Raw genomic sequence first — 57,671 nt, forward strand, 5'->3', positions numbered from 1 at the left:
GGCGACCCATAACGACTGGGTGAAAGTGGTGCCGAACGATCGCGACGTCACGATGCGCGAGCTGACGCCGGCAGCCGTGACCGGTACGCTGTCTACTCCGGTTGGCCGTCTGCGTAAACTGAACATGGGGCCGGAATATCTGTCCGCGTTTACGGTCGGCGATCAGCTGTTGTGGGGCGCGGCCGAACCGCTGCGCCGTATGCTGCGCATTCTGCTGTAATCCTGTTCCCGATTTGGCGCAGCGCCCCAGGCGTTGCGCCTCTTCCGCGCTATTATTCTGACAGAACGTTGTCGATTATCACTTAATTGATTTGATGCGTATTCATTACGCCATCCGCCTTTTATAATTGCCGGCAAACTTCCTCTCCATTCTCTTTCTCTAACGAGGCTGACGGTGCAAAGACTGACGATTTCAATGGATGATCAACTGGCGCAGAACTTTGACGAACTGATGCGGCGTAAAGGTTATGCCAATCGTTCAGAGGCGTTCCGCGATATGCTGCGCCGCGAGCTGGGGGAAATGACGCTGGAGACGGATAAGAATGGCGAATGCGTGGCGGTGTTGAGCTACGTCTACGATCACCATGAGCGTCAGCTTTCCAGCCGGCTCGCCGATATGCAGCACGATCATCACGATTTGACGGTTTCCACCATGCATACGCATCTGAGCCATGAGGAGTGCGTGGAGACGATTATTTTGCGCGGCGCCACGCTGCAGGTTGAGCGCTTCGCCGAGTCGGTGATGGCGCAAACCGGCGTGCGCCACGGGCGGTTGAATCTTATTCCGTTGTAACGTTCAATGCCCAATGCCGTCATGGGCGGGCGCTCCCCGCTTCCCCCTATGGGTAAACCCCAATACCGCCTTAGCCGTATGTTAAGTCAGATCAAAAAAGTATGATTTTTTTTGTAAAGTTCATACTCCGCGATTAAATCATCCCCTGCTATCTGATATAAATCGGGCATAGAAAAAAACGTCGCGCTGCGGCGGTCCGAAAGGGGATGGGCAGGACGGCCATCATAAAAAAGAAGTTATTTCTTGTTCAGCGCCGGCGCGTTGGTGACCTACACGCTGGTCTGAACGCTGTTACAGGACACATTGCGTGAGCCAACTCCTTGTCGAAAATGAAGGCCGCGAGCTATTGGATGATGTGCAGTGCTACTGGACGTCCCGTGCCGCCAGCTACAGTAAACTGAACGCCGCCGAATTGGCCAACGCCAAGCGCGACGCCTGGCTGAAAAAAATCAGCGAATACGCGCCGCGCAAACCGCTATTAAAGGTGTTGGATATCGGCAGCGGGCCGGGATTTTTTGCCGTGACGATGGCGCTGGCCGGGCATCAGGTGACGGCGGTCGATATTACGCAGGCGATGTTGGATCAGGCGCGCGCTAATGCGGCGCGCTACGGCGTTGAGGTGAATTTCGTGTTATCGGATGTCCACGCGCTGCCGTTTGCTGATGACCGATTTGATCTGATTGTGACGCGTAATGTGACCTGGAATCTGGACGACCCGCAATGCGCCTATGAAGAATGGCATCGGGTGCTGGCGCCGGGGGGAAGGTTGATTAATTTTGACGCCAACTGGTATCTGCAACTGTTTGATGAACAAAGCCGTCTCGGCTATCTGGAGGATCGGGCCAACGCCCGCTATCTGGGGCTGGACGATCACTACGTCAATACCGATACCGCCGCGATGGAAAATATCGCCCGCCAGTTGCCGCTCAGCCGCGAGCGCCGTCCGCAGTGGGATACCCAGGCGCTGCTGAAATGCGGCTATCGCAAGATTTCGCTGGATACGCGCGTGGGTGATGAGCTGTGGGATGAGACGGAAAAAGTGAACTACGCCTCGACGCCGATGTTTTTGATATGCGCGGAAAAGTAATCATCGGGGGATGACATGCCGAATATCAAAGCGGCGCTGGCGCGGCGATTCCGTCGCCATGCGCAGGTCGGCTGTCTGGCATTGGGCCTGTTCGCGCTGAACGGATTTGCCGCAGAAGCCATAGCGAACGCCGTTCCGCCTACGGCGATCGCGCTGAATTACGCCAGCGTCAATGATATCCAGGATATTAATCCGCATCTTTATCGCGGCGAGATGGCCGCGCAAAATATGGTGTTTGAGCCGCTGGTCGTTAATACCGAACAGGGCGTGAAGCCGTGGCTGGCGCAAAGCTGGGATATTTCGCCGGACGGTAAGCGCTATACCTTTCATCTGCGTCGGGACGTGACCTTCAGCGACGGCGAACGGTTTGATGCCCAGGCGGTGAAACAGAATATTGAGGCGGTGTTGGCGAATTATCAGCGCCATGCCTGGCTTGAGCTGGTACGGCAGATCGATAGCGTTGCGGTGGTGGATGACTACACCGTCGCGCTGAATTTGAAAAATCCTTATTACCCCACGCTGGTGGAGCTGGGATTAACCCGGCCTTTCCGCTTTATCTCCCCGAAAGACTTTATTGACGGTCAAAGCAAAAATGGCGTCCGCGCGTATGCCGGAACCGGGCCGTGGCTGCTGGCCGAGTATGTGAAAAACCAGTATGCCGTGTTTAACGCCAATCCCCGCTACTGGGGAACGCCGCCAAGGCTTCGTCGGATAGTGTGGAAAGTCATTCCCGATCGCCAAAGTATGCTGTTGGCGTTGGAAAAAGGCGATATCCAGCTGATTTTCGGCGCCGATGGCGACATGATTGACGGCGATAGTTTTGTGGCGTTGCAGGCGGGGGGCAAGTTTCATACCGCAATCAGCGAGCCGGCGGCTTCACGGGCGCTGGTGTTGAACAGCGCCCGGCCGATCGTCGCCGATCGCCAGGTGCGGCTCGCCTTACAGTATGCGGTGGATAAACAGGCGATTGCCGAAGGCGTGATGGCGGGCAGCGAAAGCGTGGCGGATACGCTGCTGGCGCGCAACGTTCCTTATTCCGATATCGCCGGTTTGCCGGTTTATCGCTACGACATAGAAAAAGCCAAAGCGTTGCTGGATCAGGCGGGATGGAGGTTGCCCGCAGGCGGGATAATCCGTGAGAAGCGGGGCGAACCGTTGCAGTTGGTGTTCTCTTATAACGCCAACAACGCGGCGGAGAAGCAAATCGCCGAAGTGGTGCAAAGCAATTTCCGGCAGGCGGGGGTGGGCGTCACGCTGGTCGGCGAAGAGAAACAGGCTTATCTGGACAGGCAGAAATCCGGGAATTTCGATCTGCAATACTCTTTGTCCTGGGGGAAACCTTACGATCCGCAGTCTTACGTTTCTTCGTTTCGTCTTCCGGCGCATGCCGATTATCAGGGGCAAAAAGGGCTGCCGGATAAGGCCGAGCTGGACGCGCTGATTGGCCGCGTGTTGATTACCCCGGATGATGCGACGCGCCGGGAACTGTACCGCCAGATATTTATGCTGCTGGCGCGGGAAGCGGTCTATATTCCGTTGACCTATTCGCGCACCAAAGCCGTGTTCAGTAGCCGCCTGCAAGGCGTGGCGTTTAATCCTTCCCAGTATGAGATCCCTTTTGAAAAGATGTACTGGCGTTAGTCGAGGATGAACGGATGACGCGCTATCTCTTCCGCCGGCTGCTGCTGATGATCCCGCTGATCCTGGCGATATCCTGGATTGCCTTCGCGCTGATCCGCCTTTCCCCGTCCGATCCCGCCGAAGTGGCGCTGCGCGTTAATATGATTGTGCCTACGGACGAAGCCATCGCTGCGATGCGTCATGAGCTGGGATTGGATCGGCCTTTCTGGCGGCAATACGTTTTCTGGCTGCAACGCTGCCTGCATCTGGATTTCGGCACCTCGTTCGTCACCGGAACCGGCGTGTGGCGGGAGCTTATGACGGCCTGGCCCGCCACGCTATGGCTGGCCGCCAGCGCCCTGGGCATCATCCTGCTGTTCTCGCTGTCGTTCGCCATGCTGTGCGTGGCGGCCCGGGGACGCTGGCCGGACAAACTTTTACGCACGATTCTTTTTCTGTTTACCGCGATGCCGAATTACTGGGCCGGTCTGCTGCTGATCTGGCTGCTGTCGGTCAAGCTGAACTGGTTGCCCATCGGCGGAATTCAGGAGCCGGGCGCGGTGATACTGCCCGCATTAACGCTGGCGCTGGGCTATATCGGCACCTATGTCCGCCTGCTGCGCAACAATATGCTGGGGCAGCTTAACCAGCCTTATATCGAATATGCTCAGGCGCGTGGATTGAGCGCCCGGCGCATCCTCTGGCGGCATGCGCTGATTAATGCCCTCTATTCGCCGCTGGTGGCGCTAGGCATGAGCATTCCCAAACTTATCGCCGGTACGCTGGTTATCGAAAACGTTTTTTCCTGGCCCGGTTTGGGACGGCTGTGCGTGACGGCGATTTTTAACCGCGATTACCCGGTCATTCAGGCTTATGTCCTGCTGATGGCGCTGCTGTTTGTCTCGATGAATTTCATCATCGATGCATTGCAAATGTGGCTGGATCCCCGTTTGCGGCGCGGTATCGCCGGATGATGCGGCGTCTCTGGCCGCGGCTGAAACAGGACCGGCTGGCGCTGTGCTGCCTGTGCTTTCTGGCGTTGCTGCTGCTGGCCGGCTTACTGGCGCCCTGGATTGCGCCGCACGATCCGCTGCTGGTTTCGTGGCGCGATAAATATCGGGGCATCAGCCTGGATTATCCGCTGGGCGCCGACCATCTGGGGCGATGCGTTTTATCGCGCCTGTTGTTCGGTATCCGCACCACGGTGTTGGTATCGCTGTCGGCGATGGCGGTCACGCTGGCGTTCGGTATGCTGATCGGCATGCTGGCGGGCTATTTCCGCGGGCGGGTTGATGCCGTCTTGATGCGTTTGGCTGACGTGATGCTCTCCTTCCCCGGCGAAGTGATGGTTTTTGCGCTGGCGGGGATTCTGGGGCCGGGGCTGGGCAATATCATACTGGCGGTGCTGCTGGTGAAATGGGCCTGGTATGCCCGGATGATCCGCGGCATCGTGCTGCAATACAGCGGTCAGCACTATATTCATTACGCCAGAATGATCGGCGGAAAGCCGCGTTATATCATCCTGCGGCACCTGCTGCCGGTAACGGCGGCAGAAATGACGGTGCTGGCGACCACCGATAGCGGCGCGGTGATCTTGCTGCTATCGGCGCTGTCTTTTATCGGACTCGGCGTGCAACCGCCCACCCCGGAGTGGGGCGCGATGCTGGGCGAAGCGAAAAACGTTATGATGATACATCCTGAGCAGATGCTGCCCGCCGGACTGGCCATTGTGTTGACGGTGGCGGCGTTTAACTATCTGGGCGATTTTCTGCGCGATGCGTTGGATGGCAAAAACTAAAAGCTCTCTATTCGCCATGCTCCAAGCCGCAGGCGTGTTGACTCAATTATTTGGCCCGTCTTGAGCCTCGCCCGGCTTCTCTTTTTTCTTTAAAAAAAATGGCAGGAACAGCATGATATAAGGGGCGAGCAGCCATACAAAACACCAGGCGCGAGAATACCCGGCGTGATTGATGCACCTGGTGTTGCTGGAGATTATGGGCAAAAAGAAGATCAAAAAAATAAGAATTGCATAATCGCTGCGATATGGGATCCACAGATAAAACAAAAACCAGCACAGCTGGAATGACAGAATACAGAAGTATTGTAATTTGCTGTCATGACCATAACAGTCAAACGCTTTTACATACCCCATTTTTATGGTTTTTATAAAAAAACTTATCATAAAGCGTGCTCATGAACATTATGCTGAAAATCGCGCTCAATATTATTTCGGTAACAAAATATACGTTTGTGATGTCGATATTATGGAGCCCTTCATACTGGAACCGGTTATAAACCTTATGAAGACCCACGAACGCGCTGAATAATAAGAAATTTACAATCAATTGCGTAACAATGAAGGTGAACAGCGCTTTAGCCGTAGACAGCGGCGTTTTCTTGAATTTAACGCTCGCAATGAAAGTAATGATTCCTGACAGCGCGAACATCGCACCCTGGATAACATTGCTAAGCATCATGGCGTCTACGCTTGAAACCGAAAGCGAATCCGTACCGAAGTACCAGGATAAATAGGGATAATAGGTATTAAAACCTAGCAGGAAAGAAACAATGACGAGTAATAGGATCCCAGCAGCCTTGACACCCGTATTCATAATTTGACCCCTTTTTCTACCAGGTCTTTCATGATGCTGACAACATCCGACTGATTATTAATCATCATCAGATCTTTAGTCCGTTGATCATATTTCGCTATGGCCGTTGGCGTTCCTCTGCCTCCGTCATTGATGAAAAAGGTGGTATTGCTTTTGCCATACAGCAGCACGTCGGGAATAGGATCCCGACCAAACGCCATCACCTTAGGTAAAGAATAGATGCCTTCGGTGGTTAAAAAGCGGGGAATATTTTTGTATTCGACATTAGCAAGTGGCGTTGCTGCTAACAGAGAACCCATAAACTCTGGCGTATAAACGAATTCATTCGTGTCTTTGGTGGTGACGACGGTGCCGGTGAGATATTTAATACGTTGCCATAAAGTGATATCGCTGGGTGATAATTTGGCTCCGTCCATATACATGTCTTGCTTTCTTCTTAGCTGTATGACGGTTCTATGTATTTGTGTCAACGAAGGGCCCAATTCACCGATTGACGGCGCTAATCCGTCGCGGGCATACAAACGTTCGATAATGATAAAAATACCGACGGGCTTGGTGAGTTTTATGTCGATAGAGGACATCCTGTACCTTAAATTCGCATAATTAATCTAATATAGGTCTGGCTGCGTATGACACCACTATTCTCTGTCTTAAAACAATAAGAAAAATCTCCAATTCATCTCAATAGAGCGGTTCCGCCGATTTGTAAGCTATCGGCTCTCAAACGCGAAATATACTGCGTTAAGCCGCCTTTTCGATATCCGATAGCGTTTTACGGGGTGAAAGAAAGGGGACGCGCACCTCCACCCGGGTGAAGCGGTCCGCTTCGCAGATGACGGTAATGCCGAAGTGCGTACCGTAACGGGCCTTGATGCGCCGGTCCACCAGGTTCATGCCCAGGCCGTCTCCGCCGGTGGGGGGCTGATACATTCCGGCGTTGTCCTCTACCGTCAGTTCCAGCGTATTGGCATGCAAACGTCCGCTGATATGAATATGACCGACGTCGATCATCTGCGAAATGCCGTGCTTAATGGCATTTTCCACAATGGGTTGCAGGGAAAACGCCGGCAACCGCGCTTCCAGCAACGCGTCCGGCAAGGTGATATCCACCGTCAGATGATCGGCGAAACGCGCTTTTTCAATTTCCAGATAGGCGTTCACGTGTTCCAGTTCGTCGCTGAGCGACACCTCGTCATTGCTGCGCTTTAGATTTTTACGGAAAAAGGTCGACAGCGACAGAACCAGCTGACGGGCGTGATCGGGATTACGGCGTATCACGGCGGATAACGTATTCAGCGCGTTGAACAGGAAGTGGGGGTTAACCTGGGCATGCAATAGCTTGATTTCCGACTGCGCCAGCAGCTGTTTCTGCCGTTCGAACCGTCCGGCCAGAATCTGGGCGGAGAGCAGATGGGCTATCCCTTCGCCCAGCGTGCGGTTGATGCTGGAAAACAGCTTGTTCTTGGGTTCGTACAGTTTAATGGTGCCGATGACGCGCTGTTCCTCGCCGCGCAACGGGATCACCAGCGTCGATCCCAGTTTACAGCTGGATGAGATGGAACAGGTGTAGGGCACTTCGTTGCCATCGGCGTAGACCACCTGATTCTTCTCAATCGCCCGATGGGTATGGAGAGAAGTAATAGGGGAATCCACGGTATGGTGGTCGTCGCCCAGGCCGATAAACGCCAGCAATTTTTCCCGATCGGTAATCGCGACGGCGCCGACCCCCAGTTCTTCATACAGGATCCGGGCGACGCGCATACTGTTCTGCTGGTTGAAACCCTGCCGCAACGTGCCCTCGGCGCGGGCGGCGATTTTCAGCGCCTTGGCGGAGAACGCCGAGGTGTACTTCTCAAAAATGGCGCGCCTGTCGAGCAGAATACGCATAAACATGGCCGCCCCCACGCTGTTGGTGATCATCATCGGCAGGGCGATGTCTCTCACCAGCGTCATCGCATTATCAAACGGCCGCGCAACCAGCAGAATAATCGCCATTTGCAGTATTTCCGCCACCAGCGCGGTTAAACCGACCACCAACGGCTGAAACAGCAGGTCGATACGGTGACGCCGGGTCAGATAGCGGTGCAGCAATCCGCCCATCAAACCTTCGGCGATGGTGGACAGCATGCAGGCCAACGCCGTCATGCCCCCCATTGAATAACGGTGCAATCCGCCGGTCAGCCCGACCAGAAAACCGACTGAGGGGCCGCCCAGCATGCCGCCCAATACCGCGCCGGTGGCGCGGGTGTTGGCAATGGAATCATCAATATGCAGGCCGAAATAGGTGCCCATGATGCAGAACATGGAGAAAACCAGATAACACACCAGCTTATGGGGTAAGCGGATAGTCACCTGCATCAACGGAATGAATAACGGCGTTTTACTTAACAGATAAGCGATCACCAGATAAACGCACATCTGTTGCAGTAAAGAAAGAATCAAATCGACCTGGTTGATCATAATGTAATTCGCCTCGCTGCCCGAACGCGATATTGTAGCGCGTTGTCCGGTAGAGGAACATCGCCCGATCCCGAGAAATAGGCGGGCGCGGCGTACCGGCGGCCGTTGCTTCGCCGTCAGGCTTGACCGGCGATTACTGGCTCCCGCTGCGCGGCATGTTCCGCCATTGCCGCCCGATATATTGCTGAAATAAGATAAAACTATTTTTCGTGGTGCATTGCTTATTATCAGAACGTTTCCCCGCTATTTATTAATAAGCCATATTCTGGTGCAGCGGCGTGCTTTTTTAGTGCATTTATGAAGATAGCGTTATAAATAAAAAAATAATTCTATTGGTTTTATTTTTGCATGATAAAAGTTCTTTATGATTGGTTGTTTTTAAATTTCTTATTATTTATAAAATGATATAAAAACAGTTAGTTATGTTATTTTTTCGGATTGTGAAAAGTACTGGCACAGCATTTGCTCACCTATTTATGTCGCGGTTAATACAGCATATGTCCGGCTATTTCATTATTCAGGGTGAGTTATGAAAATAATATTCTATCGTAGGTTATTTGTTTCGCTATTTACTGTTTTCATTATGGCCGTATCGCCGTTTTTACGCGCCGAATCTTCCGACACATTGCGTTTCGGCACCGCGCTGGGATACGCCCCGTTTGAATATCGCGGCAGCGACGGCGAAATGACCGGTTTTGAAATCGATTTAGGCAACGCCATTTGCGACTACCTGAAAAAACGCTGTCAGTGGGTGGAAACCGAAATCTCCACCATGATCCCGGCATTAAAAGCGCGCAAGTTTGACGCCATTCTGGCCTCCATCGGCGTAACGGAGGCCAGAAAAAAACAGCTGCTGTTTACCGATAAAGTGCACGGCGGCAGAACGCGCATGATCGCCAGGGAAAACAGCGGTCTGTTGCCTGACGGACAGTCGCTGGCCGGCAAACGTATCGGTGTGGAGCAGGGCGCCAGCGTTGAAAACTTCGCCAAAAAGCGCTGGGCGCCGCTCGGCGTGACGGTGGTTTCCTACGGCAATCAGGATCTGGCTTATAACGACCTGATCGCAGGCCGCCTGGACGGCATGCTGACCGGCGAAGTGCAAGGCCAGCTCGGTTTTCTCAGTTCGGAAAAGGGCAGAGGCTATGCCTTTGCCGGCGGGCAGATTCAGGATCCGCTGCTTGGCACCGGCGTCAGCGCCATCGGCGTGGATAAGGGCAACGCCGCGCTCGCCGCCGAAATCAACCGCGCATTGGCGGCGCTGCGCGCGGATGGGACTTACCAGAAAATTGCCGCCAAATATTTCCCGCCGTCCATTGATATCTACGAATAAGACGCACAGGGGAACCGCTCATGTTTATTCCGCAGGGATACGCCCACATGCTGCTTGACGGCATCATGGTGACGTTGCGGCTCTCGCTGGGGGCGCTGGCGCTGGCGATGCTGCTCGGGCTGATCATGGCGCTGGCCAAACTGTCCGGCAGCCGGCCGCTGAACGCGGTCGCCGCGCTCTACACCACCGTTATTCGCGGTATTCCCGATCTGGCGTTGATGCTGCTGGTGTTCTACAGCCTGCAAATGTGGCTCAACCAGGTAACCGATTTCCTGGGATGGCGGCAGATCGATATTGAACCGTTCAGCGCCGGTATCGTAACGCTGGGGTTCATTTACGGCGCCTATTTTACCGAGACATTCCGCGGCGCCTTTATGGCGGTGCCGTCCGGGCAGATGGAGGCGGGACGCGCATTCGGCCTGAGCGGCTGGCAATGCTTCCGCCAGATTCTCTTCCCGCAAATGATGCGCTTCGCTCTGCCGGGCCTCAGCAACAATTGGCTGATCATGGTGAAAGCCACCGCGCTGGTGTCGCTCATCGGCCTTTCCGATGTGACCAAAGCCGCGCAGAACGCCGGCAAAGGATCGGGGCAGCTGTTTTTTTATCTGGTGCTGGCGGCGCTGTTTTATCTACTGGTGACCACCGTTTCCAGCGTCGTGCTGTATTGGCTGGGCAAACACTACAACATCGGCGTACGTGAGGCGGAGCTGTGATTGAAATACTGAAAGAGTACGGCTTGGCCTATCTCTGGCATGACGGCTATCACTATTCCGGTCTGCTGGTCACCTGCTGGCTGCTGTTGCTGTCCCTGCTGATGGGATTTGTTCTGTCGCTGCCGCTGGCCGTGGCGCGCGCGTCGCAGGTGCGCTGGCTGTCGCGTTCGGTATGGTGCTTCACCTATGTTTTTCGCGGCACGCCGCTCTATATCCAACTGCTGATTATCTACACCGGTATCTACAGTCTGGATTTCGTGCGGACGCAGCCGATGCTGGACGCGTTTTTCCGTAACGGCTTCTATTGCGCCGTACTGGCGCTCGGGCTGAACACCACCGCGTTCACCACCGAGGTATTTGCCGGCGCGATCAAAGGCATCGCCCACGGCGAGATTGAGGCGGCGCGCGCCTATGGCCTGCATCGCCTTACCCTCTACCGAAAGATCATCCTGCCCGCCGCGCTGCGGCGGGCGCTGCCTTATTACAGCAACGAGGTGATCCTGATGCTGCACGCCACGTCTATCGCGTTTACCGCCACCGTGGCGGATTTGCTCAAGGTCGCCGGCGATGTCAACGCGGAAACTTATATGTCTTTTCAGGCTTACGGCATCGCCGCGGCGATCTATCTGGTCACCACCTGCGTGCTTATCGCCCTGTTCCGTCAGGGAGAGAAACGCTGGCTGGCCTTTATTCGTCCCCGCGGCCGGTGAGGAGGATGCAATGGAAAAACTGGTTATTGATAATTTCACCAAAAGCTATGGCGACAATCAGGTGCTGCGCGGCGTGTCGCTGCGCGCGCGCGCCGGCGACGTGGTCAGCCTGATCGGCGCCAGCGGCTCGGGCAAGAGCACGTTTCTGCGCTGCATCAACTTTCTGGAGCATCCCGACGACGGAGCGTTTTTCTTCGACGGCCGGCTGGTGCCGATGGTCAGGGATACCAAAGGCGCGATGCGCATCGCCGACGATCGCATGCTGCAACGCATCCGTACCCGGCTAAGCATGGTATTCCAGCACTTTAATTTGTGGAGCCATCTCACCGCGTTGGAAAACATCATGCTGGCGCCTACCAGCGTACTGGGATTAAGCAAGAGCGAGGCGCGCGAGCGGGCGCAGCACTATCTCGATAAGGTCGGCCTGCCGCCGCAGGTGGCGCAACAGTATCCGGCCCATATATCCGGCGGACAGCAACAGCGCGTAGCCATCGCCCGGGCGTTGGCGATGGATCCCGACGTGATGCTGTTTGACGAACCGACGTCGGCGCTGGATCCGGAACTGGTGGGCGAGGTGCTGAAGGTGATGCAGGTGCTGGCGGATGAGGGACGCACCATGATCGTCGTCACGCATGAAATGGGATTCGCGCGTCATGTCTCCAGCCAGGTGCTGTTTCTCCATCAAGGGGTGATAGAGGAGCAAGGCTCCCCCGATGAGGTGTTGGGCAATCCGCAAAGCGATCGGCTGCGCGGCTTTCTGAGCGGCAACCTGAAATGACGATGTCCGCGCTTTAGCGCCGCTGCGACTTTCTGTGAAAAAAACTTTTATGGAGACGGTCTATCCGCCTCCACGGGCCGCGCTGCGCGGTGTTTACCCTGTCCGGCCATGCGGACCGGACGTTGGTTGATGAGGATATTATGAATAGCGAAAAACTGGCATATCTGCGCGAAAGATTTGGCGACCATATCGAAGACGGCAAAATTTACCATCCGGATTTCGCCAAAGCGGCCAAAGTGCCGGCCGCCAGCCGGGCCGAAGGCCACAGTAAATGGCCCATCGCCGAACCTGCGACCTTGCTCAATCTCGCCTATGACGCCAGCGCTTACGGCAATCGCTTTGCCGGGCTGGATGTGGCGCTGATCGGCGTGCCGATGGATCTCGGCGCCGGCGATCGTCCCGGCTGCCGTTTCGGGCCTCAGGCGGTGCGTTCCGTCAGCCGCGTCGGCCCTTACGATCGGGTGCTTAACGTTGCTCCCGCCGGCGATCTGCGGGTGAAAGACGTGGGCGACGTGGCGTTCGCCAATAGCCGCAGCCTGGAGCAGTGCCATGCGGATATCGAAGCCTACTATCTGCGCGTTATGGACGCCGGCGTGATACCGCTGACGGTGGGCGGCGATCACTCCATCACCTATTCCATTCTGCGCGCGCTCGGCAAAGGCCGTCCGCTGGCCTGCGTGCATTTCGACGCCCACTGCGATACTTCCGGCGCTTACGGCACCAAGTACCACCACGGCGCGCCTTTTCGCCAGGCGGTGCTGGACGGCGTGCTGGATGCGGAAAAATGCGTGCAAATCGGTATCCGCGGCGGCGGCACCTATCACGGCGAGTTCTCTCACGAATCCGGTATGACGGTGATTTACGCCGAAGACATCGTGGAGCGCGGCGTGGAGTACGCGATTGGCAAAATCCGCGAGGTGGTGGGCGATAGCGAAGTGTATATCTCGTTCGACATCGATTCGGTGGATCCGGGCTTTGCGCCCGGCACCGGCACGCCGGAGGTAGGCGGGCTGACGCCGCGCGAAGTGCTGAGCATGTTGCGCTCCATGGCCGGGATGAAGGTGGTCGGCGGCGACGTGGTAGAAGTCGCGCCGCAGTATGACGCCACCTCCAATACGGCGCAAATCACCGCGCAGGTGCTGTTTATGCAACTGTGTCTGGTGGCGCTGGCGCGTCAGCAACAATAAACCGTTGCGCGTCCGGCGGCGCGCCGGGCGCGCTCCCCTGAGCCACCGTTGATGATAGGTTGATTATGCTACCCGTGACCGCCCGGGCCAGACGCGCCGGGAAACGTTTTCTTTTGCTGGATAACATGTTGCTGGAACTCGGCTTCTCCGCCGTGTTTCCGCTGTTGTCCGTTCATTTCGTCGAGCAGCTGGGCTGGCCGGCGATTATCGTGGGCGCGGCGTTGGCTATCTGGCAGTTCATTCAGTCCGGCACCGGCATTCTCGGCGGCGCCATCGCCGATCGTCTGGGCGCCAAGCCGATGATGGTGACCGGCATGCTGCTGCGCGCCGCGGGATTCGGCGTGATGGCTTTCGCCGATGCCGGATGGATATTGATGCTGGCGTGCGCGCTGGCGGCGTTCGGCGGCATGCTGTTTTCGCCGTGCCGCTCCGCGCTGGTGATCAAACTGGTGCGCCCTGCGGAGCGGGGACGCTTCTATTCCATTCTGATGGTGGAGGACAGCGCGTTCCGGGTGATCGGCGCGCTGCTCGGCAGTTGGCTGCTGATGCATTACGACTTTCGCCATGTTTGCCTGGCCGGCATGCTGTTTTTTGTGCTGGCCGCGGGCTGGAATCTGTGGAAGCTGCCCGCCTACAAGCTGTCCAGCGTGCGCGCGCCGGTGCTGTCCGGGATGGCGCGAGCGTTTAGAGATCGGAATTTCCGCCGCTACGTGCTGACGCTCACCGGTTACTATACCCTCAACGTCCAGGTGATGCTGATGTTGCCCGTGGCGATACTGTCCGTCGCCCACACGCCGGCGGCCGTCGGCTGGATGTATTCCGTGGACGCCGTGATGGCGGTGCTGTTGCTCTACCCGATGGCGCGCTGGAGCGAACGCCGCTTCCGGCTGGAGCAGCGGTTGATCATCGGGCTGGGCATTATGACGGTCAGCCTGCTGTTCGTCGGCTTCATCCACACTCTGCCGCCGCTGTTCATGCTGGTGATCGCTTTTTATCTCGGATCGCTGATCGCCGAACCGGCGCGGGAAACCCTCAGCGCCGAGCTGTCCGACTACCGCGCCCGCGGCAGCTATATGGGATTCAGCCGCATGGGCGCGGCGGTGGGCGGCGCCATCGGCTACAGCGGCGGCGGCTGGCTGTATGACCTGGGCTCGGCGCAAAACACGCCGGCGCTGCCGTGGCTGATTCTGGGCGTTATCGGTTTCGTCACTATATTGGCGCTCTACGTTCAATTTCGCCGCCGTCCCACGCGGCGTATCGCCAGGGTGCGAAGTGTGTGAACGGGAATCGCGTATGGGCGCTCGGCGGTGGCTAAACTTGCGGCTCTTCGCTGAACAGGTCGATAAAATGCGCCAGCCGGGGCGAAAAGACGGCGCTGTGGCGGTAAAGCAGCCAGGTGTGATTATCCAGCGCCCGCCCGTCCGCGTCGTGCAACAGCTGCGGGTGCAGTTCAGGGGGAAAATCCAGGTAGTCCGCCAGCAGGGCGAATCCCAGTCCGTGCTTGACCAGTTCCAGACAGATCTCGATTTTGTCCACCGTCATCACAATGTGCGGCGGCTGGCTGAATACCGAATTCCACCAGCGATCGATCGTATCGCCGACATAGGGATAGGGCATGTTGGAGATGCGGATCTGCGGCAGCGTCGGCAAATCAGCCAGCGCCAGCGGGTGGCGGTTGATCGCGTAATAGTGGTTGCGATCGACCACGCGTTTGCCCTCTTTCCAGTGGGTTTCTTCCCGCACCAGCGCCAGATGGATTTCGCCGCGCTGTAACTGCGCGAAGATATCATGCGACAGGCCCGTCACCAGCCGTAGCTCAACATCGGGATAGCGATCGTGATAGCGACGCATCAGCGCCGGCAGACGATAGGCGGCGTAGTTGCTGTAAGCGCCGATGCGGATCTCGCCGCGCAGCCGCTCGTCCGCCAGCAGCAGCGCTTCTTTCATCTGCTGGTAGTCATTCAGTATCCGATCGGCGTAATAGACGATCTGCTCTCCCTGCGGCGTAAAGGTCAGCACTTTACCCGACATGTCGAACAGCTGTACGTTGAGTTTGCGCTCAATCTGCCGCAGGCGGTAGCTCAGCGCCGGCTGGGAGGTGTGCAGCTGTTGGGCGGCGCGGGTAATGTTTTTCAACTCGTACACCGTGCGGATAATCAGCCAGTCTTTATCATCCATAGGCCGTTGTGCCGGGGAGCCATGCCGTGCGAAACGCGCGCGCCGTCATACCGTCAGCATCCCCTCGGTTTCGAGGAAGCGAATAATGTCTTGCAGCCCGTCGCCGGTTTTCAGATTGGTAAAGGTCCAGGGGCGCTGCGGACGCATGCGGTTGGTGTCGCGCTCCATCACCTCCAGCGACGCGCCGACGTAAGGCGCCAGATCGGTTTTGTTGATCACCAGAAAATCCGAACGGGTGATGCCCGGCCCGCCCTTGCGGGGAATTTTCTCGCCTTCGGCCACGTCGATCACGTAAATGGTCAAATCGGCCAGCTCCGGGCTGAAGGTGGCGCTTAGGTTATCGCCGCCGCTCTCCACGAAAACAATATCCAAATTGCCGAAGCGGCGCGCCAGATCCTCGACGGCCGCCAGATTCATTGAGGCGTCTTCCCGAATGGCGGTATGCGGACAGCCGCCGGTTTCCACGCCGACGATGCGTTCCGGCGCCAGCGCGCCGGCTTCGGTTAAGATTCGCTGGTCTTCTTTGGTGTAGATATCGTTGGTCACCACCGCAAGCTGCCAGCTGTCGCGCATGGCCTTGCACAACGCTTCCAGCAGCGCGGTTTTCCCCGAACCCACCGGGCCGCCGACGCCGACGCGCAGCGGTTGTTTGTAATCTGACATATCACCTCTCAGGAACGAAAAAGTCTGGTGTACTGGGTTTCATGACAGGCGGAGGCGATCGCCGCCAGCGGCAGCCCCGCGCCGATTTCATCATCTTTGAGCGCCAGCGCGGCCGGCAGCAACCGCGTCAACTGCGCGCCCAACTCCAGCAGCAGGTTCTGCGCGGCCTGTTGGCCGAACGGCACCAGCTTCACGCCGGCCATGACTGCGCCTTCCAGCCAGCTGTAGCCGTAGGCCAGCGCCAGTTCCGGTAGCGGAATCCCCCAGCGCTGCCCCAGCCACGCTATGCCGCACAGTTGGCTGTGCGCCAGCGCATCGCGCCAGTCGGCGTCGAGTTCTTCGGTTAGCCCCCAGCCGGCGAGAATCCGTATAAACGCCTGGCCGCGCTGGCGCTCTTCCGCCCGCAGTTCGCTGGTTTCGCGCCCGGCCAGCAACAGGTCGCGCCACTGGCGCAGCGCGGATGCGTCATGCCGTTCGCAGGCATGATACAGGCGCTGCAACAGCGGCCAGTCGAAGTGCGCCAGCGTGTGCGTCATTTGCTGGCGCTGCCAGCGGCGAAAGCCCTCTTCGTCACGCACCCAGCCCGCTTCCACCGCCCACTCCAACCCTTGCGAATAGGTAAATCCGCCGACCGGCAGGGCGGCGCTCGCCAGTTGCAGCAGGCGCGGCAGGCGTAAGGCGGAGGGACTCAGATCTTCCGCGCCGCAACGGATGCCGTCGTCACGAATAGGGCGTGCTCCTTTATGCGCCATATCTTTAATGATGCGAATGGCTGTGGTGGCCGTGCGCGTGCGGTGCGGCGTGATAAGCCCCGCTTTCCGGCTCGAAAGGCGCCATGACGACGCGCACCTGAAGCCCCAACTGGCGCACCATGTCGTCAAGCACATGGTCGTGGTGATAACGCACCAGTCCCTTTGCTATCTGCAACGGAACGTGCCGGTTGCCGAGGTGGTAACACGCCTTGGCGAGCAGCAGCGGATCGGCGCACTCCGCCTGCGATACCTGCTCTTCGGCGGCGATCACGCGCACAATTTCCCGTCCGGCGTCGTCGCCGAGCAAATCGCCGCCGCGAATCAACTGGCCGCGATCCAGCATCAGCCCTGCTTCCCGGCCGTCGTCCAGCGTGATTTTGGCGCGGCTTTTCAGCCGGGTCGCCAGATCCAGCGTGGCGGTGGCGGTCACCGATTCGGCCTGGTTCAGACGTTGTGTGAGTAGTTTCATCAACCTTCCTTAAAACAGAAAATAGCGCTGCGCCAGCGGCAGTTCGGCCGCGGGTTCGCAGGTCAGGCGTTCGCCGTTGGCGCTGACCTCATAGGTTTGCGAATCGACCTGAATATCCGGCAGCGCGTCGTTGTGCACCATGTCGCTTTTCCGCACCGTGCGGCACTGGCGCGCCACGCCGATCAGGCTTTGCAGCCCTAATGCGCCGGCGGCGTCGCGTTCGACCGCCGCCTGGGAAAGAAACGTCATGCGCGTTTGATGGCGCGCCGCGCCCAGCGCGCCGAACATCGGACGATAGTGCACCGGCTGCGGCGTGGGGATGGAGGCGTTGATGTCCCCCATCGGCGCGCTGGCGATCAGGCCGCCTTTGACGATCAGCGCCGGCTTCACGCCGAAGAACGCCGGCGACCACAGCGCCAGATCCGCCAGCTTGCCAGGTTCGATCGAACCGACTTCGTGCGCGATGCCGTGGGTGATGGCCGGGTTGATGGTGTACTTGGCGATGTAGCGCTTGACGCGAAAATTGTCGTTACGCTCGTTGTCTTCCGGCAGCGCGCCGCGCTGCAACTTCATCTTGTGCGCCACCTGCCAGGTGCGCAGCACCACTTCGCCCACCCGGCCCATGGCCTGGGAATCCGACGAGGTCATGGAAAACGCGCCGATGTCGTGCAGGATATCTTCGGCCGCGATGGTTTCCCGGCGAATGCGCGATTCGGCAAACGCGATGTCCTCAGGAATATTGGGATCGAGATGGTGGCAGACCATCAGCATATCGAGATGCTCGTCCACGGTGTTGACGGTGTAGGGCAGCGTGGGGTTGGTGGACGAAGGCAGCACGTTCGGCCGGGCGCAGGCGGTGATGATGTCCGGCGCATGGCCGCCGCCGGCGCCTTCGGTATGGAAGGTGTGGATAGCGCGATCGCCGATGGCGCGCAGCGTGTCTTCGACAAAACCGGCTTCGTTCAGCGTATCGGTATGAATGGCGACCTGCACGTCCATCTCTTCCGCCACGCTCAGACAGCAATCGATCGCCGCCGGCGTCGATCCCCAGTCCTCGTGCAGTTTTAAGCCGATAACGCCCGCCGCCACCTGTTCGCGCAGCGCGCCGGGGCTTGACGTGTTGCCCTTGCCCAACAGGCCGATGTTGACGGGCAGCGCGTCGGCCGCCTGCAACATGCGCGCGATATGCCAGGGGCCGGGGGTGCAGGTGGTGGCGTTGGTGCCGGTCGCCGGACCGGTGCCGCCGCCGATCATGGTGGTTACGCCGGAAGTCAGCGCTTCCTCCGCCTGCTGCGGGCAGATGAAGTGAATATGCGAATCAATGCCGCCCGCGGTGACGATTTTGCCTTCCGCCGCAATGATTTCCGTCGCGGCGCCGATGGGGATATCCACGCCGGGCTGAATATCCGGATTGCCCGCCTTGCCGATAGCCCGAATGCGGCCGTCTTTGACGCCGATATCCGCTTTTACAATGCCCCAGTGGTCGATAATCAGCGCGTTGGTCAGCACCAGATCCATCGCTTCGTCCGCCAGCATCTGGCCTTGTCCCATGCCGTCGCGGATCACTTTGCCGCCGCCGAACTTCACCTCTTCGCCGTAGACGGTGAGATCCCGCTCCACTTCCACCCACAGCGCCGTATCGGCGAGCCGTACCCGATCGCCGGTTGTGGGGCCGAACATATCGGCGTATGCCTGACGAGAAATGCTAGTCATCGTTTTGTCCATCCAGTTTGCCCATCACCTCTCCGCGCAGGCCAAATACCTGGCGCCGGCCGGACAGCGCCACCAGCGCGACCTCCCGCGCCTGACCCGGTTCGAAACGCACGGCGGTGCCGGCCGCGATATCCAGCCGGTAGCCGCGGGCGCGGGCGCGATCGAATACCAACGCGGGGTTGACCTCATAAAAATGGTAGTGCGAGCCGATCTGGATCGGCCGGTCGCCGTGGTTTTCCACCACGACGCTGATGCGCTCGCGTCCCGTATTCAACTCAATGCGGCCGTCGGCGACCTGTATTTCACCTGGGATCATGCGCGGCCTCACTCAATCGGATTGTGTACGGTGACGAGCTTGGTGCCGTCCGGAAAGGTGGCTTCCACCTGCACGTCGGTAATCAGTTCGGCGATGCCGTCCATCACCTGATCGCGCGTGAGGATATGCCTGCCGAACTCCATCAGTTCGGCCACGCTTTTTCCATCCCGCGCGCCTTCCATAATGGCCGCGCCGATCAGCGCCACCGCTTCGGGATAATTGAGGCGCAGGCCGCGCGCCAGACGGCGTTCGGCCACCAGCCCCGCGGTAAACAGCAGCAGCTTGTCTTTTTCTCTGGGGGTAAGTTCCAAAATCGTATCCTTTTCACGTAGACCATATTCTCGGCGGCAGCGGCGGCATACCGACGATGGCGCTGCGCAGGCCGAACCAGAGCGTTTGCTGGAGGGATTGCATCTGCCGGTTGTCGCCGGCCAGCATTCTGACGACCAGCAATTCGCCCAGCAGCGTGGCTCCGGCGGGCGCCGCGCTGGAAGCCAGCAACGCGCGCGCCTGCTCCAGCGTTTCCGGCCCGGCGGGCGTCATCAGCATGGTGCCGACCAGCGCGTGGCCGGCGATACAGTCGAGATCGCCGTCGAGGATCCGCAACGTTTCATGCAGCGTCAGCTCGCCGTTGCGCAGCACGCGCAGCCGCGTCTTCAATTCGCCGCTGGCGAAGCGTTCCCGCATCACCGGGCGGCCGAGACAGAACGTTTCCCAGGCGATTAGCCGGGCGTTTTCTTCAAGGTAAAAGCAGGTATCCACCTGCGCTTTGGCTCCGGGAAAGACAATCGTGTCCTGCGGCAACCATTCAAGACAACTGCCGGACGCCAGACGAAACGTTTGTTGCAAGAGCGCGGTTTCGCCCGCGCTGCGATAAAATTTGGTTGCGCCCGGCGTAGTGATCAGCGCCCGCGCATCCTGCTCCAGGCGGATTTCCGCGCCGAGCCGATCGCCGCCCACCACGCCGCCCGGAGGATGCAACAGGTACACGTGGCAGGTTTCGCCCTCGGGATAGAACGGCCGCTGGATCAGCAACGGCCCGCTATGGCGGCGCTCGGCGACGATGGTGCGTCCCGGCTGGCGGCGCAATCCGAGGTAAAGCGACGCGCGCCAACCCGCTGAGATCTCATCCGTCGTAACCGTATCGCCGTTGTCGCTGCTCATCATGTAAATGCGCCTAAATTATTGTGAATGCGTCATATCGACGCCTTCTCTTCTTCGCCTCGCCGCTGTCTTTCTTTGTGACATGGCGAGAGAAACGACAAATAATATTTTTTTGTTATGTCAGCGGCGGAACAGTGCGGCGTCCGTTCAATGTGCCGCGTCATGTATCCCCATAAACTGCCGGATGCGCTGTAGCGCCGGATCTTGCCCGCCGGCGCGGATCGCCGCCGGAGACGCGTCCGCCTGAATGCCGCCGTCCTCCATCAGCACCACCCGGTCGGAAATCGCCAGCGCGAAATCCATCTCATGCGTCACGATCAGCATGGTCATCCCTTCCCGCGCCAGGGAGCCAATCACCTTCAGCACGTCGCCCACCAGTTCCGGGTCGAGCGCCGACGTGGGCTCATCGAACAGCATGATATCCGGCGACAACGCCAGAGCGCGGGCGATCGCCACGCGCTGCTGCTGCCCGCCTGACAGCTGATGCGGATATTTTTCCGCATGGGCCAGCAGCCCGACTTTATCCAGCAGGTAAAGCGCCTGCGCGCGCCGCGTGGTGGCGTCGTCTGGCTGACCGTGGTAACGCGGCGCCAGCATCACGTTTTGCAAAATGGTGTAGTGGGGAAACAGGTTGAAGTTTTGGAATACCATGCCGATGCGCCGGATGCCGCGCCGCGCGGCGTCGTTTTCTCTCGGCCCCCCGGCGACGATAAACGCTTCGCCGAACAGGATGATTTCGCCCCGATCGAGGCTTTCCAGTCCGTTGACGGTGCGGATCAGCGACGTTTTGCCCGATCCCGACGGGCCGATGATGCTGATGGCTTCGCCGGGCGCGACCGCCAGATTGATGCCTTTAAGCACCTGATGCCGGCCGTAAGCCTTATGGATATTTCTCATCAGCAGCGCGTTAGGCTCGCCGGGGCGGGCGGTCGGCTGGCGGAACACCGGCGCGCTCGCCTGCCGCCGCAGCGCGGTCAGCGCGCTTTCCTCCAACGCGCCCGGCGCGCGGGCCTGAATGTTCACCCGCCGCTCCAGCCACTGAAACAGCAGGGTAAACAGAGAAACAATCAGGATGTAGTACGCCGCCACCGCGGCCAGCGTCTCCATCACCAGAAAATTTTCCGCATACAGCCGCTGGCCGGTCATCAGCAGCTCCGGCAGCGAGATGACCGATACCAGCGAAGTTTGTTTGACGATGGTGACGAATTCGTTGACCAGCGCCGGAAGTGAAATTCGCAGCGCCTGCGGGATCACCACCAGCCGTTGCACGCCCAGGAAACGGATGCCGAGCGCATGTCCGGCCTCGTGTTGTCCTTTCGCCACGGAGAGCAAACCGCCGCGGTGAATTTCGGACATATAAGCGGTTTCCACCAGCACGGTGGCGATCAGCCCGGCGAAAAACGCGTTGCCGAGTACGGCGCCGGTGGCCGGCAGTATTTGCGGCAGGTTGTAGACGAACACCACCAGCACCAGCAGCGGAACGCTGCGGAACAGCCAAAGGTAGATCCGGCACGCGCCGCGCAGCCAGAAAGGGCCGGACTGGCGGGCGCTGGCGACGATGAAGCCTAACGCCAGGCTGATAAGCCAGGACAGGATGCTAAGTTCTACCACGGTGACGCTGGCTTGCCAGAACGCCCGCATGGAAAACAGCGAGAAAAAGTAGGTCCAGTCGAAAAACATAGCGGCAGCAAAACTCCCTGAGCGAATATTCTCGTCATACTTCAAGTTGCGTGGGCGCTGGCTTTGTCGCTCGCCCCGTTGGGGCCTACGCCGCGGCGTTGCCGCAACTCGAATTATTTAGCGTATGAAATCTGATGCCGTCCGTTAACGCGCGGCGGTGTCGGTGATGCCGTAAGGCCGGTATTTTTCCAGCAGGGCGGCATATTCGCCGTTGTCGCGTATCGTTTGCAGCGCGGTTTTCAGTTCGTTCAACAACGCCTGACTGCCTTTTTTCACGTAGATGCCGAGCGTCTGCGGATAGATGATCTGCGGCGAAGCTATCGTCGCCCGGCCGCGGCTGCGTTCGGCGAACATGCGCGCCGCGCCCGCCATCTCAACCTGCGCCTGAATATGGCCCGCCAGCAGCGCCTGCAACGTTTCCGGCGCGGTGGGGTATTCCTTGACGGTAATGGGCGGCTTGCCGTTGGGCAGGCAGTAATCGGCGGCGAGTTGCCGTAGCTGTTTCACCCACACGGATCCCTGCTGCAAGCCGACGGTCAGGCCGCACAGCGCTTTTTCATCCTGCGGTATGACCTTGCTGTCGCTGCGCGCCAGAATGTAGGCGCCGGTATCGGCGTAGGGGATGGCGTCCGCCTGCGCGGTGCGATCGGCGGTGACGTACAACGCGGAAATCACCGCGTCGTGTTTGGCGGCGTTTAATCCGAGGATCAGACCGGAAAACTGCGTATCGGCGAGCGCTAATCGGGTGCCGAGGTGTTTACTGAGTAAGGCGGCAAGCTCGGCGTCAAAGCCGACGATCTTCCCGTCCTGCCAGGATTCGAACGGCGGGTAGGCGACTTCGATGCCGACCTTGAGTACGCCCGGCGTCAGCGTGGGAGGAACGGCTGCGGCGTTGGATGACGACAGGGCGTTTACGGCCAGCATCAGGGCAAGCAGAATGGCGAAGCGCGGTTGGCGCCGCGTAACGGATGATTTCATATTGGAGTTCCCATGAGTTAAAACGCGTGTTGTCGTTTGATAGCGATCGCCGAACCGGCGACCTAAAGGCCGCCGCGTTTTCCCGGCGCGGCATGGCATGCCGTGGCCGCTCTGTGGCGGGAGGCGAAGCCTCCGGTCGTTTATATACGCTGGATGAACCATGACGATGGCGCCCTTATTCACAGCTTGCGCCGGCCGGCCAGCGAAAATCGTAAGGGCCGTGAACGGCCGCAGGCTCTGGAAATGCGCGCAGTAATGCCAGGTAGAGCAGCGCCGCCAGGCCGAGCGTGACCGGCAGGCTGACGTCGATGCCGCCGGCGAGGTCGCCAAACGGGCCGACGAACTGCCCCGGAATGTTGACCAGGCACAACCCCGCTCCCGCGCTGGGGATCCAGGCGCCGAGCCCGCACCAGTTCCAGCCATGATGAAACCAGTAGCGTCCGCCGCGCTGGCCGCGCGTGAAAACCTGCAGATCGTCCGCATGGTAGAAGCCCCGGCGCACGATCAGCCCGATGATCATGATCACTATCCACGGAGAGGTGCAGGTGACGATCAGCACCGCGAAAGTGGAAACGCTCTGCACCAGGTTAAAGGCAAAGCGGCCGATGAAGATGAAAGCGATTGCGGCAACGCCGATGAGAAGCGTCGCCTGGGCGCGGCTGAGCAGGCGCGGGAATATGCTCGACATATCCAGCCCGGTGCCGTAGAGGGCGGTGGTGCCGGTGGACATGCCGCCAATGATGGCGATCAGGCATACCGGCAGGAAGAACCAGGTCGGAGAGACGGCCAACAGCCCGCCGACGTAGTTGTTGTCCGCTATGTACTGCGGCGCATGGGCGGCCACCACCGATGCCGTGCACAGCCCGAATACGAACGGGATCAGCGTGGCCAGTTGCGCGGCGAACACCGCCGCCATGATGCGGATCTTGGCGGTGCGCCGCGGGATGTAGCGCGACCAGTCTCCCAGAAAGGCGCCGAACGAGATCGGGTTGCTCATGGTCAGCAATATCGCGCCGATGAACGCGGCCCAGAATCCCGGTTCGCCCAGCGTCAGGCTGCCGCCGAATCCAGGATCAAACGTGCCGCTAAAGGCGAATACGCCAAGCAGGAACATCAGGCTGGAGGCGAAGACGGCGATTTTGTTGACCCACAGCATGAAGCGAAAACCGTAGATGCACACGATCAGGACGAGCGTGGCGAACATGCCGTAGGCCAAGCCCAGCGTGACGTCATTTTCCGGAACGCCCAGCAGACGTCTGGCTCCGCCGATAAGGGCGTCGCCCGAGCTCCAGACGGATAGAGAGAAAAACGCCACGGCGGTCAGCAGAGACAGGAAGGAACCCACAATACGGCCGTGGACGCCGAAATGGGCGCCGGAGGATACCGCGTTGTTGGTGCCGTTGAGCGCGCCGAATATGCCCATCGGCGCCAGGATCAGCGCCCCGACGACGACGCCGATGATTATCGCCAGGAAGCCCGCCTGGAAAGAGAGGCCGAAGAGAATCGGGAAACTGCCCAGCACCGAGGTGGCGAAAGTATTGGCGCCGCCGAAAGTGAGACGGAAAAGATCCAGCGGCGAGGCATCGCGCCGATCGTCCGGTATCTGTTCGATGCCGAAGGTTTCGATGGTCATAGGAGAATGTGACATAATCGCCTCTGATAGCTTCAAGGTCCGCGCCGTATCGCGTGACGGACGACTGATTTCAGTTACGGTCCGACGAGTGCTCGTGGCGGGCTAGCCGGCCCTTCGCACCTCTGCCGCCGCGCTCATCGTTGCGCCACTCCCGGCAGCACGCACAGCATTTCATACAGCAGGTTGGCGCCCATTTGGGCGGTCATGCCGCTGATATCGTAGGGCGGCGAAACTTCCACCAGATCGCAGCCCACCAGATTGAGCCCCCGGCAGCCGCGCACAATCTCCAGCCCCTGCGCCGAGGTCAAGCCGCCCACTTCCGGCGTGCCGGTGCCGGGCGCCCAGGCCGGATCGAGGCTATCGATATCGTAAGAAAGGTATACCGGGCCGTCGCCCATCCGGGCGCGCACTTCCTCCATCAACGGCGTCAGGCTGCGGTGCCAGCACTGTTCGGCCGGGATCAGGCGAAATCCCTGATCGACGCCCCACTGGAAATCTTCGCTGGTGTAACCCTGGGCCCGCTGACCGATTTGCACCACGCGCCGGCAGTCCAGCAGCCCTTCTTCCACCGCCCGGCGGAACGTGGTGCCGTGGGCGATCTTTTCGCCGAACATCTCATCGTTGGTGTCCGTATGCGCGTCCACATGGATCAGGCCGACCGGGCCGTGCTTCTTGGTTAACGCGCGCAGGATCGGCAGCGTGATGGTATGGTCGCCGCCCAGCGTCAGCGGGATCAGCGGCCAGTCGTTGAGCGAGGTGTAGTAGTCTTCGATGATGTCCACTGATTTCAGCAGGCTGTAGGTGTTGATCGGCACATCGCCCAGATCGCCCACCCGCAGGGCATCGAACGGCGCGGCGCCGGTCGCCATGTTGTAGGGGCGGATCATCACCGACTCGCTGCGGATATGGCGCGGTCCGTAGCGGGTGCCGGCGCGCTGGGAGGCGCCTATATCCAGCGGGATGCCGATAAAGGCGGCATCCAGACCCTGCGGGCCGTCGCTGTATGGCAGACGCATCATCGTGGCGCGTCCGGCGAAACGCGGCATTTCGTTGCCGCCCTGAGGTTGCGGATACTGTTTTTCCATTATCACTGTTTCCCACGTCGACTACGGCCGGATATGCGCCGGCCACGGATTAGTGGGAAAATAGTGCGGTAGACGATGGGCGGGAAAAAATAGCAGAATACAAAAAATCAGTTCAGTAATTTGAAAACTAACCGTCTCTCTTTCTTGCGGAAACAGTGTGATGTCCATTGGAAAATTGCCTAATCTGCGTTTGCTGCATATTTTCGCCACCGTGGCGAAACACCAGGGCTATGCCCGCGCCCAGCAGGAACTTAACCTGACGATTTCCGCCATCAGCAACTACATGAGCGAATTGGAAGAGAAGCTGGGATTCGTACTCTGCCGGCGCGGCCGGGGCGGTTTCGCGCTGACCCCAAAAGGGGAGGCGTTTTTGCAGCAGACGCTGTATCTAATGAACAATCTGGAAAACTTCGATCGCTATACCGCGACGCTACAGGGAGAACAGGGCGGGATTTTGCGCCTTGGCGTGCTTGACGCCACGGTCACCGATCCGGTGCTCTCCATCGCCGACGCCATCGGCCGTTTCAGCGACCGGTTTCCGTTGGTGCACATCAATCTGCAAATCAAAAGCCCGCACGCGCTGCTGCAAGGCATTCTGGATAACGAACTGGATGTGGCGGTAGGCAATTTCCCGCTACAGGGCAACAGCGTGATCGCCCATCCGCTGTATCGTGAACAGCATTGGCTGTATTGCAGCGATCAACACGAGCTGTTCGACGTGGCGCATCCAAAAGCGGCGCATGTCGCCCAGATGCGTATGGTGACGCGCAGCTACTGGAGCTCGTCGGATTTGGGCAAACGGGGCTTCAAGCAGAGCACCGCCACCGTGGAAAGTATGGAGGCGCAGCTGCTGTTGATTCTGTCGGGAAAATATATCGGCTATTTGCCCGAGCATTACGCGCTGCCCTGGGTGCAGAGGCGGCGGCTGCGCGCGCTGCTGCCCACCGACTATGGCTATCAGGCGCCGTTTTCGCTGATCTTCCGCCGCGGACGCAGCAAAGAGGCATTGATTCGCGCGATACGCGACCTGCTGCGTTCGGCCTCCAAAGCGCAGCGCACCCGGCTGTGACGGCGAACGCGGCCTTTATTCAAACCTGTTCCCGGCAGATTTGTCACTCATCCCAGTCACTTACTGATGTCAGCTGCTGGGGATTCGCTGCATCGCCGCCTTCCTGCAACTCGCATTATTTAGAATATAACCGGGTTTTTAGGCTGAGAATATTTAGAATATCTTAATTAGTAAGCAATATTTTAATTTATTCTTAAATAGTTTTTTTTCTCTCTATGCCGACGGTGTTTTATTTCATATATGCCAAATCCTCTCTTCCATAACTTATTTATATAAAAATAAACAGAAAAACCTGGCGTATTCTCAACTATTTCCTGGTTATTTGGCTACGCTAAATAGGTAAATGGTGTTAAATGAATTATTTTGCACTGTAAATTATTTTTTTATGCGCTTTTTTATTAGCGAATATTTCCAATTAATTGTTTTTTATTGGTTTTATTGTGGGTTCGCCAAGGGGGGATACAAGCGCATCACTATAGGTTGTTTATATAACATGTTTATTTAATTCAAATGGTTAATCAGGGGATGAATACCATGCTGGAGTTTTCCGATGCGATTAATTCACTTATTGCCGGACATTATGCCGATCCGTTTTCTCTATTGGGCATGCATAAAACCTCAAATGGAATCGAGGTGCGGGCATTATTACCAGATGCCCAGGAAGTGTGGGTGGTAGAGGCCCGAAGCGGCCGTAAAGTGGTTCAGTTGGCCTGCTATGACGAACGTGGTTTTTTTTGCGCCGTATTGCCGCGCAAAAAAAATTCGTTTCACTATCAATTGGCTGTGACCTGGCAACAGGAAACTTATCTGATTGAGGATCCTTATCGCTTCGGGCCGCTGTTGCAGGATCTGGATATCTGGTTATTGGCGGAAGGGAAGCATTTACGCCCTTACGAACGCTTAGGCGCGCATCTGGAAACGCTGGACGGCGTAGCCGGCACCCGTTTTGCCGTCTGGGCGCCGAATGCGCAGCGGGTTTCCGTGGTCGGCCGGTTCAATTTCTGGGACGGCCGCCGCCACCCGATGCGCCTGCGCAAAGAGAACGGCATCTGGGAACTGTTTCTACCCGCCGTGACGCAGGGCGAGCTATATAAATATGAGATGATCGACTGCCGCGGCAACGTCCGTTTAAAAGCCGATCCTTACGCTTTTGAAGCGCAGATGCGTCCGGATACCGCTTCTCTGATTACCGCTCTGCCGGAGAAAGCGCCGCTGGATGAAGCGCGTCGTCAGGCTAACGGGCTACAGGCGCCGATCTCCATTTATGAAGTTCATCTCGGTTCCTGGCGCAGACATACGGATAACAATTTCTGGCTCAGCTATCAGGAGCTGGCGGAACAGCTTATCGCCTATATTAAAGAGATGGGCTTCACGCATATCGAACTGATGCCCATCAATGAACACCCGTTTGACGGCAGTTGGGGCTATCAGCCGCTCGGTCTGTATGCGCCGACGCGCCGCTTCGGCACGCCGCAGGATTTCAGGAAATTTATCGACGCCTTTCATGAGGCGGGCATCAACGTCCTGCTGGATTGGGTGCCGGGGCATTTCCCCGGCGATGAGTATGGTCTGGCGCAGTTTGACGGTACGGCGCTGTATGAATATGCCGATCCGCGCGAAGGTTATCATCAGGACTGGAACACCCTGATCTACAACTATGGCCGACATGAAGTACGCAACTATCTGGCGGGAAACGCGCTGTTCTGGATGGAGCATTACGGTATCGACGGGCTGCGGGTGGATGCCGTCGCCTCCATGATTTACCGCGACTACAGCCGCAACGAGGGCGAGTGGGTGCCGAATCATTACGGCGGCAGAGAGAATCTCGAAGCGATCGCTTTCCTGCGCTACACCAACCAGATGCTGGGCCATGCCGCGCCGGGCGCCGTCACCGTGGCGGAGGAATCGACCGACTATCCCGGCGTGACGCTTCCCCCCGACTGCAACGGGCTGGGATTCCATTACAAATGGAATATGGGCTGGATGCACGACACCCTGTCGTATATGCAGCACGATCCGGTGCACCGCAAATATCACCATGATTTGCTGACGTTCGGCATGCTGTACGCCTACAGCGAAAATTTCGTCCTGCCGCTTTCTCACGATGAAGTGGTGCACGGCAAGCGATCGCTGCTGGATCGGATGCCCGGCGACGCCTGGCAGAAATTCGCCAATCTGCGGGCTTACTACGGTTTTATGTGGGCCTATCCCGGCAAGAAACTGCTGTTTATGGGATGCGAATTTGCCCAGGGGCGCGAATGGAACTACGACGCCAGCCTGGACTGGCACCTGCTGGACGAGCCGGAAGGCTGGCACCGCGGCGTGCAGCAACTGGTGCGCGATCTCAACCACTGCTACCGCCGGCAGCCGCCGCTGTATCAGTTGGATTTCCAGCCGCAGGGGTTCGAATGGCTGGTGACGGACGACCGGGAAAACTCGGTGTTTGCCTTTGTGCGGCGCGATGAGCAGGGCAATGAAGTGCTGGTGGTCAGTAACTTTACCCCGGTTCCGCGCTATGGCTATCGCATCGGCATTAATCAGCCCGGCCGCTGGCGGGAAATCATCAATACGGACTCCCACTACTACCACGGCGGCAATCTGGGTAATGGCGGCCCGGTTCACAGCGAAGATATCGGTAGTCACCAGCGGCCGCAGTCGCTGGCGCTGACCATTCCTCCCCTGGCGACGTTGTATCTGGTGAGAGAGGTATGAATGACGGTATTGCAAGCGGGCAGTCCAACCCCCTTGGGTTCGAGTTTTGATGGCGAAGGCGTTAATTTCGCGCTGTTTTCGGCAGAGGCCGAACGGGTGGAGTTGTGTCTGTTTGATGAGCGCCAGCAGGAGCGGCGGCTGGAATTAACCGCGCGCAGCGGCGATATCTGGCACGGCTATCTGCCCGGCGCCAGGCCGGGATTACGCTATGGCTTTCGGGTGGACGGCCCTTTTGAACCCGCGCAAGGCTTGCGTTTTAACCCGCATAAGCTGCTGCTCGATCCCTGCGCCCGCCGCTTGGACGGCTGGATTGTGGATGACGCCTGCCTGCAAGGCGGCGTCGAACAGCGTGATGAGCGCGACAGCGCGGCGGTGATGGCCAAGTGCGTCGTCATCGCCGAGGATTACGACTGGCAGGACGACCGCTATCCGCAAACCCCCTGGAGCCGGACCGTGATTTATGAAGCCCATGTGCGCGGGCTGACCCAGCTACACCCCGATATCCCGGCCGCGGCGCGCGGCAGCTATGCGGCGCTGGGGCATCCGGCGGTTATCGACTATTTGCAGCGTTTAGGCGTTACCGCGCTGGAGCTGCTGCCCGTGCAACAACACGCCGACGAACCCCGGCTCCAGCAGATGGGGCTGCGCAACTACTGGGGCTATAACGTGCTGCTGCCGTTCGCGGTGGATAACGGCCTGGCCTCCGGCGAGGATGCGCTGAACGAATTCCGGGATGCGGTCAAGGCGCTGCATCGGGCCGGCATTGAAGTCATTCTGGACGTGGTGTTTAACCACAGCGCCGAGCTGGACGTGGAGGGGCCGACGCTCTCTCTACGCGGTATCGATAACCGCAGCTATTACTGGCTGGGCGAGCAGGGCGAATACCACAACTGGACGGGCTGCGGCAATGCGCTGCGCCTTAATCATCCGGCGGTTATCGATTGGGTGATGAGCTGTCTGCGTTTCTGGCGCGAGGCCTGCCGCGTCGACGGCTTCCGTTTTGATTTGGCGACGCTGCTGGGGCGCACGCCGGATTTCAACCCATCGGCGCCATTGCTTATGGCGATGAAAAACGATCGGCGGCTTCAGGGATGCAAACTGATTGCCGAACCCTGGGATCTGGGCGCCGGCGGCTATCAGCTGGGACAATTCCCCGCGCCGTTCGCCGAATGGAGCGACCGCTATCGTGACGATATGCGCCGCTTCTGGCTGCATGGCGATATTCCGCTTGGCGTGTTCGCCCGCCGTTTCGCCGCCTCCAGCGACATCTTCCAGCATCACGATCGCCTGCCTTTCGCCTCGGTCAACAAACTGACCGCCCATGACGGCTTCACGCTGCGCGACCTGGTGAGCTTTAACCATAAGCGCAATCAGGCCAACGGCGAAAACAACCGCGACGGCGCCGACAACAATTACAGCAATAACCACGGCGCGGAAGGGCTGGATGCCGATGAAGAGACGCTGCTGCGCCGCCGCGCCAGCCAGCGGGCGCTGCTGACGACGCTGCTGCTCTCGCAGGGAACGCCCATGCTGCTGGCGGGAGACGAACAGGGGCACAGTCAGCAGGGCAATAACAATGCCTATTGCCAGGATAACGAACTGACCTGGCTGCACTGGGATGAGGCCGATCGCGCGCTGGTTGAGTTTACCGCCGGGTTACTTCGCCTGCGCCGCGCGATACCGGCGCTGCAGCAGGACGGATGGTGGCAAGAGGGCGATAGCGCCGTGCAATGGCTGGATATCAACGGGCAACCCTTGACGCCGCGCCAATGGGAACAGGGAGAGCGCCAATTACAAATTTTGCTTTCCGAGCGTTGGTTATTGCTGATTAACGCCAACGCGCACGCTGGGGATTTTACTCTGCCGCCGGGACAGTGGAAAGTTGCGTCGCCGTTCAATGAAGAGGATTACCGGCCCGGCGATGGGGTATGGCAAGGGAATGCACAGGCTGTTTGTATCCTTACAAAATAAATAAGAAGGAGTTAGCCATGGTGAGTAACGACAAAAACGATCCGCTGATGCTGGCAAGACAATTGCCGTTGAAATCTGTGGCGCTAATTCTGGCGGGGGGACGGGGAACCCGTTTAAAAGATTTAACGGCGTTGCGGGCCAAACCCGCCGTTCATTTCGGCGGCAAATTCCGCATCATCGATTTCGCCCTGTCCAACTGCCTCAATTCCGGCATCCGCCGTATCGGGGTGATCACCCAGTATCAGTCGCATACGCTGGTGCAGCATATTCAGCGCGGCTGGTCTTTCCTGAATGTCGAAATGAACGAGTTTATCGATCTGCTGCCCGCGCAACAGCGTAACTCCACCGAACACTGGTATCGCGGCACCGCCGATGCGGTCTGCCAGAATCTGGATATCATCCGCCGTTACCGGGCGGAATACGTGGTGATACTGGCGGGCGATCATATCTACAAGATGGATTACTCGCGCATGCTGATCGACCACGTCGAGAAAGGGGCGGAGTGCACCGTGGCCTGCCTGCCGGTGCCGCTGAAAGAAGCCAGCGCGTTTGGCGTTATGAGCGTCGATAAGCAGCATCGTATCCTCGACTTCGCGGAAAAACCGGCGCAGCCGATAGCGATGCCGGATAACCCGGAGATGGCGCTGGCGAGCATGGGAATCTACGTGTTTAACGCCGACTACCTGTACCGCCTGCTGGAAGAGGATGTCTGCGTGACCGAGTCCAACCATGATTTCGGCCAGGACTTGATCCCCAAAATCGTCGCGCAGCGTTCGGCCTGGGCGCACCCCTTTACGCTTTCCTGCGTTACGTCGGGCGATAGCGACCGCCCTTACTGGCGGGATGTCGGCACACTGGAAGCCTATTGGCAGGCGAATCTCGATCTGGCGTCCGTGACGCCGGAACTGGATATGTATGACCGCACCTGGCCGATTCGCTCGGCGATTGAGTCGCTGCCGCCGGCGAAATTCGTGCAGGACCATTCCGGCAGTCACGGCATGACCATGAATTCGCTGGTTTCGGGCGGCAGCATTATTTCCGGTTCGGTGGTGACCAATTCGGTGCTGTTTCCCCGCGTGCGGGTCAATTCGTTTTGCAATATCGATTCAACGGTGCTGCTGCCGGACGTTACCGTCGGGCGCTCCTGCCGTTTACGCCGCTGCGTCATCGACCGCGCCTGCCGACTCCCGGACGGCACGATCATCGGCGAAAACGCGGAAGAGGACAGCCGTCGGTTTTATCGTTCGGAAGAAGGGATTGTGCTGGTGACGAGGGCCATGCTGGAAAAAATGTAAGCGGGATATCGGGTTTGCGGCATCAGGTTGTCGTCCGCGTCCGCCGCCTGAGATTTCTCCTCGCGAAGGCGGGGATCTGCGGGAATGACGGGAGGTCAAGGGGGACGGATAGCAAAAGGCAATGACGTTGGAACAATACAGGAGTGAGAATGCAGGTATTACATGTTTGTTCAGAGTTGTTTCCGCTGTTGAAAACCGGGGGGCTGGCGGATGTCGCCGGCGCATTGCCCGCAGCACAGATTCAGGCCGGAATGGATGTCCGGGTCATGTTGCCTGCATTTCCCGATCTTAAAAAAGGCATTACCAATACGCAGGTAGTGCGCGAGCTGGACACGTTCGCCGGTCATGTCGCTCTGCTGTACGGCCATTTTAACGGCGTCGGTATTTATCTGATTGATGCGCCGACGCTATACCAGCGCGCGGGCAGTCCTTATCACAATCCTGAGATGTACGCATATGCGGACAACTATTTACGTTTTGCGCTGTTGGGCTGGATGGGGTGTGAATTGGCCTGCGGGCTGGATCCTTTCTGGCGGCCTGACGTTGTGCATGCCCATGATTGGCATGCCGGATTGACGTGCGCCTATCTGGCCGCACGCGACCGACCGGCGAAATCGGTATTTACCGTCCATAATTTAGCCTATCAGGGATTGTTCAACGCCCGGCACATGGCCGAGCTGCAACTGCCGCCTGATTTTTTTCAGATCTACGGGCTGGAGTTCCACGGGCAGATCTCCTACCTCAAAGCGGGGCTGTACTACGCCGATCACGTCACTACGGTCAGTCCGACCTATGCGCATGAGATCACGCAGCCTGCATACGGTTATGGTATGGAGGGGTTATTAAAAACCCGTGAAGAGGAAGGACGTTTATCCGGCATTCTCAACGGCGTTGATGACGCGATCTGGAATCCGGCCCACGATTCTTTACTGACCAGCCATTACAACCGGGATGTGTTGGCAAACAAGGCGGAGAATAAGCGGCATCTGCAAACGTCAATGGGACTCAAGGTGAATGAAAAAGCGCCGGTGTTCGCCATCGTCAGCCGTCTTACCAGCCAGAAGGGGTTGGACGTCGCGCTGAGCGCGGTGCCTGATTTGCTGGAGCAGGGCGGGCAACTGGTGGTTCTGGGGGCGGGAGACGCGCAGCTGCAGGAAGGATTTCTGGCCGCCGCGGCGAAGTATCACGGTCAGGTTGGGGTGCAGATTGGTTACCACGAGGCATTCTCCCACCGCATTATCGGCGGGGCGGATGTCATCATGGTGCCCAGTCGGTTCGAACCCTGTGGGTTAACGCAGCTCTATGGGCTGAAATATGGAACCTTGCCGCTGGTGCGCCGCACCGGCGGACTGGCAGACACGGTTGCGGATTGTTCGCTGGAAAATCTGGCGGACGGTCTGGCGAGCGGTTTTGTGTTTAACGATTGCAACGTTGGATCGCTATCCCGGGCAATTCGTCGCGTATTTGTCCTGTGGGCACGCCCGACGCTCTGGCGCTATGTGCAGCGTCAGGCAATGGCTATGGATTTCAGTTGGCAGGTCGCCGCGCAGGCCTATCGCGCACTGTATCAACGCTTGTGGTAACACTCATGGGGAATGAATTATGAACACACCGTTTACCTACATGTCACCAACGCTCAGTGTGGAAGCGCTGAAACACTCCATTGCCTACAAGCTGATGTTCGCGGTGGGCAAGGATCCGGCGATCGCCACTCAGCATGACTGGCTGAATGCCACGCTGCTGGCGGTGCGCGATCGCATGGTTGAACGCTGGCTGCGCTCTAACCGGGCGCAGTTATCGCAGGATGTTCGCCAGGTTTATTACCTTTCCATGGAGTTTCTGCTGGGACGCACGCTCTCGAATGCGCTACTGGCGATGGGGCTGTATGACGACTTGAAAGCGGCGTTGGACGGCATGGGGCTGGAGCTTGACGATCTTCTCCAGGAAGAGAACGACCCCGGTCTGGGCAACGGCGGTTTGGGGCGGCTGGCGGCCTGTTTCCTGGATTCGTTAGCCACCATGGCGCTGCCGGGGCGCGGCTATGGCATCCGCTATGAATACGGCATGTTCAAGCAGAATATCATCAACGGGCAGCAGGCCGAATCGCCGGATTACTGGCTGGAATACGGCAATGCGTGGGAGTTTCCCCGTCACAGCACGCGTTACAAAGTGCGCTTTGGCGGACGAATCCAGCAGGAGGGCGCCAAAACCCGCTGGCTGGAAACCGAAGAGGTCATCGCCTGCGCCTATGATCAGATTATCCCCGGCTTTGATACGGATGCGACGAATACCCTGCGGTTGTGGAGCGCGCAGGCCAGTAATGAAATCAATCTGGGCAAGTTTAATCAGGGCGATTATTTCGCCGCGGTTGAAGATAAAAACCATTCGGAAAACGTATCCAGGGTGCTTTATCCTGACGATTCAACCTATTCGGGGCGCGAGCTGCGCCTGCGCCAGGAGTATTTCCTGGTTTCCGCCACGATTCAGGATATCCTCAATCGCCACTGGCTGATGCATAAAACCTACGCCAATCTGGCGGAAAAGTTCGCCATCCATCTGAATGATACCCATCCGGTACTGGCGATCCCCGAACTGATGCGCCTGTTGATTGATGAGCATAAGTTTAAGTGGCAGGACGCCTGGAACATCGTCACCCAGGTGTTTTCCTACACCAACCACACGCTGATGCAGGAGGCGCTGGAAACCTGGCCGGTGGATATGCTGGGCAAGATCCTGCCGCGCCATCTGCAATTGATCTTCGAAATTAACGAGCATTTTCTGGAGTTCGTGCAGCAGCAGTTCCCCGGCGATATCGACCTGCTGGCGCGGGTTTCCATCATTGAGGAAACCAACGGACGCCGGGTGCGGATGGCCTGGCTGGCGGTGGTGGCCTGCCATAAGGTCAATGGGGTGTCGGAGCTGCATTCAGATCTGATGGTGCAGTCGCTGTTCGCCGACTTCGCGCGTCTGTTCCCCAACCGCTTCTGTAATAAGACCAATGGCGTCACGCCCAGACGCTGGCTGGCGCTGGCGAATCGCCCGCTTGCCAAAGTGCTGGACGACACCATCGGGCAGACCTGGCGTACCGATTTGAGCCAGCTTGATGAACTAAAACAGCATGTTGACTATCCGGCGTTCGTACAGCGGATCCGGCAGGCCAAGCTGGAGAACAAAGAGCGCCTGGCTGACTATATCGCGGAAAATCTGAATATCGTCGTCAATCCCAAGGCGCTGTTTGATGTGCAGATCAAACGAATCCATGAATATAAACGCCAACTGTTGAATGTGCTGCACATCATTACGCGCTATAACCGTATCAAGGACGATCCCTCGCTTGAACGCGTGCCGCGCGTGGCGATCTTCGCGGGGAAAGCCGCATCGGCCTACTACATGGCCAAACATATTATCAATCTGATCAATGACGTGGCGAAGGTGATCAACAACGATCCCGCCGTGAACGATCGCTTGAAGGTGGTGTTTATCCCGAACTACGGCGTCAGCCTGGCCCAGCTCATTATTCCGGCGGCGGATCTTTCCGAGCAGATCTCGCTGGCGGGGACGGAAGCCTCCGGCACCAGTAATATGAAATTCGCGCTGAACGGCGCATTGACCATCGGCACATTGGACGGGGCGAACGTGGAAATGCTGGAATATATCGGCGAGGAAAACATGTTTATCTTCGGCAATACCGCCGATCAGGTGGAAGCGCTGCGTAAAAACGGTTACAACCCGCGTGAATATTACGATAAGGATGACGAACTGCACCGGGTGCTTACGCAGATCGCGACCGGCGTTTTCAGCCCGGATGATTCCCGGCGCTACAGCGATTTGTTTGATTCGCTGGTGAATTTCGGCGACTACTACCAACTGCTGGCCGACTACCGCAGCTATGTCGACACGCAGGACCGGGTGGATGATTTGTACCGTAACGAGGACGAATGGACGCGCTGCGCCGCGTATAACATCGCCAGTATGGGCTATTTTTCTTCCGACCGGACCATCGCTGAATATGCCCAGGAAATCTGGAATATTAAGCCGATACGGCTTTGATATTTATTGTGTTAACAACAGCGCCGCACCAGGCAATCTGGTGCGGCGCTGCCGTCTTTACCCTGCGCCGACGTGTTAACGCGGCCTGACGATGTCACTACACAGGCTGCAACAAAGTAGCGGGCTCGTCTCTTTTACCGGTCTGATGGTAAGCATCCAGCCATTCGCTGATGCGCTGCCGCTGCGCCTCAGTTAACCACATCCCCAGTTTTGTGCGCCGCCAAATGACGTCGTCCAATGTAACGGCCCACTCTTTCTCCACCAGATAGCGTAGCTCGGCTTCATACAGATCGTGGCCAAAATGTTCGCCCAGATCGCTGAGTCCTTTGGTATGCGCCAGGATCAGTTCACTGTGCGATCCGTATGTCCGGCTGTAGCGTCGCGCCAGCGCTTCCGGCAGATTAAAACGGCGGCGCAGCGCGGCGGCATAATCGTCGCGCGTGCCTGAAATATCTCCGCCGGGCAGCACGGCGTCTTTGGTCCAGGCTTTCCCCGCCTGAGGGTAGTATTTTTCCAGCTTATCCAGCGCATGTTCCGCCAGTTTGCGATAGGTGGTCAGCTTGCCGCCGAACACGGATAACAGCGGAGCCCGGCCCTGTTCGTCGTCCACCGACAGCGTGTAATCGCGGGTAATGGCCTGCGGCGAATCGGATTCATCGTCGCACAGCGGCCGCACGCCGGAATAGGTCCAGACGATGTCATCACGGGTGAGCGGTTGTTTAAAGTGATCGTTATAAACGTCCAGCAGGTAGTCAATCTCGCCATCGTCGATTTTCACGCTATGCGGATCGCCGTGGTATTCCACGTCGGTGGTGCCGATGATCGAAAACTCATCCTGCCAGGGGATCACAAACACAATGCGATGATCTTTGTTTTGCAGAATATATGCCTGAGGCTGATCGTGCACTTTGGGCACCACGATATGGCTGCCTTTGATCAGGCGGATCCCATAAGGCGATTTTAGTTTCAAGCCATCATCAAAGAACTGTCTTACCCACGGACCGGTTGCGTTTACCAGGCCTTTAGCGCGCCAGGTGAGCGTTTCGCCGCTGAGCGAGTCGACGGCTTCAACCACCCACAGACCTTGTTCGCGCCGGGCGCTGACGACCTTGGTGCGGGTGCGCACTTCACCGCCGCGCTTGGTGACTTCCTGAGCGTTCAGCACCACTAGACGCGCGTCGTCCACCCAACAGTCCGAATACTCAAAACCTTGAGTCAGCTCCGGCTTTAATACCGATCCGGCGCCGAATTTCACGCTTTTACTGGCGGGCAGGCTGACGCGCTTCCCTATGTGATCATACATAAACAGGCCGATCCGGATCATCCATGCCGGACGCAGGTGCGGCTGATGCGGCAAGCGAAAACGCATGGGGAAGATGATATGGGGCGCCATTTTCAGCAGTGTTTCACGTTCGGAGAGCGCTTCGCTGACCAAACGAAACTCATAATGTTCCAGATAGCGTAAGCCGCCATGAATCAATTTAGAGCTAGCGGAGGAGGTGGCGCAGGCCAGATCCTGCGCTTCCAGCAACAGGACGGATAATCCACGGCCAGCTGCATCCGCGGCGATACCCGCGCCGTTAATGCCGCCGCCGATCACGATCAGATCTTTGGTTTCCACGTTTTTCCTCCACCGGTAAATAAAGCAAAAAAATGTTCGTTTTCGCTCATTATAATAATCGTAAACAAACAAGTTAGCCAATAGTTAACCAAATAAAAACATTTATGCGTGATGAAGGTAACATTTTGTGGATAGTTGTTACATGAATAGTGGGGTTATTGATGAGGGCGGGCAGGACAGCCCGCCATAAATCTATGGGGTATTAGTTCGTCTATGCGTTACCGCTGGCCGTAATAGGCGTGCGGACCATGCTTGCGGCTGAAGTGCTTGTTCATCAGATAACCGTCGATCGCGCGCAGGCGCGGATTGATCGAACGAGCTATCCAGGCCATTTTTGCCACTTCTTCCATTACCACCGCGTTATGGACCGCTTCGTCGGCATCTTTTCCCCAGCAGAACGGGCCGTGCTGATAGACGACGATCCCCGGAGTATGCAGCGGATTGCTGTCGCCGAGCGTTTGAGCGATCACGATGCCGGTGTTTTTTTCATATTCCGTTTCCACCTCCTGCGCGTTTAGCGGCCGGGTGCAGGGGATCTCGCCATAAAAGTAGTCCGCGTGGGTGGTGCCCAGCGCCGGGATCGCCAGCCCGGCCTGCGCCCAGGCGGTGGCGTGGGTGGAATGGGTGTGGACGATCCCCCCAATTTGCGGATAGCGGCGATAAAGTTCCAGATGGGTGGCGGTATCGGAAGAGGGGCGGAAGCCGCCTTCCACCACCGCTCCCTGCATGTCGACCACCACCATATCGTCTGGCCGCATAACATCGTAGGCCACGCCGCTGGGCTTGATGACGATGACCTGGCGCTGCCGATCGATGGCGCTGACGTTGCCCCAGGTATAAGTCACCAGGCCGTGGCGCGGCAGCGCCATATTCGCATCAAAGACCTGCTGTTTTAGCTGCTGTATCATACGGCTTCCTCCACCGGTAAACCGGCCTGGGTCATCTGTTGTTTAACCCAGTCGCGTGCGGCGGCAATCTCTTTTATCGGATCGGGCGACGTTTCGCTCCACATTTCGATCAGGTAAGGGCCGCAGTAGCCGCTCTCCCTGAGCGTGGTAAAACAGCGCGCGAAATCGACCACGCCGGTGCCGAACGGCACATTTTTGAAGACGCCGGGGCGCGTATCTTTAACATGCACCGCTACGATATGGCCTTTCCCCGCTTTTAGCTCCATCTGTACGTCGTTGTCCCAGGCGGAAAGATTGCCGATATCCGGGTAAAGCTGGAACCACGGATTATTGAGGTAGTTGGCATAGCCCAATGCTTTACTAATGGAGTTCATCAACGGATAGTCCATGATTTCCATCGCCAGCGTGACCTGAGCGCGGCTGGCCATTTCCACGGCCAGTTGCAGACCGTGGCGAAAGCGCTCGCGGGTCAGATCGTTCGCCTTCTGGTAGTAGACGTCGTAACCGGCGAGCTGAATGACGCGGATGCCGACATCCTGAGCAAGACGGATCGCCTTGAACATGATTTCCAGCCCCTGATTGCGCGTTTCGTCATTTTCCGAGCCTAATGGAAAGCGCCGGTGGGCGCTCAGGCACATGGACGGGATGCGGATGCCGCTGACGGCAATCGCGTTAACCAGTTCCAGGCGTTGCTCACGGCTCCAGTCAAGCCGCGCCAATCGGCCATCGCTTTCGTCCACCGACATTTCGACGAAGTCAAAGCCCAGTTCTTTCGCCAGTTGCAAACGCGCCAGCCAGCTTTCGCCCGGCGGCAGCGCTTTTTCATAAATACCGAGCGGAACGGTTTTCGTGAGCATAAAGTCACCTTATCCCCAGAGCTGGGCGATGCTATGTTTAAATTGACGCGCCGCTTCTACCGGATCCGCGGCGTCGCGAATACTGCGGCCGGCGATAAACACATGAATGGGAATACCTTTGAACAAAGGCAGATCCGCCAGCGCCAGTCCTCCGGTGACGGTGACTTTGAAGCCCATATCCGCCAGGCGTTTAATGGCGGCGATATCGGCTTCGCTCCAGGCGACGCCCGCTGCCTGTGCATCCCTGCTGCGGTGATAAACCACCTGCCGGATGCCGATATCACGCCAGGCTTCCGCCTGTTCCCAGGTCCAGAAGCCGGTCAATTCGATCTGGACGTCGCCGTTGAATTCGCGCGCGACCGCCAGCGCGCCGGCGGCGGTGTTGATATCCGCACAGCAAATGACGGTGACCCAATCCGCATTGGCCTCAAAGCACATGCGCGCCAGAATTTTTCCGGCGTCGGCGATTTTGGCATCCGCCAGCACAATCTTGTGCGGGTAAAGGGATTTCAGATCGCGCACTGCGCGAACCCCTTCGCCGACACACAGGATGGTGCCCACTTCAATAATATCCACCTCTTCGGCAATCAGCCGGGTTGTCTGGTAAGCGTCCGCCAGCGTCTGGTTATCCAGCGCGACCTGCAACATCGGTAAATGAGACATCGATAAACTCCTTAATCAGCATGCCGCCGCGGCGGTCTGGTCAATCAAATTCAATACGTCTTGTTCGGTACGGCAGGCGCGAAGGCGGTCGAAGTTGGCTTCGTCTTCAAACAGATTCACGATTTGCATGATGCCCACTTCCTGATGGGTGTTGGCATCCACGGCCGCCATGGTGATCAGAATGTCCACCGGATCGTTATCTTCATGGTTGAAGATCAGCGGCGTTTTCAACGTCACCAGCGCAAAGCCGGTTTTTTTGACGCCTTCCTCCGGGCGGCCGTGAGGCATGGCGAGCCCGGGAGCGATAACGAAATAAGGGCCGAATTGCTTTACGCCATCCAAAATGGCCTGATAGTAACGCGGCTCGACGACATCGGCCGCGACCAGCAGATCCACGCCGATTTTCACTGCCTCCTGCCAGGTGGCGGCTTCGGCCTGTAAGCGGATGGAACGATTTTCCGCTAATGAATCACGTAGTTTCATCGTCACTTCCTATTGTTTTAAGTCCGCCGGGAAATGCGCCTTGATGACTTCCAGCAGTTTTGGGCCGAAGTCGGCCGCGGAGAGCATATTGCGCACGCCGATAACATATTTATTGCCGCTGACGGTGATCTCATCGGCTACGTGAGTCGAGGCGATGATGATGTCCGCGCCGCTCAGTTCCGCTTTGTATTCACCGACCGCGCAGCTATTCAGGCTATGGTCTATTCCCTGCTCGGTCAGAAATTGACCGACTTTCATTTTCATGATCATGGAGCTGCCCTGTCCGCAGCCGCATACCGCCAGAATTCGTACTGTCATGATGGTTTCTCCAGAATCAGTTCACGTGGGTTTCCGTGAGTTTCTTTTCCGCATCTTCTTCAGCGCGTAATGTACGGCTGGCAAAGACCATATAAATCAACGCAATGACGACGACGACGCTCATAAACCACAGACCGAACGTCAGCCCCTGCATTAACGGCGGCGCCAGAATCGACCAGTCCGCCATCCCCATCCAGGCGCTTAGCCCGGTCAGTTTTACCGCCCAAACGCAGCCGAAGATTTCTATCATGCCCATGATCAGGCAAATCTTCGTCGCCGCGCGCCAGCCGCCGAAATGGTTGGCGAATACGCCGATGGTGGCGTTAGAGAAGAACATTGGAATGAAGCCGGGAATGATCATGATGGGGGAGCCGATGCCGATCAGAATGCCGATGGCGATCAACTGGCCGATGGTGCCCCACATAAATCCCCAGACCACGGCATTGGGAGCAAAGCTGTAGATGGCCGCGCAGTCGATAGCCAATACCGCTCCGGGAATCAATCGCTGGGAGATGCCGTTAAAGGCTTCGGAAAGTTCGGCAACGAACATCCGTACCCCTTGTACGATGATGAAAATGGCGACGGCAAATTGAAAGCCGGTTTGCAGGATATAAATGCTCCAGTGGGTTTTCCCGGCCATCTGCTGCAAGGTATCCAGCCCGAAAGAGAGCAGGATCGTGCCGAAGAATACCGTCATGACTATCGCGGTGGAGACGATGTTGTCGTGGAAGATATTCAGCCAGCCCGGAAGTTTCAGATTTTCCACGCTCTCTTCTTTTTTCCCCAGATAGGGAGCGAGCTTGTAGGCAATCCAGGAAGCGAATTGCTGCTGGTGTCCGATGGAGAAACCGCAGCCGTCCGTTACCGCCTGCGTCGGTTTGTACATCATGTTCGAGGTGATGCCCCAGTACAGGGAAACCAGCACGGCGCTACAGATGATGGTGGTCCACATCGGGTAGCCGAGAATATAGAAGAACACGGCGAGCAGACCGGCCTGTTGGAACATGATGTGGCCGGTAAGCATGATGGTGCGGATGCCGGTGATCCGGCGCAGCAGGACGTAAACAATATTCAGCGCTAGCGCCAGCAGTACCGCATAGCCGACCCAGCTATAAGCGTCGCCCATACGTTCGATGGTCGCCATCATGGAGGCGTAGGTATCCGAGATGGCGCCGCTGATGCCGTAAACTTCAGACATTTTGGCGACGACGGGTTTGAAGGTGCTGGTCAGAATACCGGAACCTGCCTGCAGCAACATAAACCCAATGATCGTTTTAATGGTGCCTTTAATGATGACGGTGGCGCTTTTACGCAACAGTAAATAACCGAGAAACGTCACAATCCCCAGCAGCAGCGGGGCGTTGGTCATGACCTGATTAAAGAAGATCGTAAAAATATTATAGAGGGTTTCCATAAGCACTCCGTTCGGCTTTTGGTCATCCTGGTGACGCGCCGCTTTGGCAAAGCGCCGGCGCGGTCAGGCATTTTTTATATGGCGCTTTCACTGTATCAATCACCAATAATCATAAAAAGACATTTTTTGATTATTTGTGAGAGGCTTCGCAATTATCTTTTTTCTGCTTGCCAATACGCCTTCATTATTAACGATGTTTTATTTTTATTTTTAATATTCAATGTTTTATATATTTCATTGATATATTTTAAGCGATGCCTGGCGCTAGATTATCGCCTGGATAATGCGATTGAACGTGAAGTTTTACGATTGTCATCATGATAAAACGGTGATATTTTCTCACAATAAAATCATAAAGAGTCATTTAGTGATTATTTTAGGATTAACAACTCACCAATATGCCGATGACGAGGTTCACACTATGAGTAAAATCGAAAGCATTACCCGCGAGTCATGGATTCTGAATACTTTCCCGGAATGGGGAACCTGGCTGAATGAAGAAATAGAGCAAGAGCAGGTCGCGCCGGGGTCATTCGCCATGTGGTGGCTGGGCTGTACCGGTATCTGGTTAAAATCGCAGGAGGGCGCGAACATTTGTGTGGATTTCTGGTGCGGGACGGGTAAACAGAGCCATGCCAATCCGCTGATGAAATCCGGCCATCAGATGCAACGCATGGCGGGCGTGAAAAAATTGCAGCCAAACCTGCGCACCACGCCGTTTGTTCTTGATCCCTTCGCTATTCGTCAGATTGACGCCGTGCTGGCGACGCACGACCATAATGACCATATTGATGTGAATGTGGCTGCGGCCGTGCTGAAAAACTGTGACGGCAACGTGCCTTTCATCGGCCCGGAAAGCTGCGTGAATCTATGGATCGGCTGGGGCGTGCCGCGTGAACGCTGCATTGTGGTGAAACCCGGAGATGTGATCGCCGTCAAGGACGTTGAAATCCATGCGCTGGACGCGTTTGATCGCACCGCATTGATTACGTTGCCCGTGGAGGAGAAAGCCGCGGGCGTCCTGCCGGACGGCATGGACAAACGGGCGGTGAACTATTTATTCAAAACGCCGGGCGGCAACCTCTATCACAGCGGTGATTCGCATTACTCCAACTATTACGCCAAACACGGCAATGAGCATCGGATTGATGTGGCGCTGGGGTCTTACGGCGAGAATCCGCGCGGCATCACCGATAAGATGACCAGCGCCGATATATTGCGCATGGCCGAGGCGCTGAACGCCAAGGTGGTAATTCCTTTCCACCATGATATCTGGTCGAATTTCCAGGCCGATCCGCAGGAAATTCGCGTGCTGTGGGAGATGAAAAAAGATCGGCTGCAATATGGCTTTAAGCCGTTTATCTGGCAGGTCGGCGGCAAGTTCACCTGGCCGCAGGATAAAGACAGACTGGAATATCACTATCCGCGCGGGTTTGAAGACTGTTTCACCACGGAGCCGGATTTGCCGTTTAAATCTTTCCTGTAAAACATCGGGGCGGGCCGTTCAGCGATGAGCGGCCGGCCTTTATGCTTCGAGCCTGAACGGGCGGCGAACTTTGCCGGTGATCCGCCCTCTATCCCTGTATTGATGATATCCCGTGCGTACTTTTGATAAGTTATGATTCAAATTACCGAACGCGCTCATTATAATCGGTATTTAGCATCCATTTAGCGGGGTAAACATGACTGAATCTCAGCGTCATAATGCCATCATCGATTTTCTGCAACGACAAGGGCAGCTCACGGTTGCCGATCTGATCAAGCACTTTGATGTCTCTCCAGCCACGGCGAGACGCGATATCAACAAGCTTGATGAGTCCGGTAAGTTGCGGAAAGTTCGCAATGGCGCTGAAGCGGTGAATGTTCCGCGGCCGGCCTGGACGCCGCTCAATATTTATCAGGCGCAGAATTTGGATGAGAAAATGCGTATCGCCAAAGCGGCGGCGCAACTGTGCCGCCCCGGCGAAAGCGTGGTGATTAACTGCGGGTCGACCGCATTTTTACTGGGGCAGGAAATCTGCGGCAAGGACGTGCAGGTGATAACCAACTATCTGCCGTTGGCGAATTACCTGATTGAGCAGGAGCACGACAGCGTCGTCATCATGGGGGGGCAATACAATAAAAGCCAGTCCATTACGCTGGCCCCGCAGGAAGGCGATGCCAGCCTTTATGCCGGGCACTGGATGTTTACCAGCGGCAAGGGGCTGACGGTGGAGGGATTGTATAAAACCGATATGTTGACCGCGATGGCGGAGCAAAAGATGCTTAACTATGTCGGTAAGCTGGCGGTGGTGGTGGACAGCAGCAAAATCGGCGAACGCGCCGGGATGCTGTTCAGCCGGGTGGAGCAGATCGACGTCGTTATTACCGGCAAACAGGCGAATTCAGAGATTATCGCGCAGCTGCGTGAACAGGGCGTGGAAGTGATATTGGTGTGATAGCGCGGGTTTTCGCCATAGCCTTGCAATTTATCCGGTTTACTCTGCGGCCCGTCAGGTTACAATAATGCCCCTTGTTATTAACTTGGTATTAACTTTCTGATGGAACAATTTGCAGCGATTGACATTGAAAATGCGTATTCCCGCTGGCAACAGGGGGAAGTTATCGTCGATATCCGCGATCCGCAGAGTTTCGCCATCGCTCATGTCCCCGGCGCGGTACACCTGACCAACGAAACCCTGGCCGATTTTGTGCGTCAGGCCGATTTCGACGCGCCGGTGATGGTCATCTGCTATCACGGCATCAGCAGCCGCAGCGCGGCGCAGTATCTGCTCAGCCTGGGGTTCGACATGGTTTTCAGCGTTGACGGCGGTTTTGAAGCCTGGCAAAACCGCTATCCGCAGGATGTCAGCAGCAACGGCGGGACATGATATGTCCGCGTTATTCTTTGCTACCGATCGCCTTTCCTAAGCGTTTCATTTTTCACGGCGCATTCTTTGTATTTAACCTGGCGCTTCATGGGTTATTATCTACCGCTTCAATCATATTCATATTACTGTCGGGGGGCTCCCCGCATTCGACACTATCCGGTATAACGCCATGATTCGAGTTATTGCTCTATCCAACCTGCGCCTTGCCCAAGCGTTTGTTGATTACATGCATACGCAGAATGTCAGCCTGGAAATGCGCGTGACGGGACAAGACGCCGAGCTGTGGCTGGCTGATGATGCGCAATTGGCGAAAGTACAGCAGGCGTTGGAGATATTTCTGCGGGATCCGCTCAATCCCCGCTATCAGGCGGCAAGCTGGTCCGCGGGATCGACCGATGGCGCCCTTCAATATAAATCTTTTTCTTATCTGCAAACGCTGCGGCAGCGCGCCGGGCCGTTGACGCTATCGGTGATCGCGGCCGCCGTCGTGGTTTTTCTGCTGATGCAGATTTGGGGCTATGAGCCGGTGATGGCGTGGTTGTCTTATCCCGATGCCGGACAGGAGCTACAGCTATGGCGCTGGTTCAGCCATGCTTTGCTGCATTTTTCCATCTTGCATATCTTGTTTAATCTGATGTGGTGGTGGTATTTGGGAGGGGCGGTCGAAAAAGTGCTGGGCACCCGCAAATTGCTAACGATCACCCTGATATCCTCGGTAGCGAGCGGCTGGGCGCAATCCTGGTTTAGCGGTATCTACTTCGGCGGGCTGTCCGGCGTGGTGTATGCGTTGATGGGATACGTCTGGCTGCGGGGCGAAAGAGAGCCCAACGGCCATTTATTTATGCCGCGGGGGATGATGATTTTTGCGCTGCTGTGGCTGATAGTCGGATATTTCGATATTTTAGGCTTGTCGATAGCCAATGCCGCGCACGTGGCGGGGTTAGTCATCGGGTTATTGATGGCCTTGTGGGATACCTATAATAAAACCGTCCGCCGGTAAATCCGGAATGCTTAGGGGATGAACGTGAAGCAAACACAACGTCATGAAGCCATCATTGAACTGGTGCGTCGCCAGGGGTACGTCAGCACGGAAGAGCTGGTCGAACATTTTGCGGTGAGCCCGCAAACGATTCGTCGCGATCTGAACGAGCTGGCGGAACGGAATAAGATCCACCGCCATCACGGCGGCGCCGCCTTGCCTTCCAGTTCGGTTAATACCGCCTATACTGACCGTAAGATGATGTGGTCTGAAGAGAAAGCGCGAATCGCCCGTCAGGTTGCCAGCCAAATCCCGGATGGCGCGACGCTGTTTATTGATATCGGCACCACGCCGGAGGCCGTGGCCCATGCGCTGATGCAGCACAAAAAACTGCGGGTGGTGACCAATAACTTGAACGTGGCGACGCTGTTGACGGCAAAGGAGGATTTCCGCTTAATTCTTGCCGGCGGCGAAGTGCGCAGCCGGGACGGCGGCATTATGGGGGAGGCCACTCTGGACTTTATCTCTCAGTTTCGTCTGGATTTCGGTATTTTGGGTATCAGCGGCATTGACATGGATGGCTCATTGCTGGAGTTTGACTACCATGAAGTACGCACCAAACGGGCCATCATTGAAAATTCCCGTTGCGTCATGTTAGTGACGGATCACTCTAAATTCGGTCGCAACGCCATGGTGAATCTGGGCAACATGGATTTGATCGACTATCTTTTCACCGATCAACTACCGCCACCCAGCGTACTGAAAATCATTGAACAACATAAGGTGCAGTTGGAGTTGTGCTGATCCAGATGTGCCTTTTCCGTGGCGGGCTATAGGGGAGAGGCACCATGTCGCAGTTTGCGTTTAACCCATCACAGTTTGCGGCCGCATTACTTCGCCAACAGCAGTATCACCGAGTTTCTTCCCTGGGGCAGATGACGCCGGCGCAGTGCTGGCGGGCGGTCAGCGTCGCGCTGGCCGAGCAACTGGCCGCCCATCCCCTCTTTTCCGCTTCGCCGGATGACGCGCATGGCCAGCCGGGACAGCGCCACGTCAATTATCTGTCGATGGAGTTTCTGCCCGGCCGCCTGACGGGCAATAATCTGTTGAATCTGGGGTGGTATGACGCCGTCGCCGAGGTGTTGGCGCAGCAGCGGATTAACCTGAGCGACGTGCTGGAGCAGGAGATCGATCCCGGTTTGGGCAATGGCGGTCTGGGGCGGCTGGCCTCCTGCTTTCTGGATTCGATGGCGACGGTTGGGCAAGCGGCGATCGGCTATGGCCTCAACTATCAATACGGCCTGTTTCGCCAGCATTTTGCCCAGGGACAACAGCAGGAGACCCCCGACGACTGGCACCGCGACGGCTATCCGTGGTTTTTCCCGCGTTCGGAACTGGCGGTGGACGTCGGTTTTGGCGGCGGCCTGCAACCGTTGGATGACGGCGGCGAGCTATGGCGGCCGGATTTTTACTTACGCGGCGAAGCCTGCGATTTGCCGGTCATGGGGTATCGCAACGGTCTGGTCCAGCCGCTGCGTCTTTGGCAGGCGACTCACCGCCATCCGTTTGACCTGACGCTATTCAATGCGGGGCGCTATCTTCAGGCCGAACAGGCCGGCATTGCGGCCGCCAGCCTGACCAAGGTGCTGTATCCGAACGATAACCACGCGGCGGGCAGGCGCTTGCGGCTGATGCAGCAATATTTTCAGTGCGCCTGCTCGGTGGCCGACATTCTGCGCCGGCACCAACAGGCGGGGCGGGAACTGGCCGAACTGCCGGATTACGAAGTCATTCAGCTTAATGACACCCACCCGACGCTGGCGATCCCGGAGTTGATGAGGCTGCTGCTGGACGAGCACCACATGCGCTGGGACGACGCCTGGTCGATAACCGGGCGCACTTTCGCCTATACCAACCATACGTTAATGCCGGAAGCGCTGGAGCGCTGGGATGAAAGGCTGTTCGGCCGCCTGCTCCCGCGTCATCTTTCCATCATTAAGCGGATTGATGCGCAATTTAAGGCGCAGGTGGAGCGGCTATGGCCCGGCGATCGCCGGATATGGGCGAAGCTGGCGGTGCGTCATCGGCGGCAAATCCGCATGGCCAACCTGTGCGTGGTGAGCTGTTTCGCGGTAAACGGCGTGGCGGCGCTGCATTCGGAACTGGTGGTGAAAGATCTGTTTCCCGAATATCAACGGCTGTGGCCGAACAAATTTCATAATGTGACGAACGGTATTACGCCGCGCCGCTGGTTGAAACAGTGTAACCCGGCATTGTCCGCATTGATCGATGAAACCTTGGAGACGGCGTGGGTGAACAATTTACCCGCCTTAAAAGGATTGGAGCCTTATGCAGATAACGCCGGATTCCGTGAACGCTACCGGCGGATAAAGCACGACAATAAGGTTCGGCTGGCGGATCATCTGCAACAACATTATGGGGTGACTCTCGATCCGCTGGCGCTGTTTGACGTGCAGATCAAACGGCTGCACGAATATAAGCGCCAGCATCTGAATCTGCTGCATATCCTTGCTCTTTACCGGCAATTGCGCGATAACCCGCGGCTGGATATAGTTCCGCGCGTCTTTCTGTTCGGGGCCAAGGCCGCGCCGGGCTATGTGCTGGCGAAAAACATTATTTATGCCATTAACCAGGTAGCTGAAAAAATTAATCGGGATCGCCGCTGCAACGATCGTCTTAAGGTGGTGTTCCTTCCCGATTACCGCGTGTCGCTCGCCGAACTGATGATCCCGGCCGCGGACGTCTCCGAGCAGATCTCGACGGCGGGCAAAGAAGCCTCCGGTACTGGAAATATGAAGCTGGCTCTGAATGGGGCTCTGACGGTGGGCACGCTGGATGGCGCCAATGTCGAAATCGCTCAGCAGGTCGGCGCGGAGAATCTGTTCATTTTCGGCCATACGGTCGAACAGATCAAAACATTGCAGGCGCAAGGATATAACCCTTACGACTATATCGATAAAACCCCGTTGCTCGGTGAGATTTTGGCTGAGTTGGGGAGTGGAGCCTTTAGTCAGGGAGATAAACAGGCATTTGCTCCATTGTTGAACAGTTTGCTGAAAGAGGGAGACCCTTATTTACTCATGGCTGATTTTGCCCCTTATTGTCAGGTGCAGCAGCGCGTGGATGCGAAATATCGTGAACAGGAGGAATGGACTCGCCGTTGTGTACTCAATACCGCCAGGATGGGCATGTTCAGCTCGGATCGGTCGATTCACGATTACCAGAAACGTATTTGGCAAGTGCGCTGTTAAGGAAAAGCAAGATGGTATTCAAGGCGGACAACTCGGCTATTCAATCAATGGTTATTGCGGAAAAATATACCGATGCCTATGGCAATGAACACTTTGTCGATGCATCGATCCGGGACAGGCTGCTGGCGATGATGGATACATCCGAAGGTGACGATGCGCCGTTGCCTCCGGTAAAGGTTTTTCTGCAAGGCGGGGACGCCGTCATCAAATTGGCCGGCAGCGGGGAATTTGATTGGGTGCTGGCGTATGAAAATGGCGGCCAGGTTCAGGGAAAGGCGGCCGGCGGCGCGAACCTGATGCTCCCCGCCAAACTGCCCCTGGGATATCACCATCTTACCCTGGCGCAGGGCGAACAAAGCTGGAATTGCCGCATCGCGATAGCGCCTCATCGCTGTTACGAGCCGGAGGCTCTGACGCAGGGGAAACGCTGGTGGGGCGTTAACGTGCAGCTTTATACCCTGCGTTCGCAAAATAACTGGGGCGTGGGCGATTTCGGCGATCTGCGCCAACTGGTGGAGCAGATAGCCCGCCGCGGTGGGGCATTCGTGGGGCTGAATCCGCTTCACGCCCTGTATCCGGCGGCGCCTGAAGCGGCAAGCCCGTACAGTCCATCTTCTCGTCATTGGCTGAACATTATTTATATCGACGTCAACCGGGTGGACGATTTCCAGCAGAGCCCGGAGGCGCAGTTCTGGTGGCTGCAAGAGGATACGCAACAAAGGGTATCGGAACTGCGCGCGGAACGTTGGGTTGATTATGTACAGGTGACCGCGCTTAAGTTAAGCGCGTTACGATTGGCTTTCCGCTATTTTAACACCCGCAGCGTTCTGGATCCGCGGATCAGCGCTTTTAGCCAGTTTGTGACGAACGGCGGGCAAAGTTTGCAGCTACAGGCGACGTTCGATGCGTTACAGGCTTATCTGAAGCAACGGGGCGACAATTATGCGGACTGGCAACAGTGGCCTGTCCGCTATCGTGATGCTCGCGGCAAGAGCGTTAAGCTGTTCCGTTATGAACACGCCGAGGAAATTCGGTTTTATTGCTGGCTGCAATGGCTGGCGTATGAGCAGTTGGCGGAGTGTTTCGCGCACAGCAAGCAGCTTGGCCTGCCTATTGGTCTGTATCGTGACCTGGCGGTGGGCGTTGCTCAAGGCGGCGCGGAAACCTGGGATGAACGGCAGCTATATTGTCTGGATGCCTCCATCGGCGCGCCGCCCGATCCGCTGGGGCCGCAGGGGCAAAACTGGCAGCTATCTCCCATGAACCCCAGGCTGATGCAGCTGCGCGGCTATCAGCCGTTTATTGACGTGCTGCGCAACAATATGGCGAACTGCGGCGCGCTGCGTATCGATCATGTTATGGCATTGATGCGCCTGTGGTGGATACCCAATGCGGAGCCCGCGGGCAACGGGGCTTACGTGCATTATCCGCTGGACGACCTGTTGGCGATATTGGCGCTTGAAAGCCAGCGGCATCGCTGTCTGGTGATCGGCGAAGATTTGGGCACCGTGCCGCCGGAGATCGTCAGCAAGCTGCATAATTTCGGCATCTATTCTTATAAGGTGCTGTTCTTTGAACAGGATGAACAGCATCGCTTCCGCTCGCCCGATAACTACCTTCGTCAGGCGATGGCGACGATTACGACGCACGATCTTCCCACGTTGCGCGGCTACTGGCAGGCGGTGGATTTATCGCTGGGCCGGGATTTGGGCTTGTATCCGGATGCCGGGTTATTACAACAACAAATGCAATTACGCGAAAAATCGAAGCAGGGCTTGCTGAACGCGCTGCATCAGCAGGCGCTTTTGCCGCAAAGGGTAGGGCGTAATTCATCGTTGACGGCGATGGGTATGCCGCTTAACCGCGGTGTTCACCGTTATATGGCGGATAGCGCCTGTGCGTTGGTGGGGTTTCAACTGGAGGATTGGCTGGATATGTTCGCTCCGGTGAATGTTCCCGGCACCAGCCGGGAATATCCGAATTGGCGGCGAAAACTCAGCCGGACGTTGGAATCGATATTTACCGACCGTTATCTTGAGCGTTTGATTCGCGATATCGATTTACGGCGCGGCGCGCCCGGCAAACAACAAGGGGAAACCTGATGATTTTGCCGGAGTCGGTCAGGATAAACGCAAGTATCACGCTGACTAGACTCCGGTGAAAACGCCGCCGGCGTTCTATATTGAACGCCATGCGTATCGCCTGCGGCGTATGGCGAATTATGCGACGGAATAGCGGTTTCGCATTGGTGATGGCGATCATCCGAATAGACGAATAGTGTGAAAATGAAATGAAAATTTACGTTTGATTACACGCGTCAAATGGCACATCATTTTCATAAGGCATATGTTTTACCTGATAAAGAATAGTGGGGGTAACACGGGGAAATAATCATGACATATCATTGCTGTCCGAAATGCAGTAGGCTGGTTACGCTTACGCAATCAACCTGCCCACACTGCTCCGCCGATCTAAGATATAAAAGAACGAGTTTTACAAAGGAGTGTATAAAGTTTGCCGCCTATATTCTGCTGGCGCTGTCCCTGGTGATGATAAAATATGATCATCACTTTTTCTCGTCTGATTCATTATTTATTGCGATTGCTTCAATTGCGTCTTTGATGGTTATTACTATTCTTAATTTAAAAGAAAAGCGTCATGAAAATAGAAGGTAAAATAAAAAATATACAATATCGATATTATCGAGTTTCACATGCAATGCGGCTGACGATGGCATTTCTCTGTTGTTTGCTGATTTTTTCAAAAATCAAGACGATAGAAGATGTGTCATGGATTTTTATCACATTGGTTGTGATAATGGGGCCGATGTCTTATAAAGGCAGTGTCTACCCGCGCGCCGTTCAGCGCTTTATGGGGACTCTAATCGGTATTATTTTTAGTATCATATCTTTTTATCTCGGCAAGTATAGTCCGGTTTTAGCCATTTTACCTATCGCCATGGGGATATTCACCTGCGGTTATCTGGTGCTGAGTAAAATACCTTATGCGGCGATTCTTATCGGGATTTCGCTTTCGGTGGTCGTTACCGCTTCGGAAGGTAATATGGATATCGCCATCTGGCGGATATCCGATATCTTTATCGGTTGTCTAATCGCCGTTCTGTTTTCCAGCATTTTACCGCATAAAGCGAGTATTCACTGGGATATTGAACTCTTCAAGCTCATCTCCAATCTGCATCTTCTTTATGCCGCCAACCTATCACGGAATATTTTTACCAAGCTGGATCTCCGCCAGCTAAACATGAAGAATAAGAAGATTATTGCAGATATTGTTAAGCTGTCTGGACCGGCGCAAAAAGAAACCAAACATAATAAATCGACCTATATTAGTATCCAGGAGTGTATTCAGGATTTAACATCTTATCTGGTGTTAATCGAAATGGCATATTGGGAATGTGATACCAGCCATAAAATAATTAATAAATCTTCTCTATCCGCGCAGATAAATAATGCCATACAATACCGCTTCGTTATGTTGGAATCTTTCATCCGCGATAATATTAGAGATACTGATGGGTTAAAAAAATTTCACTATCGTGAATTTAAAAAAGAGGTTATGTGCGAACTGAAAAGAATTGTGAATAGCCAATCAGATAATGAGGAACAGCAGGATCTGGCGGTGGAAAATCAGATATATGGCTACTTTTATTTAGGCATGAAAATTATCGATCGGCTGGATACGCTTATTGAACTGTTGTATGCCATGAAGGAAGCTCGGGCGCATAAGCATTTTCATCTGATACCGCATAAGGGGTAATCGCCGGTAAGGGACGCGCTACCTTGCGTTCACGTCGGGCTTTGGCGGAACGGCTTCTTACTCTCCGGCCGTTTGCTCGTGAGCAAGCGGCCGGGGCCGCCGTTTTCCCGCAACGTAACATCTATTGGGGATAGGTAAACATCAGTAGTAGGAGTGTTCGCCGCGCTGGTGCTCGGTGAGATCTCTTACGCCTTTCAGCTCAGGGAATTTTTCCAGCAACTCTTTTTCAATCCCTTCTTTCAGCGTGTAGTCGACCATTGAACAGCCGTTACAGCCACCGCCGAATTGCAGGATCGCCAGACCGTCGTCGGTGATTTCCATCAGCGTGACGCGACCGCCGTGACCGGCCAACTGCGGATTGATTTGCGATTGCAGCACGTATTCCACTCGTTCGATTAACGGTGCGTCGTCAGCGACCTTACGCATTTTGGCGTTGGGCGCTTTCAACGTCAGTTGGGAGCCCAACTGATCGGTGACGAAATCGATTTCGGCATCTTCCAGATACGGCGCACTGAGTTCGTCTACATAAGCCGAAATTTTTTCAAATTTCAGTTCAGTGTCACTGGCTTCCACTGCATCCGGAGGGCAATAGGACACGCCGCATTCCGCGTTGGGAGTGCCGGGATTGATGACAAAAACACGGATTTGAGTGCCTTCTTCCTGTTTTGCCAGCAATTTCACAAAGTGTTCCTGAGCAGCATCAGTAATACGGATCATAATGTTAAACTCAATGTTGATCATATTTAACGATTATAATACGCCCATCCTCCCGCCAACTACAAGGTTCGGCACAAACACCATACCTGAACGCCCGCCGCTCCCCGAGCCAGTAACACCCGGCTGATCTCCGCCGCCGTGCTGCCGGTGGTCACCACATCATCCAGCAACGCCACCTGTTTCCCCGTCAATAGCGCCTCGCAGGCAAACGCGCCCTGTAAATTTTTACGCCGGGCGCTGGCGCTGAGCCGTTGTTGAATTTGGGTTTGACGCAGGCGTTTAAGCGTTCGCGGTTCATATGCGCAGCATAGCCAATGCGCCAGAGGTTCGGCTAACAACTCGGTCTGGTTAAAGCCGCGCGACCAGTGACGCCGCCGGTGTAACGGCACGGTCACCAGTCGATCCGGCCGCGGCAGCGAATACGCCGTCAGCAATGCGCGTTCACGACGGTTCGCCAGCCAGCGAATCAGGATTTGGCGGGCAAGGACGGGCGCCAGCTCCGTTTTGCCGTGAAATTTAAACAGCTTCGCCAAGGTATTAAGCGGCGGAACATAGTCGCTGACAAACGTTATTGATTGCCAGGGCGGCGGATTTTGCAGGCAGCGCCCGCATTGTCTGGAGGGATCGCCCGTTGGTAACCCGCAGCGCGGACAACATAAAGGCGGCGGCGGTAAATGGCGCTGACAGACAGCGCAAATCCCGTGCCGGCTGAGATAAAGCGGCTGGCGGCATAGCCAACAGTGGGCGGCGATGGTTAACATAGACGCTTCCTTGAAATAATTCTCCCTAAGGCAGGATGATAATTGATGAAGTCGTTGTATTGGCAGACTGAAGGTACAGGAACAACGGAACTTGTGCTGTTGCACGGTTGGGGACTGAATGCGCAGGTATGGCATTGCATCTCGCCGCGATTGGCTCCGCATTTTCGTCTGCATCTGGTGGATTTGCCCGGCTATGGCCGAAGCCAGGGATTCGGCGCGATGCCGCTGGAAGAGATGGCGGCGACGGTGCTGGCCCAGGCGCCCGCCCGCGCGATCTGGTTAGGCTGGTCGCTGGGCGGGCTGGTTGCCAGCCAGGCGGCGTTGAGCGAGCCGCAGCGGGTGAGCGGATTGATTACAATCGCCTCTTCTCCCTGCTTTAGCGCGCAAGAGGAATGGCCCGGTATCAAACCTGAGGTGTTGCACGGATTCCAGCAACAGCTCAGCGAGGATTTCCAGCGCACCGTCGAGCGCTTTCTGGCGCTGCAAACATTGGGCACGGCAAGCGCACGGCAGGATGCCCGGCTGTTGAAGCGCGTAGTGCTGGAACAAGCGATGCCGCCGGTCGAGGTGCTGAACGGCGGGCTGGAGATCTTGCGCCGGGCGGATCTGCGCCAACCTTTGTGCTCGCTGACGCAGCCTTTGTTGCGGATGTACGGCGCGCTGGATGGACTGGTGCCGCGCAAAGTCGCCGGGTTATTGGATCGGCTATGGCCCGACTCTTCCTCGGTTATTATCCCGAAAGCCGCGCATGCGCCGTTTATTTCTCATCCGGATGCGGTTGTTGAACGGATCCTGGCGTTTAGCCGGCAGCCGCGGGTGGTTGATTGAGTTATGTCCGAACGCCTTAAACAATATCATCGATCATCAAACTGTAAAAAAAGGTAACTAGGTTATGTCCTGCTAATTTTGTAATTCAAGGACATAACGATGAGAGCTCGTTGGTTACTGCCTCTACTGTTTGCATCCGCTTTACCGGGAATGCTTCAGGCACAAGCCATTTACCCAATTGACCGCGCGACAATGCTGGCGGGTGGGAAATTCGATTTTAAGGTTGAGTTTGACGAAGTATTAAAGCCGGAAGATATTCGTATCCTGATCAATGGGAAGGACTATCAGCAGGTATTCGGCAAATCGGCTGCCTTTGTGGAACGTGAAGATGGCGAAAACGTCTCCGCGGTTTGGGTTCGGGACGTAACCCTGCCGGCTGCGGGAAAATATGTTGTAGCGGCGCAGGCCAAGGGAAAATCTTCAGAAGTTACGTGGGACGTTTACCAGACGCCTGATAAACGTAAAGCCAAGAACGTGATCCTGTTTATTGGCGACGGCCTGTCGGTCGCGCACCGTACCGGCGCCCGTATCCTGTCCAAAGGCATTACCGAAGGGAAAGCCGACGGCCGCCTGGCGATTGACGATCTGCAATATATGGCGTTTGGCGGCACCTCCAGTACCGACTCTATCGCGGCGGACAGCGCCAACACCATGAGCGCCTATATGACCGGCCACAAATCCGGTGTGAATGCGCTGGGCGTATATGTCAGCCGCAGTAAAAACTCGCTGGAGCATCCGAAGCAGGAAACGCTGGGCGAATTGCTTACCCGTTCGACCAAAATGTCCGTAGGCGTGGTCAGCGATGCCGAGCTTGAAGACGCCACCCCGGCCGCCGTGGTGTCCCACACCCGCCGCCGTGCGGATAAGGCGGAAATCGTCGAGATGTTTTACAACGTGAAACCCAGCGTGATTCTGGGCGGCGGCTCGGCCTATTTTCTGCCGAAAAGTACGCCTGGCTCCAAGCGTAAAGACGAAAACAACTATGTGGAAAAATTCCAGCAGGATGGCTATACGCTGGTGACCGACGCGGACACGCTGAAGAAGAACGCCTCCCAGGCCACCAAACTGTTGGGGCTGTTCCATACCGGCAACATGGATGGCGTGCTGGATCGCCGCTTCCTGAAGAACGACGTCGCCAAAAAATTCCCCAACCAGCCGGATCTGACCGAAATGACTCAGGCGGCG

At 56.8% G+C, this 57,671-nt stretch carries 53 protein-coding genes (2 of these 53 cut by a window edge); 29 read left to right on the forward strand and 24 right to left on the reverse strand.

Annotation, left to right across the window (positions count from 1 at the left end):
* The 7 genes from asd to HC231_RS24110 all read left to right on the forward strand — a co-directional run.
* A protein-coding gene (gene asd, locus HC231_RS01555) for an aspartate-semialdehyde dehydrogenase (protein WP_208229429.1) crosses the window boundary here: on the forward strand, positions 1 to 220 show its 3' end. 884 nt of this gene lie to the left of the window's left edge; 220 of the gene's 1,104 nt are visible here — the last part of the coding sequence; the start codon falls outside the window, past its left edge; the stop codon is at positions 218 to 220.
* 174 nt (positions 221 to 394) lie between these two features.
* Complete coding sequence (gene nikR / locus HC231_RS01560; protein WP_208229430.1) at positions 395 to 793, forward strand: nickel-responsive transcriptional regulator NikR; 399 nt, start codon at positions 395 to 397, stop codon at positions 791 to 793.
* Between the two features lie 307 nt (positions 794 to 1,100).
* Complete coding sequence (locus tag HC231_RS01565) at positions 1,101 to 1,880, forward strand: class I SAM-dependent methyltransferase (protein ID WP_208229431.1); 780 nt, start codon at positions 1,101 to 1,103, stop codon at positions 1,878 to 1,880.
* A 15-nt stretch (positions 1,881 to 1,895) separates the two neighbouring features.
* Positions 1,896 to 3,521, forward strand: a complete 1,626-nt coding sequence (nikA, locus tag HC231_RS01570) for a nickel ABC transporter substrate-binding protein (RefSeq protein ID WP_208229432.1) — start codon at positions 1,896 to 1,898, stop codon at positions 3,519 to 3,521.
* Between the two features lie 14 nt (positions 3,522 to 3,535).
* Positions 3,536 to 4,474: a nickel/cobalt ABC transporter permease gene (gene opp1B, locus HC231_RS01575; RefSeq protein ID WP_208229433.1), complete on the forward strand. Its 939-nt coding sequence runs from the start codon at positions 3,536 to 3,538 to the stop codon at positions 4,472 to 4,474.
* Entirely contained in the window at positions 4,471 to 5,298 is an 828-nt protein-coding gene (gene opp1C / locus HC231_RS01580; RefSeq protein ID WP_208229434.1) for a nickel/cobalt ABC transporter permease, read from the forward strand. The genes opp1B and opp1C overlap by 4 nt, the downstream gene beginning before the upstream one ends.
* 165 nt (positions 5,299 to 5,463) lie before the next feature.
* A complete protein-coding gene (locus tag HC231_RS24110) occupies positions 5,464 to 5,586 on the forward strand; it encodes a hypothetical protein (RefSeq protein ID WP_281397376.1) in 123 nt (40 codons plus the stop codon).
* A gap of 43 nt (positions 5,587 to 5,629) precedes the next feature.
* On the opposite strand, the gene HC231_RS01585 is transcribed toward HC231_RS24110, so the two are convergent.
* The 3 genes from HC231_RS01585 to HC231_RS01595 all read right to left on the reverse strand — a co-directional run bounded on the left by HC231_RS01585 (position 5,630) and on the right by HC231_RS01595 (position 8,572).
* Positions 5,630 to 6,112: a hypothetical protein gene (locus HC231_RS01585; RefSeq protein WP_208229435.1), complete on the reverse strand. Its 483-nt coding sequence runs from the start codon at positions 6,110 to 6,112 to the stop codon at positions 5,630 to 5,632.
* Entirely contained in the window at positions 6,109 to 6,693 is a 585-nt protein-coding gene (locus HC231_RS01590) for a hypothetical protein (RefSeq protein ID WP_208229436.1), read from the reverse strand. The genes HC231_RS01585 and HC231_RS01590 overlap by 4 nt, the downstream gene beginning before the upstream one ends.
* A gap of 160 nt (positions 6,694 to 6,853) precedes the next feature.
* A complete protein-coding gene (locus HC231_RS01595) occupies positions 6,854 to 8,572 on the reverse strand; it encodes a sensor histidine kinase (protein ID WP_208229437.1) in 1,719 nt (572 codons plus the stop codon).
* A gap of 529 nt (positions 8,573 to 9,101) precedes the next feature.
* Between HC231_RS01595 and HC231_RS01600 the strand changes: the two genes are divergently transcribed.
* The 6 genes from HC231_RS01600 to mdtH all read left to right on the forward strand — a co-directional run bounded on the left by HC231_RS01600 (position 9,102) and on the right by mdtH (position 14,570).
* The gene (locus tag HC231_RS01600; protein ID WP_208229438.1) at positions 9,102 to 9,902 is read left to right on the forward strand and encodes a transporter substrate-binding domain-containing protein; all 801 of its coding nucleotides are present in this window, start codon (positions 9,102 to 9,104) and stop codon (positions 9,900 to 9,902) included.
* A 26-nt stretch (positions 9,903 to 9,928) separates the two neighbouring features.
* Positions 9,929 to 10,615: an ABC transporter permease gene (locus tag HC231_RS01605; RefSeq protein ID WP_208231185.1), complete on the forward strand. Its 687-nt coding sequence runs from the start codon at positions 9,929 to 9,931 to the stop codon at positions 10,613 to 10,615.
* Positions 10,612 to 11,325, forward strand: a complete 714-nt coding sequence (gene hisM / locus HC231_RS01610; RefSeq protein WP_208229439.1) for a histidine ABC transporter permease HisM — start codon at positions 10,612 to 10,614, stop codon at positions 11,323 to 11,325. The genes HC231_RS01605 and hisM overlap by 4 nt, the downstream gene beginning before the upstream one ends.
* A 10-nt stretch (positions 11,326 to 11,335) precedes the next feature.
* On the forward strand, positions 11,336 to 12,103 hold the full coding sequence (locus HC231_RS01615) for an ABC transporter ATP-binding protein (RefSeq protein ID WP_208229440.1): 768 nt from the start codon (positions 11,336 to 11,338) through the stop codon (positions 12,101 to 12,103).
* A gap of 140 nt (positions 12,104 to 12,243) precedes the next feature.
* Positions 12,244 to 13,290 (forward strand): agmatinase, encoded by a 1,047-nt coding sequence (gene speB / locus HC231_RS01620; protein ID WP_208229441.1) that lies wholly within the window; start codon positions 12,244 to 12,246, stop codon positions 13,288 to 13,290.
* A gap of 65 nt (positions 13,291 to 13,355) precedes the next feature.
* Complete coding sequence (gene mdtH / locus HC231_RS01625; protein ID WP_208229442.1) at positions 13,356 to 14,570, forward strand: multidrug efflux MFS transporter MdtH; 1,215 nt, start codon at positions 13,356 to 13,358, stop codon at positions 14,568 to 14,570.
* Positions 14,571 to 14,601: 31 nt separating this feature from the next.
* Here the strand turns inward: mdtH and HC231_RS01630 are convergent, their stop codons facing one another.
* The 12 genes from HC231_RS01630 to speB (HC231_RS01685) all read right to left on the reverse strand — a co-directional run bounded on the left by HC231_RS01630 (position 14,602) and on the right by speB (HC231_RS01685) (position 25,921).
* Entirely contained in the window at positions 14,602 to 15,468 is an 867-nt protein-coding gene (locus HC231_RS01630) for a LysR family transcriptional regulator (RefSeq protein WP_208229443.1), read from the reverse strand.
* Between the two features lie 45 nt (positions 15,469 to 15,513).
* The gene (ureG, locus tag HC231_RS01635) at positions 15,514 to 16,131 is read right to left on the reverse strand and encodes an urease accessory protein UreG (RefSeq protein ID WP_208229444.1); all 618 of its coding nucleotides are present in this window, start codon (positions 16,129 to 16,131) and stop codon (positions 15,514 to 15,516) included.
* 8 nt (positions 16,132 to 16,139) lie between these two features.
* On the reverse strand, positions 16,140 to 16,823 hold the full coding sequence (locus HC231_RS01640) for an urease accessory protein UreF (RefSeq protein WP_246494782.1): 684 nt from the start codon (positions 16,821 to 16,823) through the stop codon (positions 16,140 to 16,142).
* A 64-nt stretch (positions 16,824 to 16,887) separates the two neighbouring features.
* Positions 16,888 to 17,352, reverse strand: a complete 465-nt coding sequence (gene ureE / locus HC231_RS01645; RefSeq protein ID WP_208229446.1) for an urease accessory protein UreE — start codon at positions 17,350 to 17,352, stop codon at positions 16,888 to 16,890.
* A 9-nt stretch (positions 17,353 to 17,361) separates the two neighbouring features.
* Positions 17,362 to 19,065, reverse strand: a complete 1,704-nt coding sequence (ureC, locus tag HC231_RS01650; RefSeq protein ID WP_208229447.1) for an urease subunit alpha — start codon at positions 19,063 to 19,065, stop codon at positions 17,362 to 17,364.
* Positions 19,058 to 19,381: an urease subunit beta gene (locus HC231_RS01655; RefSeq protein WP_208229448.1), complete on the reverse strand. Its 324-nt coding sequence runs from the start codon at positions 19,379 to 19,381 to the stop codon at positions 19,058 to 19,060. The genes ureC and HC231_RS01655 overlap by 8 nt, the downstream gene beginning before the upstream one ends.
* Before the next feature lie 8 nt (positions 19,382 to 19,389).
* Complete coding sequence (gene ureA, locus HC231_RS01660) at positions 19,390 to 19,692, reverse strand: urease subunit gamma (protein ID WP_208229449.1); 303 nt, start codon at positions 19,690 to 19,692, stop codon at positions 19,390 to 19,392.
* A 13-nt stretch (positions 19,693 to 19,705) separates the two neighbouring features.
* Positions 19,706 to 20,548, reverse strand: coding sequence for an urease accessory protein UreD (locus tag HC231_RS01665; protein ID WP_208229450.1), 843 nt, complete (start codon positions 20,546 to 20,548; stop codon positions 19,706 to 19,708).
* A gap of 144 nt (positions 20,549 to 20,692) precedes the next feature.
* Positions 20,693 to 22,225, reverse strand: a complete 1,533-nt coding sequence (locus HC231_RS01670) for an amino acid ABC transporter permease/ATP-binding protein (protein WP_208229451.1) — start codon at positions 22,223 to 22,225, stop codon at positions 20,693 to 20,695.
* 144 nt (positions 22,226 to 22,369) lie between these two features.
* Positions 22,370 to 23,203 (reverse strand): transporter substrate-binding domain-containing protein, encoded by an 834-nt coding sequence (locus HC231_RS01675; RefSeq protein ID WP_208229452.1) that lies wholly within the window; start codon positions 23,201 to 23,203, stop codon positions 22,370 to 22,372.
* 175 nt (positions 23,204 to 23,378) lie between these two features.
* Positions 23,379 to 24,851: a purine-cytosine permease family protein gene (locus HC231_RS01680; RefSeq protein WP_208229453.1), complete on the reverse strand. Its 1,473-nt coding sequence runs from the start codon at positions 24,849 to 24,851 to the stop codon at positions 23,379 to 23,381.
* A gap of 119 nt (positions 24,852 to 24,970) precedes the next feature.
* Complete coding sequence (gene speB, locus HC231_RS01685) at positions 24,971 to 25,921, reverse strand: agmatinase (protein ID WP_208229454.1); 951 nt, start codon at positions 25,919 to 25,921, stop codon at positions 24,971 to 24,973.
* 160 nt (positions 25,922 to 26,081) lie between these two features.
* Between speB (HC231_RS01685) and HC231_RS01690 the strand changes: the two genes are divergently transcribed.
* The 6 genes from HC231_RS01690 to glgP all read left to right on the forward strand — a co-directional run bounded on the left by HC231_RS01690 (position 26,082) and on the right by glgP (position 37,018).
* On the forward strand, positions 26,082 to 26,990 hold the full coding sequence (locus HC231_RS01690; protein WP_208229455.1) for a LysR family transcriptional regulator: 909 nt from the start codon (positions 26,082 to 26,084) through the stop codon (positions 26,988 to 26,990).
* Positions 26,991 to 27,524: 534 nt separating this feature from the next.
* Positions 27,525 to 29,702, forward strand: a complete 2,178-nt coding sequence (glgB, locus tag HC231_RS01695; protein ID WP_208229456.1) for a 1,4-alpha-glucan branching enzyme — start codon at positions 27,525 to 27,527, stop codon at positions 29,700 to 29,702.
* Positions 29,703 to 31,673, forward strand: coding sequence for a glycogen debranching protein GlgX (glgX, locus tag HC231_RS01700; protein ID WP_208229457.1), 1,971 nt, complete (start codon positions 29,703 to 29,705; stop codon positions 31,671 to 31,673).
* A 17-nt stretch (positions 31,674 to 31,690) separates the two neighbouring features.
* Positions 31,691 to 32,968, forward strand: a complete 1,278-nt coding sequence (glgC, locus tag HC231_RS01705) for a glucose-1-phosphate adenylyltransferase (protein WP_208229458.1) — start codon at positions 31,691 to 31,693, stop codon at positions 32,966 to 32,968.
* 149 nt (positions 32,969 to 33,117) lie between these two features.
* Positions 33,118 to 34,551, forward strand: a complete 1,434-nt coding sequence (gene glgA, locus HC231_RS01710) for a glycogen synthase GlgA (protein WP_208229459.1) — start codon at positions 33,118 to 33,120, stop codon at positions 34,549 to 34,551.
* Positions 34,552 to 34,570: 19 nt separating this feature from the next.
* Positions 34,571 to 37,018 carry a glycogen phosphorylase gene (gene glgP / locus HC231_RS01715; RefSeq protein WP_208229460.1) on the forward strand — a complete coding sequence of 816 codons (2,448 nt, stop codon included), beginning with the start codon at positions 34,571 to 34,573 and terminating at the stop codon, positions 37,016 to 37,018.
* Positions 37,019 to 37,115: 97 nt separating this feature from the next.
* Here the strand turns inward: glgP and glpD are convergent, their stop codons facing one another.
* From glpD to HC231_RS01750, 7 genes are all read right to left on the reverse strand, one after another.
* The gene (gene glpD, locus HC231_RS01720) at positions 37,116 to 38,639 is read right to left on the reverse strand and encodes a glycerol-3-phosphate dehydrogenase (RefSeq protein ID WP_208229461.1); all 1,524 of its coding nucleotides are present in this window, start codon (positions 38,637 to 38,639) and stop codon (positions 37,116 to 37,118) included.
* Between the two features lie 218 nt (positions 38,640 to 38,857).
* Positions 38,858 to 39,544: an L-ribulose-5-phosphate 4-epimerase gene (locus HC231_RS01725; RefSeq protein ID WP_208231186.1), complete on the reverse strand. Its 687-nt coding sequence runs from the start codon at positions 39,542 to 39,544 to the stop codon at positions 38,858 to 38,860.
* Entirely contained in the window at positions 39,544 to 40,404 is an 861-nt protein-coding gene (locus HC231_RS01730; protein WP_208229462.1) for an L-ribulose-5-phosphate 3-epimerase, read from the reverse strand. Before HC231_RS01730 ends, HC231_RS01725 begins: the two co-directional genes overlap by 1 nt.
* 9 nt (positions 40,405 to 40,413) lie before the next feature.
* Complete coding sequence (locus HC231_RS01735; protein ID WP_208229463.1) at positions 40,414 to 41,067, reverse strand: 3-keto-L-gulonate-6-phosphate decarboxylase UlaD; 654 nt, start codon at positions 41,065 to 41,067, stop codon at positions 40,414 to 40,416.
* Between the two features lie 15 nt (positions 41,068 to 41,082).
* Positions 41,083 to 41,550, reverse strand: coding sequence for a PTS ascorbate transporter subunit IIA (ulaC, locus tag HC231_RS01740; RefSeq protein ID WP_208229464.1), 468 nt, complete (start codon positions 41,548 to 41,550; stop codon positions 41,083 to 41,085).
* A gap of 9 nt (positions 41,551 to 41,559) precedes the next feature.
* Entirely contained in the window at positions 41,560 to 41,868 is a 309-nt protein-coding gene (gene ulaB / locus HC231_RS01745; RefSeq protein ID WP_208229465.1) for a PTS ascorbate transporter subunit IIB, read from the reverse strand.
* 16 nt (positions 41,869 to 41,884) lie between these two features.
* Positions 41,885 to 43,282 carry a PTS ascorbate-specific subunit IIBC gene (locus HC231_RS01750; RefSeq protein WP_208229466.1) on the reverse strand — a complete coding sequence of 466 codons (1,398 nt, stop codon included), beginning with the start codon at positions 43,280 to 43,282 and terminating at the stop codon, positions 41,885 to 41,887.
* Between the two features lie 421 nt (positions 43,283 to 43,703).
* Here HC231_RS01750 and ulaG point away from each other — a divergent pair, with 421 nt between their 5' ends.
* The 8 genes from ulaG to HC231_RS01790 all read left to right on the forward strand — a co-directional run bounded on the left by ulaG (position 43,704) and on the right by HC231_RS01790 (position 54,180).
* Positions 43,704 to 44,768 (forward strand): L-ascorbate 6-phosphate lactonase, encoded by a 1,065-nt coding sequence (gene ulaG / locus HC231_RS01755; protein ID WP_208229467.1) that lies wholly within the window; start codon positions 43,704 to 43,706, stop codon positions 44,766 to 44,768.
* Between the two features lie 196 nt (positions 44,769 to 44,964).
* Complete coding sequence (ulaR, locus tag HC231_RS01760) at positions 44,965 to 45,720, forward strand: HTH-type transcriptional regulator UlaR (RefSeq protein ID WP_208229468.1); 756 nt, start codon at positions 44,965 to 44,967, stop codon at positions 45,718 to 45,720.
* Positions 45,721 to 45,822: 102 nt separating this feature from the next.
* Positions 45,823 to 46,152 carry a thiosulfate sulfurtransferase GlpE gene (gene glpE / locus HC231_RS01765; protein WP_208229469.1) on the forward strand — a complete coding sequence of 110 codons (330 nt, stop codon included), beginning with the start codon at positions 45,823 to 45,825 and terminating at the stop codon, positions 46,150 to 46,152.
* 169 nt (positions 46,153 to 46,321) lie between these two features.
* The gene (gene glpG, locus HC231_RS01770; RefSeq protein ID WP_208229470.1) at positions 46,322 to 47,152 is read left to right on the forward strand and encodes a rhomboid family intramembrane serine protease GlpG; all 831 of its coding nucleotides are present in this window, start codon (positions 46,322 to 46,324) and stop codon (positions 47,150 to 47,152) included.
* Positions 47,153 to 47,176: 24 nt separating this feature from the next.
* Positions 47,177 to 47,935 carry a DeoR/GlpR family transcriptional regulator gene (locus HC231_RS01775; RefSeq protein WP_208229471.1) on the forward strand — a complete coding sequence of 253 codons (759 nt, stop codon included), beginning with the start codon at positions 47,177 to 47,179 and terminating at the stop codon, positions 47,933 to 47,935.
* Between the two features lie 44 nt (positions 47,936 to 47,979).
* Positions 47,980 to 50,403 (forward strand): maltodextrin phosphorylase, encoded by a 2,424-nt coding sequence (gene malP, locus HC231_RS01780; RefSeq protein WP_208229472.1) that lies wholly within the window; start codon positions 47,980 to 47,982, stop codon positions 50,401 to 50,403.
* Between the two features lie 11 nt (positions 50,404 to 50,414).
* Positions 50,415 to 52,505, forward strand: coding sequence for a 4-alpha-glucanotransferase (gene malQ / locus HC231_RS01785; protein ID WP_208229473.1), 2,091 nt, complete (start codon positions 50,415 to 50,417; stop codon positions 52,503 to 52,505).
* A gap of 556 nt (positions 52,506 to 53,061) precedes the next feature.
* On the forward strand, positions 53,062 to 54,180 hold the full coding sequence (locus HC231_RS01790; RefSeq protein ID WP_208229474.1) for an FUSC family protein: 1,119 nt from the start codon (positions 53,062 to 53,064) through the stop codon (positions 54,178 to 54,180).
* 141 nt (positions 54,181 to 54,321) lie between these two features.
* Here the strand turns inward: HC231_RS01790 and nfuA are convergent, their stop codons facing one another.
* Positions 54,322 to 54,897: a Fe-S biogenesis protein NfuA gene (gene nfuA / locus HC231_RS01795; RefSeq protein ID WP_208229475.1), complete on the reverse strand. Its 576-nt coding sequence runs from the start codon at positions 54,895 to 54,897 to the stop codon at positions 54,322 to 54,324.
* A gap of 59 nt (positions 54,898 to 54,956) precedes the next feature.
* A complete protein-coding gene (gene gntX, locus HC231_RS01800) occupies positions 54,957 to 55,658 on the reverse strand; it encodes a DNA utilization protein GntX (protein ID WP_208229476.1) in 702 nt (233 codons plus the stop codon).
* Positions 55,659 to 55,703: 45 nt separating this feature from the next.
* Between gntX and bioH the strand changes: the two genes are divergently transcribed.
* Both bioH and HC231_RS01810 read left to right on the forward strand, forming a co-directional pair.
* A complete protein-coding gene (gene bioH, locus HC231_RS01805) occupies positions 55,704 to 56,486 on the forward strand; it encodes a pimeloyl-ACP methyl ester esterase BioH (RefSeq protein WP_208229477.1) in 783 nt (260 codons plus the stop codon).
* Between the two features lie 99 nt (positions 56,487 to 56,585).
* On the forward strand, positions 56,586 to 57,671 hold the 5' portion of the coding sequence (locus tag HC231_RS01810) for an alkaline phosphatase (protein ID WP_208229478.1). The gene runs 660 nt beyond the window's last position; only the first 1,086 of its 1,746 coding nucleotides appear in the window; its start codon is at positions 56,586 to 56,588; the stop codon falls past the right edge of the window.

It is taken from the genome of Brenneria izadpanahii, assembly GCF_017569925.1.
GTDB classification, from domain to species: Bacteria; Pseudomonadota; Gammaproteobacteria; order Enterobacterales; family Enterobacteriaceae; genus Brenneria; species Brenneria izadpanahii.

Bases quoted from the DNA above. Each gene is read 5' to 3' on its own strand.
- HC231_RS01750 (WP_208229466.1), bottom strand. From the start codon at position 43,282: ATGGAAACCCTCTATAATATTTTTACGATCTTCTTTAATCAGGTCATG.
- HC231_RS01735 (WP_208229463.1), bottom strand. From the start codon at position 41,067: ATGTCTCATTTACCGATGTTGCAGGTCGCGCTGGATAACCAGACGCTG.
- ureE (WP_208229446.1), bottom strand. From the start codon at position 17,352: ATGAAACTACTCACACAACGTCTGAACCAGGCCGAATCGGTGACCGCC.
- glgB (WP_208229456.1), top strand. From the start codon at position 27,525: ATGCTGGAGTTTTCCGATGCGATTAATTCACTTATTGCCGGACATTAT.
- speB (WP_208229441.1), top strand. From the start codon at position 12,244: ATGAATAGCGAAAAACTGGCATATCTGCGCGAAAGATTTGGCGACCAT.
- HC231_RS01595 (WP_208229437.1), bottom strand. From the start codon at position 8,572: ATGATCAACCAGGTCGATTTGATTCTTTCTTTACTGCAACAGATGTGC.
- HC231_RS01675 (WP_208229452.1), bottom strand. From the start codon at position 23,203: ATGAAATCATCCGTTACGCGGCGCCAACCGCGCTTCGCCATTCTGCTT.
- glgC (WP_208229458.1), top strand. From the start codon at position 31,691: ATGGTGAGTAACGACAAAAACGATCCGCTGATGCTGGCAAGACAATTG.
- HC231_RS01655 (WP_208229448.1), bottom strand. From the start codon at position 19,381: ATGATCCCAGGTGAAATACAGGTCGCCGACGGCCGCATTGAGTTGAAT.
- malP (WP_208229472.1), top strand. From the start codon at position 47,980: ATGTCGCAGTTTGCGTTTAACCCATCACAGTTTGCGGCCGCATTACTT.
- glpG (WP_208229470.1), top strand. From the start codon at position 46,322: ATGATTCGAGTTATTGCTCTATCCAACCTGCGCCTTGCCCAAGCGTTT.
- HC231_RS01590 (WP_208229436.1), bottom strand. From the start codon at position 6,693: ATGTCCTCTATCGACATAAAACTCACCAAGCCCGTCGGTATTTTTATC.
- HC231_RS01790 (WP_208229474.1), top strand. From the start codon at position 53,062: ATGAAAATAGAAGGTAAAATAAAAAATATACAATATCGATATTATCGA.
- HC231_RS01630 (WP_208229443.1), bottom strand. From the start codon at position 15,468: ATGGATGATAAAGACTGGCTGATTATCCGCACGGTGTACGAGTTGAAA.
- glpE (WP_208229469.1), top strand. From the start codon at position 45,823: ATGGAACAATTTGCAGCGATTGACATTGAAAATGCGTATTCCCGCTGG.
- glgX (WP_208229457.1), top strand. From the start codon at position 29,703: ATGACGGTATTGCAAGCGGGCAGTCCAACCCCCTTGGGTTCGAGTTTT.
- gntX (WP_208229476.1), bottom strand. From the start codon at position 55,658: ATGTTAACCATCGCCGCCCACTGTTGGCTATGCCGCCAGCCGCTTTAT.
- ureG (WP_208229444.1), bottom strand. From the start codon at position 16,131: ATGTCAGATTACAAACAACCGCTGCGCGTCGGCGTCGGCGGCCCGGTG.
- HC231_RS01665 (WP_208229450.1), bottom strand. From the start codon at position 20,548: ATGATGAGCAGCGACAACGGCGATACGGTTACGACGGATGAGATCTCA.
- ulaG (WP_208229467.1), top strand. From the start codon at position 43,704: ATGAGTAAAATCGAAAGCATTACCCGCGAGTCATGGATTCTGAATACT.
- HC231_RS01690 (WP_208229455.1), top strand. From the start codon at position 26,082: ATGTCCATTGGAAAATTGCCTAATCTGCGTTTGCTGCATATTTTCGCC.
- bioH (WP_208229477.1), top strand. From the start codon at position 55,704: ATGAAGTCGTTGTATTGGCAGACTGAAGGTACAGGAACAACGGAACTT.
- opp1B (WP_208229433.1), top strand. From the start codon at position 3,536: ATGACGCGCTATCTCTTCCGCCGGCTGCTGCTGATGATCCCGCTGATC.
- glgA (WP_208229459.1), top strand. From the start codon at position 33,118: ATGCAGGTATTACATGTTTGTTCAGAGTTGTTTCCGCTGTTGAAAACC.
- HC231_RS01680 (WP_208229453.1), bottom strand. From the start codon at position 24,851: ATGTCACATTCTCCTATGACCATCGAAACCTTCGGCATCGAACAGATA.
- malQ (WP_208229473.1), top strand. From the start codon at position 50,415: ATGGTATTCAAGGCGGACAACTCGGCTATTCAATCAATGGTTATTGCG.
- speB (WP_208229454.1), bottom strand. From the start codon at position 25,921: ATGGAAAAACAGTATCCGCAACCTCAGGGCGGCAACGAAATGCCGCGT.
- HC231_RS01730 (WP_208229462.1), bottom strand. From the start codon at position 40,404: ATGCTCACGAAAACCGTTCCGCTCGGTATTTATGAAAAAGCGCTGCCG.
- ureC (WP_208229447.1), bottom strand. From the start codon at position 19,065: ATGACTAGCATTTCTCGTCAGGCATACGCCGATATGTTCGGCCCCACA.
- mdtH (WP_208229442.1), top strand. From the start codon at position 13,356: ATGCTACCCGTGACCGCCCGGGCCAGACGCGCCGGGAAACGTTTTCTT.
- nfuA (WP_208229475.1), bottom strand. From the start codon at position 54,897: ATGATCCGTATTACTGATGCTGCTCAGGAACACTTTGTGAAATTGCTG.
- ulaC (WP_208229464.1), bottom strand. From the start codon at position 41,550: ATGAAACTACGTGATTCATTAGCGGAAAATCGTTCCATCCGCTTACAG.
- nikA (WP_208229432.1), top strand. From the start codon at position 1,896: ATGCCGAATATCAAAGCGGCGCTGGCGCGGCGATTCCGTCGCCATGCG.
- opp1C (WP_208229434.1), top strand. From the start codon at position 4,471: ATGATGCGGCGTCTCTGGCCGCGGCTGAAACAGGACCGGCTGGCGCTG.
- glgP (WP_208229460.1), top strand. From the start codon at position 34,571: ATGAACACACCGTTTACCTACATGTCACCAACGCTCAGTGTGGAAGCG.
- HC231_RS01600 (WP_208229438.1), top strand. From the start codon at position 9,102: ATGAAAATAATATTCTATCGTAGGTTATTTGTTTCGCTATTTACTGTT.
- HC231_RS01615 (WP_208229440.1), top strand. From the start codon at position 11,336: ATGGAAAAACTGGTTATTGATAATTTCACCAAAAGCTATGGCGACAAT.
- HC231_RS01585 (WP_208229435.1), bottom strand. From the start codon at position 6,112: ATGAATACGGGTGTCAAGGCTGCTGGGATCCTATTACTCGTCATTGTT.
- HC231_RS01670 (WP_208229451.1), bottom strand. From the start codon at position 22,225: ATGTTTTTCGACTGGACCTACTTTTTCTCGCTGTTTTCCATGCGGGCG.
- ulaR (WP_208229468.1), top strand. From the start codon at position 44,965: ATGACTGAATCTCAGCGTCATAATGCCATCATCGATTTTCTGCAACGA.
- ulaB (WP_208229465.1), bottom strand. From the start codon at position 41,868: ATGACAGTACGAATTCTGGCGGTATGCGGCTGCGGACAGGGCAGCTCC.